Source organism: Trinickia diaoshuihuensis (assembly GCF_003390925.1).
Taxonomy (GTDB): Bacteria; Pseudomonadota; Gammaproteobacteria; order Burkholderiales; family Burkholderiaceae; genus Trinickia; species Trinickia diaoshuihuensis.
In genome coordinates this window covers 1-56,812 of record NZ_QUBS01000027.1, presented here as the reverse complement: position 1 = coordinate 56,812, position 56,812 = coordinate 1, and the positions used below count along the sequence as shown (strand labels likewise).

General features: G+C 65.1%; 54 protein-coding genes and 2 tRNA genes. 35 read left to right on the top strand and 21 right to left on the bottom strand.

The window, feature by feature from the left end; translation table 11 throughout:
* Positions 1-623 precede the first annotated feature (623 nt).
* The 6 genes from DXT59_RS08345 to DXT59_RS08320 all read left to right on the top strand — a co-directional run bounded on the left by DXT59_RS08345 (position 624) and on the right by DXT59_RS08320 (position 7,910).
* Positions 624-3,740: an Rne/Rng family ribonuclease gene (locus DXT59_RS08345; protein WP_116136439.1), complete on the top strand. Its 3,117-nt coding sequence runs from the start codon at positions 624-626 to the stop codon at positions 3,738-3,740.
* Between the two features lie 192 nt (positions 3,741-3,932).
* Positions 3,933-5,039, top strand: a complete 1,107-nt coding sequence (gene moaA, locus DXT59_RS08340; protein ID WP_116136438.1) for a GTP 3',8-cyclase MoaA — start codon at positions 3,933-3,935, stop codon at positions 5,037-5,039.
* A gap of 16 nt (positions 5,040-5,055) precedes the next feature.
* On the top strand, positions 5,056-5,700 hold the full coding sequence (gene mobA, locus DXT59_RS08335) for a molybdenum cofactor guanylyltransferase MobA (protein WP_116136437.1): 645 nt from the start codon (positions 5,056-5,058) through the stop codon (positions 5,698-5,700).
* 75 nt (positions 5,701-5,775) lie between these two features.
* Entirely contained in the window at positions 5,776-7,068 is a 1,293-nt protein-coding gene (moeA, locus tag DXT59_RS08330) for a molybdopterin molybdotransferase MoeA (RefSeq protein WP_116136436.1), read from the top strand.
* Positions 7,069-7,145: 77 nt separating this feature from the next.
* Positions 7,146-7,424 carry a hypothetical protein gene (locus DXT59_RS08325; protein WP_116136435.1) on the top strand — a complete coding sequence of 93 codons (279 nt, stop codon included), beginning with the start codon at positions 7,146-7,148 and terminating at the stop codon, positions 7,422-7,424.
* Between the two features lie 3 nt (positions 7,425-7,427).
* Positions 7,428-7,910 carry a GNAT family N-acetyltransferase gene (locus tag DXT59_RS08320; protein ID WP_116136434.1) on the top strand — a complete coding sequence of 161 codons (483 nt, stop codon included), beginning with the start codon at positions 7,428-7,430 and terminating at the stop codon, positions 7,908-7,910.
* 88 nt (positions 7,911-7,998) lie between these two features.
* Here DXT59_RS08320 and DXT59_RS08315 read toward each other — a convergent pair whose 3' ends face one another.
* From DXT59_RS08315 to pncB, 5 genes are all read right to left on the bottom strand, one after another.
* Complete coding sequence (locus tag DXT59_RS08315; protein ID WP_116136433.1) at positions 7,999-9,489, bottom strand: DNA recombination protein RmuC; 1,491 nt, start codon at positions 9,487-9,489, stop codon at positions 7,999-8,001.
* Positions 9,486-10,475, bottom strand: coding sequence for a 2-hydroxyacid dehydrogenase (locus DXT59_RS08310; RefSeq protein ID WP_116136432.1), 990 nt, complete (start codon positions 10,473-10,475; stop codon positions 9,486-9,488). Before DXT59_RS08310 ends, DXT59_RS08315 begins: the two co-directional genes overlap by 4 nt.
* Positions 10,476-10,491: 16 nt before the next feature.
* Positions 10,492-11,838 (bottom strand): sodium:proton antiporter, encoded by a 1,347-nt coding sequence (locus DXT59_RS08305; protein ID WP_420823379.1) that lies wholly within the window; start codon positions 11,836-11,838, stop codon positions 10,492-10,494.
* A gap of 166 nt (positions 11,839-12,004) precedes the next feature.
* Positions 12,005-12,676, bottom strand: coding sequence for a LutC/YkgG family protein (locus tag DXT59_RS08300; RefSeq protein WP_116136430.1), 672 nt, complete (start codon positions 12,674-12,676; stop codon positions 12,005-12,007).
* Positions 12,677-12,813: 137 nt separating this feature from the next.
* On the bottom strand, positions 12,814-14,010 hold the full coding sequence (gene pncB, locus DXT59_RS08295; RefSeq protein ID WP_116136588.1) for a nicotinate phosphoribosyltransferase: 1,197 nt from the start codon (positions 14,008-14,010) through the stop codon (positions 12,814-12,816).
* A gap of 258 nt (positions 14,011-14,268) precedes the next feature.
* On the opposite strand from pncB, the gene fdxA reads away from it, so the two are divergent.
* The 8 genes from fdxA to DXT59_RS08255 all read left to right on the top strand — a co-directional run bounded on the left by fdxA (position 14,269) and on the right by DXT59_RS08255 (position 18,827).
* A complete protein-coding gene (fdxA, locus tag DXT59_RS08290; RefSeq protein ID WP_116136429.1) occupies positions 14,269-14,592 on the top strand; it encodes a ferredoxin FdxA in 324 nt (107 codons plus the stop codon).
* 135 nt (positions 14,593-14,727) lie between these two features.
* Positions 14,728-14,803 (top strand) — tRNA-Asn (locus DXT59_RS08285).
* 71 nt (positions 14,804-14,874) lie between these two features.
* Positions 14,875-14,950, top strand: a tRNA-Asn gene (locus DXT59_RS08280).
* 222 nt (positions 14,951-15,172) lie between these two features.
* On the top strand, positions 15,173-15,664 hold the full coding sequence (locus tag DXT59_RS08275) for a CreA family protein (RefSeq protein WP_116136428.1): 492 nt from the start codon (positions 15,173-15,175) through the stop codon (positions 15,662-15,664).
* A gap of 36 nt (positions 15,665-15,700) precedes the next feature.
* Positions 15,701-16,564: a helix-turn-helix transcriptional regulator gene (locus tag DXT59_RS08270; protein WP_116136427.1), complete on the top strand. Its 864-nt coding sequence runs from the start codon at positions 15,701-15,703 to the stop codon at positions 16,562-16,564.
* Positions 16,565-16,682: 118 nt separating this feature from the next.
* The gene (locus tag DXT59_RS08265; protein ID WP_116136587.1) at positions 16,683-17,447 is read left to right on the top strand and encodes an AzlC family ABC transporter permease; all 765 of its coding nucleotides are present in this window, start codon (positions 16,683-16,685) and stop codon (positions 17,445-17,447) included.
* Entirely contained in the window at positions 17,447-17,770 is a 324-nt protein-coding gene (locus DXT59_RS08260; RefSeq protein WP_116136426.1) for an AzlD domain-containing protein, read from the top strand. The genes DXT59_RS08265 and DXT59_RS08260 overlap by 1 nt, the downstream gene beginning before the upstream one ends.
* A 283-nt stretch (positions 17,771-18,053) precedes the next feature.
* Positions 18,054-18,827 carry a DUF4088 family protein gene (locus DXT59_RS08255; RefSeq protein WP_116136425.1) on the top strand — a complete coding sequence of 258 codons (774 nt, stop codon included), beginning with the start codon at positions 18,054-18,056 and terminating at the stop codon, positions 18,825-18,827.
* A 12-nt stretch (positions 18,828-18,839) separates the two neighbouring features.
* Here the strand turns inward: DXT59_RS08255 and DXT59_RS08250 are convergent, their stop codons facing one another.
* Positions 18,840-20,945: an ATP-dependent helicase gene (locus tag DXT59_RS08250; RefSeq protein ID WP_205417391.1), complete on the bottom strand. Its 2,106-nt coding sequence runs from the start codon at positions 20,943-20,945 to the stop codon at positions 18,840-18,842.
* 183 nt (positions 20,946-21,128) lie between these two features.
* Here DXT59_RS08250 and DXT59_RS08245 point away from each other — a divergent pair, with 183 nt between their 5' ends.
* From DXT59_RS08245 to fumC, 4 genes are all read left to right on the top strand, one after another.
* Positions 21,129-21,350, top strand: a complete 222-nt coding sequence (locus DXT59_RS08245; protein ID WP_116136423.1) for an RNA-binding S4 domain-containing protein — start codon at positions 21,129-21,131, stop codon at positions 21,348-21,350.
* 144 nt (positions 21,351-21,494) lie between these two features.
* The gene (locus tag DXT59_RS08240) at positions 21,495-22,883 is read left to right on the top strand and encodes an MATE family efflux transporter (RefSeq protein WP_116136422.1); all 1,389 of its coding nucleotides are present in this window, start codon (positions 21,495-21,497) and stop codon (positions 22,881-22,883) included.
* Between the two features lie 226 nt (positions 22,884-23,109).
* Entirely contained in the window at positions 23,110-24,720 is a 1,611-nt protein-coding gene (locus DXT59_RS08235; RefSeq protein WP_420823378.1) for a phospholipase D-like domain-containing protein, read from the top strand.
* Positions 24,721-24,800: 80 nt separating this feature from the next.
* Complete coding sequence (gene fumC / locus DXT59_RS08230; RefSeq protein ID WP_116136421.1) at positions 24,801-26,198, top strand: class II fumarate hydratase; 1,398 nt, start codon at positions 24,801-24,803, stop codon at positions 26,196-26,198.
* Between the two features lie 90 nt (positions 26,199-26,288).
* Here the strand turns inward: fumC and DXT59_RS08225 are convergent, their stop codons facing one another.
* The 4 genes from DXT59_RS08225 to DXT59_RS30505 all read right to left on the bottom strand — a co-directional run bounded on the left by DXT59_RS08225 (position 26,289) and on the right by DXT59_RS30505 (position 29,468).
* A complete protein-coding gene (locus DXT59_RS08225) occupies positions 26,289-26,792 on the bottom strand; it encodes an acyl-CoA thioesterase (RefSeq protein ID WP_116136420.1) in 504 nt (167 codons plus the stop codon).
* 106 nt (positions 26,793-26,898) lie between these two features.
* Entirely contained in the window at positions 26,899-27,930 is a 1,032-nt protein-coding gene (locus DXT59_RS08220; protein ID WP_116136419.1) for a GlxA family transcriptional regulator, read from the bottom strand.
* Positions 27,931-27,952: 22 nt separating this feature from the next.
* Positions 27,953-29,224 (bottom strand): MFS transporter, encoded by a 1,272-nt coding sequence (locus tag DXT59_RS08215; protein ID WP_116136418.1) that lies wholly within the window; start codon positions 29,222-29,224, stop codon positions 27,953-27,955.
* A 103-nt stretch (positions 29,225-29,327) separates the two neighbouring features.
* On the bottom strand, positions 29,328-29,468 hold the full coding sequence (locus DXT59_RS30505) for a hypothetical protein (protein WP_162878003.1): 141 nt from the start codon (positions 29,466-29,468) through the stop codon (positions 29,328-29,330).
* Between the two features lie 168 nt (positions 29,469-29,636).
* Here DXT59_RS30505 and DXT59_RS08210 point away from each other — a divergent pair, with 168 nt between their 5' ends.
* Positions 29,637-30,359, top strand: coding sequence for an ArsR/SmtB family transcription factor (locus DXT59_RS08210; RefSeq protein WP_116136417.1), 723 nt, complete (start codon positions 29,637-29,639; stop codon positions 30,357-30,359).
* Positions 30,360-30,491: 132 nt separating this feature from the next.
* Positions 30,492-32,852, top strand: coding sequence for a DUF6600 domain-containing protein (locus tag DXT59_RS08205; protein WP_116136416.1), 2,361 nt, complete (start codon positions 30,492-30,494; stop codon positions 32,850-32,852).
* Positions 32,853-32,928: 76 nt separating this feature from the next.
* Here the strand turns inward: DXT59_RS08205 and DXT59_RS08200 are convergent, their stop codons facing one another.
* Both DXT59_RS08200 and DXT59_RS08195 read right to left on the bottom strand, forming a co-directional pair.
* Complete coding sequence (locus DXT59_RS08200; protein ID WP_116136415.1) at positions 32,929-33,900, bottom strand: thymidylate synthase; 972 nt, start codon at positions 33,898-33,900, stop codon at positions 32,929-32,931.
* Between the two features lie 131 nt (positions 33,901-34,031).
* On the bottom strand, positions 34,032-35,405 hold the full coding sequence (locus tag DXT59_RS08195; RefSeq protein WP_116136414.1) for a sigma-54 dependent transcriptional regulator: 1,374 nt from the start codon (positions 35,403-35,405) through the stop codon (positions 34,032-34,034).
* A gap of 518 nt (positions 35,406-35,923) precedes the next feature.
* Here DXT59_RS08195 and DXT59_RS08190 point away from each other — a divergent pair.
* The 9 genes from DXT59_RS08190 (at position 35,924) to DXT59_RS08150 (ending at position 44,399) form a co-directional block, all read left to right on the top strand.
* A complete protein-coding gene (locus DXT59_RS08190; RefSeq protein ID WP_116136413.1) occupies positions 35,924-36,274 on the top strand; it encodes a hypothetical protein in 351 nt (116 codons plus the stop codon).
* A 35-nt stretch (positions 36,275-36,309) separates the two neighbouring features.
* Positions 36,310-36,813: a hypothetical protein gene (locus DXT59_RS08185; protein WP_240324449.1), complete on the top strand. Its 504-nt coding sequence runs from the start codon at positions 36,310-36,312 to the stop codon at positions 36,811-36,813.
* A complete protein-coding gene (locus DXT59_RS08180) occupies positions 36,810-37,445 on the top strand; it encodes a hypothetical protein (protein ID WP_240324448.1) in 636 nt (211 codons plus the stop codon). The genes DXT59_RS08185 and DXT59_RS08180 overlap by 4 nt, the downstream gene beginning before the upstream one ends.
* Before the next feature lie 30 nt (positions 37,446-37,475).
* The gene (locus tag DXT59_RS08175; protein ID WP_116136412.1) at positions 37,476-38,888 is read left to right on the top strand and encodes a hypothetical protein; all 1,413 of its coding nucleotides are present in this window, start codon (positions 37,476-37,478) and stop codon (positions 38,886-38,888) included.
* Positions 38,889-39,005: 117 nt separating this feature from the next.
* Entirely contained in the window at positions 39,006-39,716 is a 711-nt protein-coding gene (locus DXT59_RS08170; protein WP_116136583.1) for a C39 family peptidase, read from the top strand.
* Between the two features lie 6 nt (positions 39,717-39,722).
* Positions 39,723-40,730, top strand: a complete 1,008-nt coding sequence (locus DXT59_RS08165; protein WP_116136411.1) for a peptidase C39 — start codon at positions 39,723-39,725, stop codon at positions 40,728-40,730.
* Positions 40,731-40,868: 138 nt separating this feature from the next.
* Positions 40,869-42,293, top strand: a complete 1,425-nt coding sequence (locus tag DXT59_RS08160; RefSeq protein WP_116136410.1) for a hypothetical protein — start codon at positions 40,869-40,871, stop codon at positions 42,291-42,293.
* Between the two features lie 22 nt (positions 42,294-42,315).
* The gene (locus DXT59_RS08155; RefSeq protein WP_420823375.1) at positions 42,316-43,821 is read left to right on the top strand and encodes a sigma-54 dependent transcriptional regulator; all 1,506 of its coding nucleotides are present in this window, start codon (positions 42,316-42,318) and stop codon (positions 43,819-43,821) included.
* 77 nt (positions 43,822-43,898) lie between these two features.
* Positions 43,899-44,399: a dihydrofolate reductase gene (locus DXT59_RS08150; RefSeq protein WP_116136409.1), complete on the top strand. Its 501-nt coding sequence runs from the start codon at positions 43,899-43,901 to the stop codon at positions 44,397-44,399.
* Positions 44,400-44,431: 32 nt separating this feature from the next.
* Here the strand turns inward: DXT59_RS08150 and pmbA are convergent, their stop codons facing one another.
* Positions 44,432-45,802 carry a metalloprotease PmbA gene (gene pmbA / locus DXT59_RS08145; RefSeq protein ID WP_116136581.1) on the bottom strand — a complete coding sequence of 457 codons (1,371 nt, stop codon included), beginning with the start codon at positions 45,800-45,802 and terminating at the stop codon, positions 44,432-44,434.
* A gap of 174 nt (positions 45,803-45,976) precedes the next feature.
* Here pmbA and yjgA point away from each other — a divergent pair, with 174 nt between their 5' ends.
* Positions 45,977-46,582: a ribosome biogenesis factor YjgA gene (gene yjgA, locus DXT59_RS08140; RefSeq protein WP_116136408.1), complete on the top strand. Its 606-nt coding sequence runs from the start codon at positions 45,977-45,979 to the stop codon at positions 46,580-46,582.
* Complete coding sequence (gene mog, locus DXT59_RS08135) at positions 46,575-47,198, top strand: molybdopterin adenylyltransferase (RefSeq protein ID WP_116136407.1); 624 nt, start codon at positions 46,575-46,577, stop codon at positions 47,196-47,198. The genes yjgA and mog overlap by 8 nt, the downstream gene beginning before the upstream one ends.
* A gap of 70 nt (positions 47,199-47,268) precedes the next feature.
* Here the strand turns inward: mog and orn are convergent, their stop codons facing one another.
* Positions 47,269-47,877, bottom strand: a complete 609-nt coding sequence (orn, locus tag DXT59_RS08130) for an oligoribonuclease (RefSeq protein ID WP_116136580.1) — start codon at positions 47,875-47,877, stop codon at positions 47,269-47,271.
* A 155-nt stretch (positions 47,878-48,032) separates the two neighbouring features.
* Between orn and DXT59_RS08125 the strand changes: the two genes are divergently transcribed.
* Genes DXT59_RS08125 through DXT59_RS08115 form a run of 3 tightly spaced genes read left to right on the top strand, consistent with a single transcriptional unit; the run spans position 48,033 to position 50,601 of the window.
* Complete coding sequence (locus DXT59_RS08125; RefSeq protein WP_116136406.1) at positions 48,033-49,292, top strand: M48 family metallopeptidase; 1,260 nt, start codon at positions 48,033-48,035, stop codon at positions 49,290-49,292.
* Entirely contained in the window at positions 49,289-50,227 is a 939-nt protein-coding gene (rsgA, locus tag DXT59_RS08120; RefSeq protein WP_116136405.1) for a ribosome small subunit-dependent GTPase A, read from the top strand. Before DXT59_RS08125 ends, rsgA begins: the two co-directional genes overlap by 4 nt.
* A 59-nt stretch (positions 50,228-50,286) precedes the next feature.
* Entirely contained in the window at positions 50,287-50,601 is a 315-nt protein-coding gene (locus DXT59_RS08115) for a putative signal transducing protein (RefSeq protein ID WP_116136579.1), read from the top strand.
* A 33-nt stretch (positions 50,602-50,634) separates the two neighbouring features.
* Here DXT59_RS08115 and DXT59_RS08110 read toward each other — a convergent pair whose 3' ends face one another.
* The 6 genes from DXT59_RS08110 to rpsP form a co-directional block, all read right to left on the bottom strand.
* On the bottom strand, positions 50,635-51,573 hold the full coding sequence (locus DXT59_RS08110; protein WP_116136404.1) for a CobD/CbiB family protein: 939 nt from the start codon (positions 51,571-51,573) through the stop codon (positions 50,635-50,637).
* 119 nt (positions 51,574-51,692) lie between these two features.
* The gene (locus tag DXT59_RS08105; RefSeq protein WP_116136403.1) at positions 51,693-52,370 is read right to left on the bottom strand and encodes a CoA pyrophosphatase; all 678 of its coding nucleotides are present in this window, start codon (positions 52,368-52,370) and stop codon (positions 51,693-51,695) included.
* Positions 52,371-52,472: 102 nt separating this feature from the next.
* Positions 52,473-52,853, bottom strand: a complete 381-nt coding sequence (rplS, locus tag DXT59_RS08100) for a 50S ribosomal protein L19 (RefSeq protein ID WP_116136402.1) — start codon at positions 52,851-52,853, stop codon at positions 52,473-52,475.
* Positions 52,854-52,996: 143 nt separating this feature from the next.
* On the bottom strand, positions 52,997-53,788 hold the full coding sequence (gene trmD / locus DXT59_RS08095) for a tRNA (guanosine(37)-N1)-methyltransferase TrmD (protein ID WP_240324447.1): 792 nt from the start codon (positions 53,786-53,788) through the stop codon (positions 52,997-52,999).
* Between the two features lie 2 nt (positions 53,789-53,790).
* On the bottom strand, positions 53,791-54,441 hold the full coding sequence (gene rimM / locus DXT59_RS08090) for a ribosome maturation factor RimM (protein WP_116136401.1): 651 nt from the start codon (positions 54,439-54,441) through the stop codon (positions 53,791-53,793).
* A gap of 16 nt (positions 54,442-54,457) precedes the next feature.
* Complete coding sequence (gene rpsP, locus DXT59_RS08085) at positions 54,458-54,712, bottom strand: 30S ribosomal protein S16 (RefSeq protein ID WP_010091769.1); 255 nt, start codon at positions 54,710-54,712, stop codon at positions 54,458-54,460.
* Between the two features lie 236 nt (positions 54,713-54,948).
* Here rpsP and DXT59_RS08080 point away from each other — a divergent pair, with 236 nt between their 5' ends.
* The gene (locus tag DXT59_RS08080; protein ID WP_116136400.1) at positions 54,949-55,416 is read left to right on the top strand and encodes a M50 family metallopeptidase; all 468 of its coding nucleotides are present in this window, start codon (positions 54,949-54,951) and stop codon (positions 55,414-55,416) included.
* 20 nt (positions 55,417-55,436) lie between these two features.
* On the opposite strand, the gene DXT59_RS08075 is transcribed toward DXT59_RS08080, so the two are convergent.
* Complete coding sequence (locus tag DXT59_RS08075; protein ID WP_116136399.1) at positions 55,437-56,552, bottom strand: PA0069 family radical SAM protein; 1,116 nt, start codon at positions 56,550-56,552, stop codon at positions 55,437-55,439.
* Between the last annotated feature and the right edge of the window lie 260 nt (positions 56,553-56,812).

Sequence of the window (56,812 nt, the reverse complement as noted above, 5' to 3'; positions counted from 1 at the left end):
ACCCAAGGGCCGGTTGCTCGCCCTGAATCGAGAAGCAACGAGTTGCACGCACGGCATCCATCGCGGCAGGGACGTCGCCCATAGGCGCGTTCGGTCCGGTCGGCGCCGACGGTAACGGAATTTTGGTAAAAAAGAATTCATCTGGTGAGCCTGGTCGTCACGCGCGGTTTTCGAGCGAAACCAGGCTCCCGATTGCGAAACCTACGGCGAGCGCCCCTATGCGTTCCGCGTGAAGCGGGACGCACGGCGACGTCAAAAATTGGCGAGACACGCCCGCGTGGCGGTCGAGCATGCATCGGGCTTTGCGCCGCCACACGCGGTGCAGCTTTCCCCGGTCCGGCACTGGCATCGAACGGTGCGCCGGATTGTCGCGAGGATCGCCCGGGCGCTCGGCACACGCCTTCGTGCCGCGCCGTTATTTGAAGCCGTGTTCGCATGCGCCCATGCGGCTTGCGGCCCTCATCGGCCAGACGCGAGTCCTCTCAGGCAATTCTCCCCGCCATCGTTCCCGCTCCCGCGTGCTTGTGAAAACACAATAAAGACGCGACGCGCCTCATCGTGCGCCGCCTGGCCGGCTTGACGCCGGCCGGGCTCGCATGGCGACGCCGCTCTGGAGCCGTTCAATGAAACGCATGTTGTTCAACGCGACGCAGCAGGAAGAGCTGCGCGTCGCCATCGTCGATGGGCAAAAACTCATCGACATCGACATCGAAACCGCCGGTCGCGAACAGCGCAAAGGCAACATCTACAAAGGGATCGTGACGCGTATCGAGCCGTCGCTCGAAGCGTGCTTCGTGAACTACGGGGAAGACCGCCACGGCTTCTTGCCGTTCAAGGAAGTGGCCCGCCAGTACTTCAAGGAAGGCGTCGACATGCGCTCCGCGCGCATTCAAGACGCCTTGCGCGAGGGTCAAGAGCTCATCGTCCAAGTCGAAAAGGAAGAGCGCGGCAACAAGGGCGCGGCGCTGACGACGTTTATCTCGCTCGCCGGCCGCTACCTCGTTTTGATGCCCAACAACCCGCGCGGCGGCGGCGTCTCGCGCCGGATCGAAGGCGACGATCGCCAAGAACTGCGCGAAACGATGTCCCAACTGCAATTGCCCGACGGCATGAGCATCATCGCGCGCACGGCCGGCATAGGCCGCAGCGCCGAAGAGCTGCAGTGGGATTTGAACTACCTGATGCAGTTGTGGCGCGCCATCGAGGCGGCCTCGCAAAGCGGCCAAAGCGGCCAGCCGATGCTGATCTATCTGGAATCGAGCCTCGTCATCCGGGCGATCCGCGACTACTTCCAGCCCGATATCGGCGAAATCCTCATCGACACCACGGAAATCCATGATCAGGCGCGCGCCTTCATGGATATCGTGATGCCCGACAACGTCGGCAAAGTGAAGCGGTATCACGACGACGTGCCCCTCTTTTCCCGCTTCCAGATCGAGCATCAGATCGAAACGGCGTACTCGCGTACGGTACCGCTGCCCTCGGGCGGCGCGATCGTGATCGATCACACCGAAGCGCTCGTCGCGATCGACGTGAACTCGGCGCGCGCCACGAAGGGCGCGGACATCGAGGAAACGGCCACGCGCACGAACCTCGAGGCGGCCGATGAAGTCGCCCGCCAACTGCGCCTGCGCGACCTCGGCGGCCTGATCGTGATCGATTTCATCGACATGGAATCGGCCAAGAGCCAGCGCGAAGTCGAACAGCGCCTGAAAGATGCGCTCAAGCACGACCGAGCGCGCGTCCAGATGGGCAAGATCTCGCGCTTCGGCCTGATGGAGCTCTCGCGCCAGCGTCTGCGCCCCGCCTTGTCCGAAGGCAGCCACGTCACCTGCCCGCGCTGCAACGGCACGGGCCACATCCGCGATACGGAATCGTCCGCCCTGCAAGTGCTGCGGATCATCCAAGAAGAGGCGATGAAGGAGAACACCGCGGCGATCCACTGCCAGGTGCCCGTCGAAGTCACGGCCTTCCTGCTCAACGAAAAGCGTCAGGAAATCAATAAGATCGAGTCGCGTTTCAAGGTCGGCGTCGTACTCATCCCGAACAAGCATCTCGACACGCCGCACTACAAGCTCGAGCGCCTGCGTCACGACGATGCGCGCCTCGACGAACCGCGCGCTTCGTGGAAGATGGCCGAGGAAGCCGCCCGCGAGCTCGAGTCCGAAACGGCCTACAGCAAGCGCAGCGAAGATGTGAAACCGAAGCAAGAGGCGGCCGTCAAGGGCATCACGCCCGAGCGGCCCGCGCCTAGCGCACCGGTGCGCGTGCAACCGGCCGTCGCGCCGGCCGCCGCCGCGCAGGCGCCTACCGGCGGGTTCTTCGGCTGGATCAAGAGCCTGTTCGGCGGACAACCGCAGGCCCCGGCCCCGGCGCCCGAACCCGCTCAGCCGGTGCGTCCGGCACGCGGCGAACGCACCGAACGAGGAGGCGATCGCAATAACCGCAACCGTCGCGGCGCTGGCGGCCGTGAAGGCGCGGCACGCGCGGAATCGGCCGTGGGCGGCCGCACTGGTCAGCAACCGTCGCAACGTCCCGCGCGCGAACAGCGTGAACCGCGCGAGGGCCGGGAGCGGCAAGAACGCGGCCAAGAGCGCAACGAAGCGGCCGAAACCGCCGTACGCGGCGAACGTCGCGAGCGCGGTGAACGCGCCGAACGCGTGGAACGCGCGGAGCGTCCCGAACGCGCGGAACGTGCCGAGCGCCAGGACCGCGGCGAGCGGCAAGAACGTGCGGAGCGCGGCGAACGCCCGGAACGCGGTGAGCGTCAGGAGCGCGCGGAACGCGGCGAACGCCGCAAGCAGCAGCCCGAGGTGAACGTGGAAGCCGAAGTGCAGGCGACGGAAAGCGCCGTTGCTGCCGGCGTCCCGGCCCCCGAGCTGGAAGGCGCCGCGCGCGACGGCGAGGAACGCCGTCGCCGCCGCCGCGGCCGTCGCGGTGGCCGTCGCGAGCGTGAGGAAGAAGGCGTGAACGCCACGCTCGCGGCCGATGTGGCCGAAGCCGAAGGCGCCGCGGCTGCGGTCCCGCCGCAAGCCGCGACGGACGAGGCACCCGCACCTGTCGTGCATGCCGTCGAAACGATTGCACCGGCGCAGGCTGAAACGCAAGCCGCGGCGCAACGCGCACCGGTAGCCGAGCAAGGTGTGACGAGCCCGGTCCCGACGCGTGAGTCGATCGCCGCGCCGCTGCCCGAGATTCGGCCGGAAGCTGCGCCCGAAATCGCTTCCGAAGCACCGGCCGTCGCCGCTGCCGCGCCGGCGCCGAGCGAATCCGGCAACGTGCCGGTCGAGCTTCCGCCCGCCGTCCCCGCAGCGCCTGCCGCACCGGCGCCGCTCGCGGCCGAGCCGGAATCGGCCATTGCGCGTATCGTCGAAGCGGTGCCCGCGCCCGCGCAGGTCGTCGAGCCCACGCCCGTGGTATCGGCGGAGCCCGTTGCCGGCGCGGCGTCGGCGCCTGCCGAAGCCGCCAGCGCCGTGACGGAAATCGTGCAGCGGCCCGCGGCAGTCGAAGCCGCGGCAACGCCGAGCCCGCGCGCGAACGGCCTCGCCGCCGCGGAATTGCGGCCCATGCTCGAATCGGCCGGTCTCGTCTGGGTCAATACCGACGCGGACAAGCTGCGCGCCGCGCAGGAAGCCGCCGCGCAAGCACCGGCCCCGCAACGGGTGGTGCGCGAGCGCAAGCCGCTGCCGCCGATCGACCCGTCGCCGATGCAGCAAGTGGAGACGCGCAAGGACGCCTAAGTCCGAACTCGCAGCCAAGGGCGCACCCGCGCCCGGCAGCGCGACGAGCCCGCCCCCGTGGCGGGCTTTTTTTCGTCCGTCTTATCGACATGCATCACTTGGTGAGCCTTTATCCTCGCCGTCGCGGGGGCCAAGACCGCATGCGGCGCGGCGTTCGGCTAGAATGGGCTCCTGCTCGTTTTTCGCCTCATCATGTCCCGTCGCATCATTCCCGTCGCCGACGTCAGCGCGATACCCCATGTCGCCGGCGCGCCGCTCGCTGCGAGCGGGACGCTAGCCGATGCGCTGTCACGGCCGCTGCGCGATCTGCGTATTTCCGTCACCGATCGCTGCAACTTCCGTTGCGTCTACTGCATGCCGCGCGCCGTGTTCGGCAACGACTATCCGTTCTTGCCGCATAGCGCGCTGTTGACCTTCGAGGAAATCGAGCGGCTGGCACGGATCTTCGTCGCGCACGGCGTCGAGAAGATCCGGCTCACGGGCGGCGAGCCCTTGCTTCGCAAGAACATCGAATGGCTTATCGAGCGCCTGGCCGCATTGACGACCCCCGAGGGCCGCCCGCTCGATCTCACGCTGACGACGAATGGCTCGCTGCTCGCCCGCAAGGCCCGGTCGCTGCGCGACGCCGGATTGTCCCGCGTCACCGTCAGCCTCGACGCCCTTGACGACATGCTTTTCAAACGTATGAACGACGCCGATTTCGCGCCCGGCGCGGTGCTGGACGGCATCGCCGCCGCCCAAGCCGCCGGGCTCGCGCCGATCAAGGTCAACATGGTCGTCAAACGCGGAACGAACGATGGGGAAATCTTGCCGATGGCCCGCCACTTCAAGGGCTCGGGCACGATTCTGCGCTTCATCGAATACATGGACGTCGGCACGTCGAACGGATGGAATATGACCGAGGTGCTGCCGTCGGCCGACGTCGTTGCCCGCATCGGCGAGCACTTTCCGCTCGTCCCGCTCGAAGCGCATACGCCCGCGGAAACGGCGCAGCGCTGGGGTTACGCGGACGGCAGCGGCGAAATCGGCGTCATCTCGAGCGTCACGCGCGCGTTTTGCGGTACCTGCACGCGCGCCCGGCTCTCGACGGAAGGCAAGCTCTACCTCTGCTTGTTCGCATCGTCGGGCCATGACCTGCGCGCGCTCGTGCGCGGCGGCGCCAGCGACGAGGCGGTCGCAACCGCGATCGGCCATATTTGGCAAGCGCGCGACGACCGTTATTCCCTGTTGCGCGGCAGCGCCACCGATTCGACGTCGGCCGGCCAGCCACGCGTCGAGATGTCGTACATCGGCGGCTGACGCCGCACCCGCCGCGATGGATCCTCGCTCGCGCAGCCGCATTACCGGTCTCGTGCTGGCCGGTGGCCGCGGCACCCGCATGGGCGGCCTCGATAAAGGCCTGCAATCGCTCGCGGGCGAACCGTTGGCGGCGCACGTCGTCAAGCGCCTCGCCGCGCAGGTCGATAGCCTGCTGATCAGCGCAAATCGCCATCTCGACGGCTACCAACGGATCGGGGCGCCCCATAATGCGCGGGTCGTCACCGATGCATCGGGCGATTTTCCGGGGCCGCTGGCGGGCCTGCTTGCCGGTCTGCGCGCGAGCGCCACCGAGTTCGTCCTATGCGCGCCTTGCGACACGCCCTGCTTGCCCGCGGATCTCGCCGTGCGGCTCCTTGACGCACTCGACGCCGAGCATGCCGATATCGCCGTCGCGAGCACGGTGGACCCGGCGGGACGCGTTGCCCTGCACCCGGTCGTCGCGCTCGTGCGCACGACGCTCGCCGCGGATTTGGCCGCCTACCTCGACGCCGGCGAACGCAAGGTGCGTACGTGGTACGCACGCCACAGGCACGTCGAAGTGCCCTTTCAGGACGAGCACGCGTTTTACAATGCCAACTCTTTGCATGAGCTGGCAGCTCTCGAGCGAACGATCGCCGCTCGCCTGGAGCGCGATAGATAAACGGGGCATGAGGCCCGCCCGGCGGGCGCCGCAACTGCCCTCGTTCCCGGCGTCGCGCGCCGCGCCCTCTCTTCGATGACGATTCCGAAAGACACCTCCGGCCCCTCCTCCTCGGCGACAGCGAATCCGCTGCCGGTCGATGCGGCACGCACGATCATCCGAAGTGCACTCACTCCCGTCGAAACGACGGAGCACGTGGCGCTACGCGCGGCACTGGGCCGCGTACTGGCGCGAGACATCGTCTCGCCCATCGACGTACCCGCGCACGATAACGCCGCGATGGACGGCTACGCATTCGCATACGGCACGCACCCTCGCCAAGCGCCGTTCGCCCTCGCCGTGGCGGGCGAGGCCCGCGCCGGACATCCGTTCGAGCGGTCCTGCGGCGCTCTCGAATGCGTCCGCATCATGACAGGCGCGCCGATGCCGGCCGGCTGCGATACGGTCGTGCCGCAGGAATTCGCGACCCGCACCGGCTCGAGCGTCACCTTCGATGCGCAAGCGATCGTCCCCGGGGCGAACTGCCGCCGCGCCGGCGAAGACCTCGCGCGTGGACGCCCCGCGCTCAAATCCGGCCGCATCATCCGCCCCGCCGACCTCGGTCTGCTCGCGTCGCTCGGCGTGGCCGAAGTGGCGGTACGCCGGCGCGTGCGGGTGGCGTTCTTCTCGACCGGTGACGAATTGCGTTCGATCGGCGAACCGCTCGATACCGGCGCCGTGTACGACAGCAATCGCTATACGCTGCACGCCATGCTCGCGCGCCTGGACATCGAGGCGCTCGATCTCGGCGTCGTGCGCGATGAGCCCGAGACGATCGAGGCCGCGCTGCGCGCCGCCGCCGGCAGCGCCGACGTCGTATTGACCTCGGGCGGCGTGTCGGTGGGCGATGCCGACCTCACCGCCCGCATGACGGCAACGTTCGGCGACGTGGCGTTCTGGCAGCTTGCCATGCGGCCCGGGCGGCCGCTTGCCTTCGGCCGCTTGTGGCCGGACGGGCGCGCGGCGGGCAGCCGCAGCGCCCTCTACTTCGGGTTGCCCGGCAATCCCGTCGCCGTGATGGTTTCGTTCTATCAGTTCGTGCGCGAGGCGCTCGTCGTAATGTCGGGCGCAATCGCGCCGGGACCGCTACAATTTGCCGCCGCGAGCAGCGCGGCGATCAAAAAGCGGCCCGGACGCACGGAATTTCTACGGGCGGTCGCGACACGCGACGCGGCGGGGCGCTGGAGCGTGGCGCCCACTCGCTCGCAAAGTTCGGGGGTGCTCAGCTCGATGAGCGAGGCGAACTGCTTCATCGTGCTGGCGCACGACCAAGGCGACGTGCCGGCAGGCGAGAACGTCGAGATCATGCCCTTCGAAGGGCTTATTTAGCAGGCTCATCAGAGCCGCGCACAACATCAGCAGCAAGTTTTCCGAACAGGACACCGTCTCAAACGAGGCTTGGACCCATGAAAAAACAAATTCTTTCGATCGCGCCGGGACAGACCGCGAAGGCGCTCATCCTCGTCTACGTCATTTTCAGTACGCCGATCGTCTTGCTGGGCACGCTCGTGGCCTATTTCCGCCAAGGATCGGCCGAGACGGGAACGATCTTTTTCAGCGCCGTGCTGCTCAATGCGATCCTCGGCTTCGTCCTGCTTTGGATCGCCTGCCATGTCTATAACTGGGTTGCCCAGCGCTTCGGCGGGATTGAAGTCGTCTTGTCCGACGTTCCGGAAGAGGCCTAAGACATGCCCGAGATCATTCGCCAGGCCACGCCGCTCGACGTGAGTGGCATGCTCGGTCTCATGCGCGAGCTGGCCGAATATGAAAAGCTCACGCATCTGTTCGTGGCCACCGAGGAGTCGCTCGGCGATGCGCTGTTCGGCCCGCATCCGGCCGCTGAAGCGCTCGTCGCCGAACGGGAAGGGAACATCGTCGGATACGCGCTGTATTTCCAAAACTTCTCGACGTTCCTGGGCCGCCGAGGCCTCTATCTCGAAGATCTCTACGTGCAGCCGGCGCTGCGCGGCAGCGGGCTCGGCACCAGGCTGTTGCGGCGCGTCGCCGCGATCGCCGTCGAGCGTCAATGCGGACGCTTCGAGTGGTCGGTCCTCGATTGGAATCAGCCCGCGATCGATTTCTATACGAAGATGGGGGCGACCGTGATGCCCGATTGGCGCATCGTCCGCGTGACCGACGACGCCTTGCGGCAACTAGCCGCGGCGGCCTGAGCTGCATCCATCGCGTTCGGCGGCACGAGCGCATAAACGCTCGCGGGCTGGCGCCCGCGCCGCCCCGCGCCTTGTCGGCTCCGGCCACCTAGGCATCCGGCTCCTGCAAGCTCGCATAGGCATCGCCGAGCAACCCTTCCGTTTGTTCGCCGGGCAACGCCTCCACTTCCTTGAGCTTCGTGTTCATGACGCGCGTGCGCCGTTCGGCCGCCTCGATCGAACGCGTCACCGTCTCGAGCTGGGATTTCGTTTTGGCCAGCACATCGCCGAACTTGCCGAATTCCGTCTTCACGGCACCGAGCACTTGCCAGACTTCGCTCGAGCGTTTCTCGATCGCAAGCGTGCGGAAACCCATCTGCAAGCTATTCAAGAGCGCCGTCAACGTCGTGGGCCCGGCGATCGTGACGCGATAGTCGCGCTGCAATTGGTCGGTGAGGCCGGGGCGGCGCAGTACTTCGGCGTACAGGCCCTCGGTCGGCAAGAACAGCAGTGCGAAATCGGTCGTATGCGGCGGCGCCACGTACTTTTCGGCGATCGTGCGTGCCTCGCCGCGCACTCGCGCTTCGAGCGCACGCGAGGCCTCCTCGACCGCCGCCGGATCGGCGCGGTCCTGCGCATCGATGAGGCGCTCGTAGTCCTCGCGCGGAAACTTCGCATCGATCGGCAGCCACACTGGCGCCGCCGCGCCCTGCCCGCCCGCGCCTTCGTGCCGGCCGGGCAACTTGATCGCGAATTCCACCCGCTCCGTGCTCTTCGGTACCGTCGCCACGTTCTTCGCGTACTGATCGGGCGTGAGGACCTGTTCGAGCAATGATTCGAGTTGCACTTCGCCCCAGGTGCCGCGCGTCTTGACGTTCGTCAGCACCTTCTTCAGATCGCCCACCCCGGCCGCCAGCGACTGCATTTCGCCGAGGCCGCGGTGCACTTGCTCGAGCCGATCCGAGACGAGCTTGAACGATTCGCCAAGGCGCTGCTCGAGCGTCGCGTGCAGCTTCTCGTCGACGGTGCGACGCATCTCCTCGAGTTTCGTCGCGTTGTTCGCTTCGATGTCCTTGAGTCTCGCCTCGAGCGTGGCGCGCACTTCGGCGAAGCGGCGATCGTTCGCCTCGACGAGCTGCGCGAGTTGCTGCGCGAGCGTATCGCCGAAGCGCTTGAGCGCGGACGCCTGCTCGTCGCGCGATTCGTGCGCGTGCCGCTGCAAGGTGTCGCGCATCGCATCGAGTTGCGTGGCGTTCGTTTCGGTCAGTTGGGCGAGACGCTTGGCGAAACCGTCGATCTGTTGATTTTGGACCGTCGCAACGCTCGTCAATTGCGCGGCGAGCGTCTGCTGAAATTGCGCGAAGCCGCCGCCTAGCTCGGCGCGCGAAAGCCGCGACGTTTCGGCGAGTTCGCCGCGCAGTTCGCGTTCGAGCCGCTCGTAGGCGCGGACCTGCGTTTGTCCTGCCGTTTCGATGCATTGGCCGAGCTCGGCGAACGCGGCGCGATCATTGGCGCGGCTCGCGCTTTTGAGCGCCAGCGCCAGGGCGATGGCCAGCACTACGACGGCGCAGGCAAGCGCCGCAATGAGAATGGTCGTCATGAACGCGTGCGTCCTAGTACTTCGGGGTTGATCGGGTTCGGCGGCCGGCCCGCGCGAGGCCCTTCGTTCAGTGCGGCGATGAGATTGTCGGCCGCCAGATTGGCCATCGCGCGGCGCGTGGATTCCGTGGCGCTCGCGATATGCGGCGTGAGCACCACGCTCGGCGCCGTCAACAGCCGCGGATGCACGCGGGGCTCGCCCTCGAAGACGTCGAGCCCCGCGCTTGCAATGCGCCGCTCGTGCAACGCATCGGCCAGGGCCGCGTCGTCGACGATCCCGCCGCGCGCGATGTTCGTCAGCGTCGCGCTCGGCTTCATCAACGCGAGTTCGGCCGCGCCGATCGTGTGATGGCTTTGCGCGCTGTAAGGCACGACGAGGACCACGTGATCGGCTTCGCGCAGCAGGTCCTGCTTCGATCGATATTCGGCGCCGAGTTCGGCCTCGATCTGCGGCGCCACGCGCGAACGATTGTGATAGACGACGCGCATGGAAAATCCGCGCGCCCGGCGTGCGAGCGCCTGCCCGATACGCCCCATCCCGATGATGCCCAGCGTCGAGCCATAAACGTCGGCGCCGAGAAAGCCGTCGTAGCGCCAAGCGCCCCACTTGCCGGCCCTTAGCCAATGCTCGCTTTCGCCGACACGCCGCGCCGCCGCCATCATCAACGCCCAACCGAAATCGGCCGTCGCCTCGTTCAGCACGTCGGGCGTATTCGTGGCAATGACGTTGGCGGCGTTGAACGCGTCGATATCGAAGTTGTTGTAACCCACGGCCATGTTCGCGACCGCGCGCAGGCGCGGCGCGGCCGCGAACATGGCCGCACCGATCGGATCGCCGGCAGTCAACGCGCCGTCCTTGTCGGCGAGGCGGCGCGCCAGCTCGGCGGGCGCAAGTGCGGGTCCATCGTTCCAGTCGACGTCGAAATACTGCCGGAGGCGTTCGACGACATCGGGAAAGATCGGACACGTGACCAGGATCTTTTGCATGAAGTGTCTCCGCGGTCTAAAAAAACAGCCAGGTCGTCAGCAGGAACACCGGAACCAGCACGGCACCCGACCAGCCGAGATAACCGAAAAAACTCGGCATGCGAACGCCGCGCGATTCGGCGATCGCCTTGACCATGAAGTTCGGCGCGTTACCGATATAACTGTTCGCGCCCATGAACACGGCCCCGGCCGAGATGGCCGCGAGCGTCGTAGCCCCCGCCGTCATCAACATCTGCGCATCGCCGCCGACAAGGTTGAAGAAGACGAGATAGGTCGGCGCATTGTCGAGAAACGACGACAGGATACCCGTCGCCCAGAAATACATCGCGTCGATCGGGCGGCCGTCGGCGCCTGTCACGAGATGCAACACTTGCGCGAACGCACCGTGTTCGCCCGCCCGCAGCATCATGACCACGGGTGCGATGGTGACGAAGATCGCACCGAAAATCTTGGCCACCTCTTGCATCGGCGCCCAGTTGAACGCGTTGCCCGTACGCGCCGTACGCGGCGTGACGGCGAGCGAGACGAGCGTGACCGCGACGAGCGCCGCGTCGCGCACCGCGTCTTGCAGTGCGAGCGGCGTTCCGGCCACGTCGAACACGATGCCCGGCTTCCACAGCCCGCTCATCAACACGAGGCCGATGACGAGCGCGAGCAGTAGGAGATTGCGTTTGCCCTCGATCGCGATACCGATCGAATCGGGCGATGGATCGAGGCTCGCTTGGCGCTCCTCGCCGGGGCGCCGGTAGTAGTAGGAATCGAGCGCATAAAACACGGCCAGCAGCACGAAGCAAATAAAGAGCATCGGCAATGCGAGATGGCGCGTCGTCCAAAAGAAACTCACGCCGTTCAAGAAGCCGAGGAACAACGGCGGATCGCCGAGCGGCGACAGCGAGCCCCCCGCGTTGGCGACGAGAAAAATGAAGAATACGAAAACATGCGCGACGTGCCGGCGGTGGTCGTTCGCGCGCAGCAGCGGCCGGATCAGCAACATCGCGGCGCCTGTCGTGCCCATGATGCTCGCGAGCGCGGTGCCGAGCGCGAGCAGCGCCGCGTTCACGCGCGGCGAGCCGTGCAGCGCGCCGCGCACGCAGATACCCCCTGCCACCGTATAGAGCGCCGTCAGCAAGACGATGAACGGCACGTATTCGGCCACGATCGCGTGAGCGAGCGCATGGACAGCGGCGCCCGTCCCGAACGCATATCCGAACGGTATGAGAAAGGCGACGGCCCACGCGGCCGCGATCTTTCCGAAATGACGATGCCAGAACACCGGCGCGATCAACGGAACGAGCGCGATGGACAGCAAGATGCCCGCGAACGGCATGGCCCAGGCCGGTCCGAGCTGTGCGCCGTCAGGCATCGCTTTGGCTGCCGCGGCCGACGCGCACGAGGACCACCCCGCAATCGCCGCCGCCAATGCACTCGCCGCCGCATTGCGTACGCACGCGGCTCGTCTTTCAAACATGGGTTTCCTTTCGATTCGTGGAACGGCCGGCAGCCCTCGCGCCGGCGCTAGGGCACGAGCGTCAACCGCCTCGCACGACTATCGTGTGCACGCGATAGGGGCCATGCGCCCCGAGCACGATGGTTTGTTCGATATCGCCGGTGCGCGAGGGTCCAGACACGAAATTGACGGCGCGCGGCAGCTCGCCGCGCTCGTGACGCATCAACGCGAACGCCTCTTCGTGGGCGGCCACGATGCGCGACGCCGGCACCACGGCGATGTGCGTTTCGGGCAGCAGCGCCATCGACGCCTCGGTCTGCGGCCCCGACAGTAGCACGAGCGACCCCGTTTCGGCCGTTGCGCAAAAACACCCGGTAATGCCGACGAGATCGCCGTTCGTGGGCGCACGAAACTCGACGGCGAGCCCCGCTTCGCTCCACGGCAAGGCTTGCAGCGTCGCCCAGGCGACGGCCCGCGGAGCGGCGCCGAGTTCGGCCAAATAACGCGCCGCGCCGGCTGGCACTTCATCGAGCGATTCAACGAGTTCGACGGTGCTCGCCATCAGTCTGGCTTCATCGACGAAGCGCGAGATCAGCCCTTCGCGCTCGGACGGCAACTCGGGCCGAGGCCCCCTCGGATGGCGCGCGAGGTAATCGGCAACCGCCTCGCGTTCGGCCGGTTCGGGCTCGGCCGGACGACCGGACGCCGCGCGAATGCGCGCGAGAATGTTGCGCCGCGCCGCCGATGTATCCATTGCATTCCTCGTCATGAAACCGAATGAACGGATGATTATACGGACCTTCTTTTTCGGGATACACCGGCCTGTCGGCCGACTGCGCCGTCAAGCTGGAAACGATCTGGACCAACAAGCGGGACCGCCAAGCAGAGCCGTCAATCGGGGCTATCGTCCGCCGGCGTTTCGATGCCGAACACCTGCCGCAGGTAAGCGAGATACGCTTTGTCGTCGCACATGTTCTTGCCCGGCGAATCGGACAGCTTGGCGACCGGTTGCCCGTTGCAGCGGACCATCTTGATCACGATCTGCAACGGCCTGTAGCCGAGGTCGTTCGTCAGATTGGTGCCCACGCCGAACGCGAGACGGCAGCGCCCGCGAAAGCGCTCGTAGAGCTGGAGGACTTTCGGGATATCGAGCGCATCGGAAAATACGAGCACTTTCGTGCGCGGGTCGCAGCGGTTCTCCTCGTAGTGGCGCAGCAACTGCTCGCCCCACTCGAACGGATCGCCTGAATCGTGGCGCGCACCGTCGAACAGCTTGCAAAAGTACATGTCGAAGTCGTTCAGGAACGCCTTCATCCCATAGACGTCCGAGAGCGCGATGCCGAGATCGCCGCGGTACTCCTTCGCCCAGACCTCGAAGCCGTAGGTTTGCGAATCGCGCAAGCGCGGGCCGAGCGCCTGACAGGCCTGCAGGTACTCGTGAGCCATCGTGCCAAGCGGCGTGAGGCCATGCTTCTTGGCATAAAACACGTTGCTCGTGCCCGCGAACTGCTCGCCGATGCCGTCCATCAGCGTGAGAATCACCTCTTCGTGCCAGCGCTTCGAGAACCGGCGGCGCGTACCGTAATCGGCGATCTTGCAGTCGGCGAACTCGGGGCGGGCGCCGAGCAGCGCGATCTTCTCGCTTAGGCGCTCGCGCCCGATCGCATAGTCGGGCTGACGCTGGGTATTGCGGAAGTACACCTCGTTGACGATCGCGAGCACGGGAATCTCGAACAAGATGGTATGCAGCCACGGACCCTTGATCGAAATCTCGATCTCGCCCGCCCGCTTGGCCGAAGCCTCGATCGAGATGTATTTCTCGTTCAAATGAAAGAGCGCGAGGAAATCGACGAAGTCGCTCTTGATGAAGCGCAGCCGGCGCAAGTAATCGAGTTCGTCGTCCGTGAAGCGCAGCGCGCAAAGCTCGCGCACTTCGTCGCGGATTTCCTCGACATAGGGCGCGAGGTTCACGTTCGGCGTGCGGCAGCGAAAGCGATATTCCACATTGGCCGCGGGAAATTGATGCAAGACGACCTGCATCATCGTGAACTTGTAGAGATCCGTGTCGAGCAGCGAAGTGATGATCATGATATCGGCCGAGAAACGCGAATCAGCGGTACGTCCGTGCACCGCCCGTGCGCGAGCAATCGCCGCATGTTACCCCAACAGCCGCGCGGCGCGCGCGGCCGGGGACCGGACACGGCGGCCGCGCGGCCCGCATCCCATAAACTAATCACGAATCGATCTAAGGGGCGAGAATACCGTCTGCGCGTCGGGAGCAGGCCGTTCAGTTACAATAGAACGCTTGCTAATTCGCATATTCCCCAGATACCTGCAGGAGCTTGAATGACTCACGTTGTGACCGAAAGCTGCATCAAGTGCCGCTATACCGACTGCGTCGACGTCTGCCCGGTGGACTGCTTTCGCGAAGGTCCCAACTTCCTCGCGATCGACCCCGATGAGTGCATCGACTGTGCCGTGTGCGTTGCCGAGTGCCCGGTGAACGCCATTTACGCCGAGGAAGACGTGCCCGGCGATCAGCAGCAATTTACGGCGCTGAACGCGGAATTGGCCAAAGTCTGGCCGAGCATCACCAAGACGAAGGCGCCGCTGCCCGAAGCGGACCAATTCAAGGACATCCAGGACAAGCTGCAATACCTCGAGCGCTGATCGCCCGCCGCCGCATGCCTGCCCTGCGCGCCGTCCGCGACTCGCACGCGCGTTGCCGGCCGTCGCCGACAATGTTCGAGGGTATTGACAGAGCGAGAGCCGGTACATAGAATCTCGCTTCTCTGCTGTTGTTGTTCCCCGATAGCTCAGTCGGTAGAGCGCCGGACTGTTAATCCGTAGGTCCCTGGTTCGAGCCCAGGTCGGGGAGCCAAAGAATGAATGGAAAAGCCCGTTCGTCATAACGGGCTTTTTTACGCGGTACCGAGTTTCGTAGCACGTTGTTCCCCGATAGCTCAGTCGGTAGAGCGCCGGACTGTTAATCCGTAGGTCCCTGGTTCGAGCCCAGGTCGGGGAGCCAAAAGCATCAGCAAAAGGGCCCGTCGTTCAAGCGACGGGCCCTTTTTGCATGCGCGGTTCGACCTGCATCCCGCCCCGCTTCGGCTGACAGACGCTCATGTCCAGTCGTTGTGATACCGTTTGGTTAGCTCCGCGCCGGCTCATCGCGCGGCGAGCGTCGCCATATGTCGCACTCGTTGCAGTATGTAGCGATACGTCACGAACACCGCCTCGCACATTCGCCATGATCCGCTTCGCCCGATCGCCGTTTCGCGCCCTTATCGGCACCTGCGCTGCGCTCGCTTGCGCCGCACCGCTCGCGCACAGCGAGGAAATCGGCAGCGTCAATACGAACTTTCACATCACGGGCTCCGATCGCGTCGTCGTCGAAGCCTACGACGACCCCGACGTAGCCGGCGTCACCTGCTTCGTCTCGCGCGCACGCACGGGCGGCATCAAGGGCACGCTCGGGATCGCCGAAGACCCGACCGAGGCGTCGATCGCTTGCCGCCAAGTGGGCCCGATCAAATTCGCCGGACCCGTCAAACGTCAGGCCGACGTATTCAGCGAACGCATGTCGCTGATCTTCAAGTCGTTGCATGTCGTGCGCATCGTCGATGCCAAGCGCAACGCGCTCGTGTATTTGACCTATAGCGACCGCATCGTCTCGGGCAGCGCCAAGAACAGCGTCAGCGCCGTGCCGCTGCCCGCCGGCACACCCGTTCCGTTGCGCTGACGCGCGCAGCCCCAACGCTTGCTTGCCACACCGGCCATGGATCAGCCCCGCTTCCGCGACCGCGCGCGCTATTGGCGCTCCCCGCTCTTGCCCGGCGCGGAGATGCTCACGGCCGAGTATCGCGAGCACGAGTTTTCGCCGCACTGGCACGAGGCCTACGCGATTCCCGCGATCGAGGCCGGCGCCGAAATGTTTGCCTACCAAGGCGCGCAACATGTCGCCGAGGCCGGCACGGTCCCCGTCATCAACCCCGGCGAAGTCCATACCGGATCGCGGGCCATGGAAGTCGGTTGGCGTTATCGCGTGTTCTATATCCCCGTCGAGTTCATGGTGGGCCTCGCCGGCGATATCGCCGGCGCGCCGCAGGCCGCACCATGGTTTCCGGCCGATGTAATCCGCGATCCCGATCTCGCCGCAAGAGTCGCGTACGCGCATCGTTTGCTCGAAGACCTGAGCGGCTCGGCCGCACCGGGCGGCGATCTCCTCGCGGCGGAGACGGCCCTGCTCGATGCGATGTCCACGCTAATCGTGCGTCACGGCCGGCATCATGGCGATACGCGCAAAGCGAATGTCGATCCGCCGCGCGTCGCGCTGATGAAAGAGCGGCTCGCCGCCGATCTGACCGCCCCGCTGAGCCTGACGGAGCTCGCCGAGCAAGTCGGCCTATCGGCGTTTCATGCGGCGCGGCTGTTCACGCAGGCCACCCGTATGCCGCCGCATGCTTGGCGCAATCAATTACGGCTGCAACGCGCGCTTGGACCGTTGCGAGCAGGCACGGCGGTGGCCGATGTCGCCGCGGCCTGCGGCTTTACCGATCAAAGCCACTTCACGCGGCATTTCCGGCGCATGTTCGGCGTGCCGCCCGGCCGCTGGCAAGCCGCCTACGGCTGCGCTCGCTAGCCGAAGCAAGAACGTACAAGCTTGACCTCCCGCCCGGGCGCTATCCTGCCCGTGGTAGGAGGACTTTCCCTTGAAATCACGCAATCCGCTCAACGAATTCCTGAACGGCGCCCGCGACATGATCCCGATGGTGGTCGGCGGCGCTCCGTTCGGGGTGATCTTCGGCACGCTCGTCACCACGGGACCGCTTCATCCGTGGCACGGGCAGTTGATGTCGCTGGCCGTGTTCGCCGGCTCCGCTCAATTCATCGCCCTCGGGCTCATCGCGTCGCATGCCGGTTTCGCCGTCGTCTGGGCGACCACGTTCATCGTCAATCTGCGCCACGTGCTCTACAGCGCGACGTTGGCGCCCTATGTCGCCCGCCTGCCCATCCGCTGGCGGCTCGTGCTGGGGGGCCTGCTGACCGACGAGGTTTTCGCCGTCGCGTACATGCATTACCGGCGCGCGGCGCCCGGGCAAATCGGGCCCCATTATTTCCTCGGCTCCGGTCTGGCCATGTACTTGAGCTGGCAGGCCGCCACGCTGGCCGGGCTGCTATTCGGTGCGGCCTTCCCGCGGCTGCAAACGCTCGGGCTCGATTTCGCGATGGCCGCGACGTTCATCGCGATCGTCGTGCCGCAACTGGTTTCCATCCGCTATATCGCCTCGGCCGCCACGGCCGGCGTCGTGGCGCTGGCCTGCGCCGCTCTGCCGTATAAGCTCGGTTTGCTGGCCGCCGTCGCGGCGGGCGTCGCCGTGGGCGTCGTTCTTTCGCGCCCATGGGCGGCCAGCGGCGGCAAGGGCGAGGATGCGGCGCGCGAGCCGAACGGCGGCCGCGAACACGCGGCCAGCGCCAAGCGCGATGTAAGCAGCCAAGCCAACCGTGCCGTGGAGACCCTGTGATGAACTACGTCGTCTTGATCCTCGGCATGGCCGTCATTACGTTCGCGATCCGCTCGACCGTGTTTTTGCTGGGCGAGCGAATCGTGTTCCCCCCGCTCGTGCGCACGGCGCTCGGCTTCGTGCCGGTCACGGTCCTGACGGCCATCATCGTGCCGATGGCCGTGACGCCCCATGGCGGTGCACCGGAATTGACCTGGCGCAACCCGCAGCTCGTCGGCGCCCTCGCCGCCTGCCTCGTGTCCGCCTTGACGCGCCGCCCGCTGTTGACTATCGCGGTCGGCCTCGCCGTGTTCTTTGCCTGGCAAGGTCTCGTGCTGCGCTAGCTCGCGGCCCGGGGCCGTCCCATCGGGCACCCGACGTTTTCCTCGGCAGATATCGCGCGCCTACCCTCAAGTTCCGCGGCAGATCGCCGTTAATCAGACGAAGCGCGTTTCTTGGCCGCGCGGCGCGGGGCCGCGCCGTCGCTCATGCCATGACGCGCGCATGCGAAAACCGTTAAGTGCGCCGGCCGAAAGAGCGAGCTCGCCAGTCTTAGGGAGCGGAGTGCCGGCTCGACCGTAGGGCGCCCGCCGCGACGGCGCCGGGGACGCGCGATCAGGACAAGCCATGGGCCAAATTACCCTTTCTCTTCGAGAAGAGACCCTCTCTTCTCTTCAAAAGGACTTCGAAGCCTTTCTGCGGGTATCGCTCAAGCTCGACCCGCAATTCGCCACACCGTCGTTCGAAGACTTCCTGCGGGCGAAGCTGCTCGACAACATGGTGCCGCTGACCGAGCAAGCCGTGCAGCGCATGCTGCAAGGCGGCCAGTACGCCTGGGCCAAGCGCACGCTCGAGAAGGAATTCCCGGACGTCGTCGCGATCCTCATGCGTCAAGCCGAGGAATTCGGTTTCAGCTTCGCGGTACGGTCGGAATGGACCTCGGATGAGGTCGCGAAGGCCGCCCGGGAATGGGCGGCCGCCATCGTCAAGGAAGCGGGCGGCGACGCCGCGCTCGTCGATCCGCTATCGGCGCAGATCAAGTCGACCGCGCGCGACATTCAATCGCTCGAGGAAAAGATGCAGACGCCGGCCTGGCGGCTTGCGGAATCGCTGCGTCAGCGCGTGTACGAGGCGAAGATCGCATGCGAGACGAGCGTCGGCAGTACCGCACGCGAAAAGCTCGGCGAGCTGCGCGGCCTGCTCAAGCTCGGCCTTGCGCACGGCTCGTTCCAAAAGCAGGAAGCGCAACAGATCATGGAGTATCTGCGGCTGCTCAAGCCCGAAATCTTCGTCGAAGAGCCCTATGACATCTTTTCGCGCATGGCCGCCTGGATGCGCAACTTCTTCATGCCGCCGGCTCGCCCCGCCCAGCCGCGTATCGAGCCGCGCCGGCCCCGGTAAGGATCCGCGGGCTCAATCCCACATCGCCTTGAGCTGAGCCGCGATATCGATGCGCGCTTTCGCGGCCGCGGCCAGTCCCGTCGGCGTCGGCGGCGAGACCGGAGCAACGTTCGGCCAGGCTTGCGCATCGAACAGCGGGAGCAAGGACTCCGGGATGAAGCGCGTCCGCGATGCCCAGACATGGCGGTCGCCGAGCGCGTTCTGGTTGTGCACGTAAAAGCGCTGCGGAACGACGATATGCAGGTCCTCTTTCGCCCGCGTCATCGCCACATACAGTAGGCGCCGCTCCTCTTCGATCTCCTCTTGGCTGCCCGTGCCCAAATCGGACGGAATACAGCCGTCGACGCCGTTCAGCACGAACACGTTGCGCCATTCTTGCCCCTTGGCCGAATGGATCGTCGAGAGAATCAGGTAGTCCTCGTCGACGAGCGGCACGCCCGATTCGCCGCTCGTCGCGTCGGGCGGATCGAGCGTCAACTCGGTGAGGAAACGCTCGCGCGTCGGAAACGTCGCGGCCAAGCGTTCCATCTGCAAGATATCGGCATGGCGCGTGAGGGCATCGTCGTGATTGCGCTCGAGATGCGGCTCGTACCAACGCCGCACTTGCTCGAACTCGGCCGGCCATGGCGTGAGCCCGGCACCGACCGTCTCGACGAGCGCCGAGAACGCCGGCCAATCGCCGGCGGCGCGTGCCGGCGGCTCGTAGTCGCGGAGGGCGGCGAGCGCGCCCGACGCGGCGACGGCGTCCAGGACGCGGGCGGCCGTGGCGGGCCCCACCCCCGAAATCAATTGCAGTACGCGAAATCCCGCCACGCGATCGCGCGGGTTTTGCGCCCAACGCAATACCGCAAGCACGTCCTTCACGTGGATCGAGTCGAGGAAGCGCAGCCCGCCGAACTTCACGAACGGGATATTGCGCCGCGCCAGTTCGAGTTCGAGTGCGGCGCTATGATGCGCGGCCCGAAAGAGCACCGCCTGCGCCTTGAGCTTCATGCCCGTTTCGCGCGCTTGGAGCACCGCTTCGACGACATAACGAGCCTGCTCTACCTCGCCCGCGACCGACACGAGCCGAGGGCGCTGGGCCGAAGCTTTGTCGGTCCACAAATCCTTCGTAAAGCGCTCGCTTGCCAAGCCGATCACGGCGTTCGACGCGGCGAGGATCGGTTCGGTCGAACGGTAGTTGCGTTCGAGCGTCACACGCGCCGCGACGGGCGTGAAGTGGGCCGGAAAATCGAGAATGTTGCGTACCGTCGCCCCGCGAAACGAATAGATCGACTGGGCATCGTCGCCCACGACCGTCAAGCCGCGTCCGTCGGGCTTCATCGAAAGCAGGATTGCCGCCTGCAAGCGATTCGTATCTTGGTATTCGTCGACGAGCACATGATCGAACCGCTGCGAAAGCTCGGCGGCGATGGCGGGCTCGGCGGCCATGCGGGACCAATAAAGCAGCAAGTCGTCGTAGTCGAGCACGTTCTGCGCTTGCTTCGCGGCAACGTACGCCGCAAAGAGCGCGCGCAGGTCGTTCGCCCATTCGCGGCACCAGGGGAACGCTTGTTCGAGGACAGCGGACAGCTTCGCCCCGGTATTGACGACGCGCGAGTAGATCGCCAAGCACGTGCCCTTCTGCGGAAACCGGCGCTCCTTGGCCGACAACCCTAGTTCGTGCCGCACGACGTTCATCAAATCGGCGCAATCCTCGCGATCGTGGATCGTGAAAGCGGGAGACAGTCCGATCGACTCCGCATACTCGCGCAGCAAGCGCGCGCCGACGGCATGGAACGTACCCGTCCAGGTCAGCGCCTGCGCCAAGTCGGCTCGCGTGCCGAGCGCTTGCGCGGCGATGCGCGTGGCGCGCCGCGTCATATCCTCGGCCGCGCGTCGAGAGAACGTGAGCAGTAACAAGCGCCGGGGATCGGCCCCCTTCACCAGCAAATGCGCGACGCGATGCGCGAGCGTATTGGTCTTGCCCGAGCCCGCGCCCGCAATGACGAGCAGCGGCCCGCCGGGGCTCGCGCCTGCGCCGACGCCATGCTCGACGGCGGCACGCTGCGCCTCGTTCAGTTTTTCGAGATAGGGGGCGGCCGGCGAGCAAACGCCCGGCTCGGCGACAGCGGAAATGGGGGACACGGTAGGACTGTGCTCGTTCGAATCGACTCGCGGCAAGGCTGCACGGCAAAGCGCACGGCGCACGCCGTGGGCAAGCCACGGCGGCGCCGGAGAAACAAGACGCTAGCCTATCAGGTTTCGCAGGGCTTATGATGCCTGCCCTAGTCGCTCTCGCGCCGCACGCCGGATATCGCCATGGCCAACCTCAATTTCACGCTCACGGGCGATCACGTCGAACTGCACAACTTGCTCAAGCTGATGGGCTTGGCCGATAGCGGCGGCTCCGCGAAAGTCTTGGTCGCATCGGGCGAAGTCAAAGTCGACGGCCGGGTCGAGTTGCGTAAAACGTGCAAGATTCGAGCAGGCCAGGTCGTGATGCTAGGCGATACGCGCATCGCCATCCACGAGCCGCGCTAGGCGCGCTGGATGCACTAGGCCGCGCGGTTGCGCCGCACCATCGACAGGCGAGCGCGGAAGCAATAAGCTCTTCCTTTCCGAAGATAACAACATGGGCCGTGCGCACGATGCGCTGACGGCCCCGTCGCGCCTCCTCGATTCGCCATGTCAGAATCCACGATTGCCCGGGCCGCCGCCGAGCCGGCCTCGCCGCCGTTTTCCCGCCACGCCGCCGACACCGCCCGCCTGGCCGCCCCGCTCGCCATCGCCCAACTGTCGCAAATGGCGATGGGCGTCACCGATACGATCCTGCTTGGCTCGCTGAGCGCCGACGCGCTCGCGGCCGGCGGCCTCGGCGCCGGGATCTTTTTCGTCATCGTCACGGTGCTGCAGGGCGTGCTCAGTTCGGTGAGCGTCACCGTCGCCAACGCGCGCGGCGCGCAAGCCGATCATCGCGTCCCGCATATCTACTGGACGGGACTCGCGTTGTCGGTGCTGCTCTCGCTGCCCGCCTTCGTGCTGCTGTCCTTCGCGCAGCCGATCTTGCTTGCGTTTGGCGAGCCGGCCACGCTCGCACGCGACGTCGGCGCCTACACCGGCGTGCTGCGCTTCGCCTCGCTCGGCAGCTTGATCGGTGTCGGCATGATGCGTTCGTTTTTGCCGGCCATCGGCGCGGCCAAGCGCCTGCTGTGGGTCGCACTCGTCGGCGTCGTGTTCAACGGCGTGCTGAACTACGGGCTCATTCACGGCGTCTGGGGCCTGCCGCGCCTGGGCATGCTCGGCTCCGCCGCGGCCACGACGATTACCGTGTGGCTCAGCGCGATTGCGCTCGTCGCCATGCTGCACGGGCGCCGCAGGTTCAAGCACTTCGTCGTCGGCAAGCGGCCGACGATGCCGCTCATGAGCGAGCTGTTCGCGATCGGCTGGCCCGTGGCCATCACCTACGGCGTCGAGTCGTTGCTGTTTCTATGCACGGGGCTGTTCATCGGGCTCATGGGCGAGAAGCCGCTCGCGGCCCATCAAGTAGCGCTGAGCGTGAGCTCGGTGACGTTCATGGTGCCGCTCGCCATCGGACAAGCCGCGAACGTGCGCGTAGGCTACTGGATGGGCGCGGGCAATCCCATGGCCGCGCGCCATGCGGGCTTCGTCGCGCTCGGACTCGGCGTCGCCTATATGTCGATGACCGGGCTTTTGTTCATCGTCGCCCCGAAGGCCATCATCGGCTTGTACCTGAATCTGAACGACGCGGCCAATGCGCAAACCATCTCGATCGCCGCTTCGCTGCTCGGCGTGGCCGCCGTGTTCCAGATCGTCGACGGTATGCAAACGATCGGCTCGGGCTGCCTGCGCGGGCTGAAGGACACGCGCGTGCCGATGCTCGCGGCCGCGTTCGGCTATTGGGGCGTCGGCTTTCCCACCGGTTACTGGCTCGCGTTCCATGCGGGACTGGGGCCGCGCGGCCTATGGTGGGGCCTCGCGGCCGGGCTCGCCAGCGTCGCCGTGCTGATGACGCTGCGCTTCGAGCGGCGCACGCGCCGCTTGCGCAACGCTTGAGAAGCGGGCACGGACAATGCTGTCCCGGCGTCCAGGCATGCGCATGCCTAGGTAGGCGGTAAAGAACGCCGCCTTCACATAGAATGCCGTTATTCGTGCCGGAACGATCCCTCTTCGTCCGGCCGGTCCGTCAGCGAAGGAAGAGTCCGACGTGTTCGATGAGCATTGGCCGCGGCTCGGAGCCGCATCGAATCGATATGCGCGCAGCGGCGCTTGGGCCGATAAGCTGGCACTCGGCCGCCCGATCGCGATCCTCGTCACGATCACGGCTCTGGCCGCCTGTGCCGCGCTGCCGCCGGCGACGTCGCTGGACCGTCCGGTCACCCATAGCCTCTCTGACCCGGAGGCGACCCCGCTCGGCCGCGCGCTCGCGCCGCTCGTCGCCGCGCACGCGGGCCAATCGGGTTTCCGTCTGCTGACCGACGGCACGGACGCGCTGCAAATGCGCATTGCGCTCGCGCGCGCCGCCACCCGAACGCTCGATCTGCAGTACTACATCGCCTCGGAGGATACGACGGGCCGGCTACTACTGGCCACGGCGCTCTATGCGGCCGATCGCGGCGTGCGCGTGCGCTTGCTCGTCGACGACTTGAACTTCGACGATACCCGCCGCTTGATGGCGGCGCTTTCGACGCATCCCAAGATCGAAGTGCGCATTTTCAATCCGTTCGGCAGCACGCACCCGAGCGTCTTTTCCCGTACCGAGACGTTCCTCACGCGCATCGATCGCTTCACACGTCGTATGCACAACAAAGCGATGATCGCCGACGGCGAGGTCGCGATCGTCGGCGGCCGCAATCTGGGCGACGAATATTTCAGCGCAAGTCCCAAGCTTCAATTCCGCGACTTGGACGTCCTTGCCGCGGGCCCGATCGTTCACGACGTCTCGCATAGCTTCGACGCCTTTTGGAATAGCGCCGGCGCCTATCCGTTGAAAGCCGTCGACAAACATAGCTATGCCGACAACGATTTGAACGCGGCGCGCGAGCAATTGCGCGAGCATTGGCGCAGTCAAGCGCAAGCTGTCGGCGCGAAGCCGTTGAGCGCCGCCCCGCTGCGCGAGCAAATCGCGCAAGAACAAATCGGTCTAGTTTGGGCCCCCGCCAAGTTCAGCGTCGATTCGCCGCGCAAGATCACCGAGCCCGACGACGACTACCGCAGTCCGCCGATGCACACGCTCGCCGAACTGCTGAGCAGCGCTCAGCACGAGGTGCTGCTCCTGTCGCCCTACTTCGTTCCGCACGATGCAGGGGTGAAATTGCTCGCGGGGCTCACGCGGCGTGGCGTGCGCGTGGCGGTCGTCACGAACTCCATGGCCTCGACGGACGCCGTCGCCGTTCAAGCCGGCTACAGTCCCTACCGTATCCCGTTGCTCAAGAACGGTATCGAACTCTACGAATTCCAACCGCTGCAACGCACGCGTTCGCGGTTCTTCGCGGGCTCGCAGTCGCGCGCGAGCCTGCATGCGAAGGCTTATGTCATCGACCGGCGCACGCTCGTGATCGGCTCGCTGAATTTCGATCCGCGATCCGCTAACCTAAACAGCGAACTCGCGCTCGTCATCGACAGTCCCGCGCTTGCGGGGCAAGCTGCGAAACTCATCGATCAAGCCATGGCGCCCACGGCCAGCTATCGCGTCACGCTGGCCCCGCCGAGCGAGAACGGCACGATGCGCGCGCTCGGCGAACCCGACTCAGGCCTCGTATGGAGCGGCGCCGAACAAGACGCAACCGGTGTCCCGCGCCTGCGCACATGGGCGCTCGATCCCGAGGCGGGGCTCGTACGCAATCTCCTCACAGGGCTATTCTTGTTGTTGCCGGTCGACTCGCAACTGTAGCGGATGACGATACGCGTGTACGTTAGCCGTGGCGGGGCGAACCCATTCAATCGCAGTTTTCGTATCGGAGCCGAAGCATCATGACCGAAGACCATCGCATGGAGCGCGACACTTTCGGCGAAATCGCCGTGCCGGCCGCGCGCTTGTGGGGCGCGCAGACACAACGCTCGCTACAGAATTTCAAGATCTCGACGGAGAAGCAATCGCCCGAGCTCATTACCGCGCTCGCGCTCATCAAACGCGCCGCCGCGGAAGTGAACCTGGAGTTGGGCGTATTGCCCGAGGACAAAGCGCGCGCCATCATGCAGGCGGCCGACGAGGTCATCGAAGGCCGTCACGCCGGCGAGTTTCCGCTTGCGGTCTGGCAAACGGGTTCGGGTACGCAGACGAACATGAACCTGAACGAAGTCATCGCGAATCGCGCAAGCGAATTGCTCGGCGGCGAACGCGGCGAAGCGCGCAAAGTGCATCCGAACGACGACGTCAATCGTGGCCAATCGTCGAACGACGTGTTCCCGACCGCGATGCACGTTGCGGCGGCAAACGCGATCGTCACGCATCTGCTGCCCGCTCTAGCCACGTTGCACGACACGCTGGAGACGAAATCGCGCGCGTTCGCCGACATCGTCAAGATCGGCCGCACGCACTTGCAAGACGCGACGCCGCTCACGCTGGGCCAGGAGTTCTCTGGGTATGCGGCTCAACTTGCGCATGGCATCGCGCATCTAAAATCGGCGCTGCCGCATTTGTATGAGTTGGCTCAGGGCGGCACGGCGGTGGGCACCGGGCTCAACGCGCATCCGCAATTCGCCGAGCGCGTGGCCGGCGCGATCGGACGTTTGACGGGGCTACCGTTCGTCAGCGCTCCCAATAAGTTCGAGGTGATGGCGGCGGCCGATGCGCTCGTCTTCGCGCATGGCGCGCTCAAGACCGTGGCCGCGAGCCTCATGAAGATTGCCAACGATGTGCGTTGGCTTGCCAGCGGCCCGCGCTGCGGCCTCGGTGAAATCACCATCCCCGAAAACGAACCGGGCAGCTCGATCATGCCGGGCAAGGTCAATCCGACGCAATCGGAGGCGGTGACGATGCTGTGCTGCCAGGTGTTCGGCAACGACGTGGCCATCAACATCGGCGGCGCGAGCGGCAATTTCGAACTGAACGTATTCCGCCCGATGATCGCGCACAACGTTCTGCAGTCGATCCGCTTGCTCGCGGACGGCGCGCAAAGCTTCAACGATCATTGCGCGGTCGGTATAGAGCCGAACCGCGCGCGCATCGATACGCTGCTCAATGAATCGCTAATGCTCGTGACGGCGCTCAATCCGCACATCGGCTACGACAAGGCCGCGCAGATCGCGAAGAAGGCGCATAAGGAAGGCACCACGCTGAAGGCGGCGGCGCTCGCGCTCGGCTACGTCACCGAGGCGCAGTTCGACGAATGGGTGCGGCCCGAAGCGATGACGGGGCGGCGCGACTGAAGCGCTGCTAGACGGGCTCGGCCGCTTGTCTTCGAGCGCGGCCGAGGGCGCTCGTTCGGACGTCTTGCCGAGCGAACGAGCGCGGCATCGTCAAATAATTCCCTTCGCCATTTCCTCCGGCTTCAAATCGATAATCGCATCGAGGGCCGCCTTAACGTCCATCGCATACTTCGCGATACGCTTTTGCGCGTCCGTCTTCGGCTCGAACGGGGGCACGGGAATCGGCGTGCCGTTCTCGTCGACGGCAACGAACACCACGAGGCAATCGGTCGTCAAACGCAATTGCCCGCTCTTGGGATCGCCGGCGTGCACCGTCACATGGATATGCATGCTCGTGCGCCCCGTCGCCACGACGCGCGCGCGCAATTCCACGAGGTTGCCGACGAGAATCGGCCGGCGAAAGCGAATGTTGCCGACGCTGACCGTGACGCAATAGCGGCCCGACCAAACGGCCGCGCAAGCGTACGCCGTCTCGTCGATCCACTTCATCAGTGCGCCGCCGTGGACCTTGCCGCCGAAGTTGACGGAAGTCGGCTCGGCGAGGAAACGAAACGTGGTTTCCGAACGGTCCAAGGGGGTCGAGGGCGTGCTCATCGTGGCTCCGGTGGTGCGCGTTCGCGCAACTAGAAAGGAGCCGATTATAAAGGCGCAATATTCGCGCCGCGCACCCCGTCGCGACTAGGGGACTACCGGAGCGCGACTATGCCGCCGCATTGAGCGGCGCGAAGCGCTCGCGATAACTGAGCGGCGGCACGCCGAAGCGTCTAACGAATGCGCGCCGCAAGTTTTGCTCGGTGCCGAAGCCGCAATCGAGCGCGATCCGTTTCATCGGGCGGCGCGATTGCGCGAGCGAATGCGCGGCCGCTTCGAGCCGCAGCGCCTCGACGGTCTTGGCCGGCGTGCGCCCCACCGCTTCGACGTAGCGCCGCGCAAATGTTCGGGGCGACATGCGAACTCGTTCGGCCAGCCGCTCGACGGAAAGATCGTCACGCAAGTTCGTCGCCATCCACGCATGCAACGCATCGAACTCCCCCGTCGGGCATTGCTGCGCGTCGAGCGTTGCGCTGAATTGGGACTGGCCGCCGGGACGCTTCATGAACACGACGAGCCGGCGCGCCGCCTGTATCGCGAGTGCGTGGCCGAAGTCTTCCTCGATCAGCGCGAGCGCGAGATCGATGCCGGCCGTCACGCCCGCCGAAGTCCAGATGGCGCGGCCACCCTGCACGTCGCGAATAAAGATCGGATCGGCATCGACGCGGACGGACGGAAAGCGGCGCGCGAGTTCGTCGGCGCTGCGCCAATGGGTGGTCGCGCGGCGGCCTTCGAGCAAGCCCGCCGCCGCCAGATAAAACGCGCCGACGCAGACGGAGCAGACACGGCGAACGCGCGGCGCCATGCGCTCGAGCCACTTGATGAGCTGCGCGTCGAGCACCATTTGGTCGGCTACGAACGTGCCGGCGACGATCACCGTATCGATCGATTCGTTGTCCAGGGCGTCGAGCCGCTCGACGACGACAGGCAGGCCGACATGCGTCTCCAATATCCCGCCTTCGATCGAGGCGACACGCGTCCGGTACGCCACATACTCGCCGGCCGCGCTTTTGCGCGCCTGTCGCATCTCGAGTTCGGCACGCCAAAATGCTTCCAGGGGGCCGCAAGCGTCGAGCAAGACGAGATGCGGCGCCACCGCGAATACGATTTGGCGGACCGGGGACGTGGTGAGCGCATTCATGAGTACACCTAATCAATAAAATTCACGATGGGCTGGCGCAAGCGCCCGAGCTTGCCCGCGAGCGCGCCCATCCGTACGCCAGCGTCGCGCATGCCGCGAGCGCCAAAGCGGGGAACACGGACGCGCAGACGGTCGACCAACCGAAGCGCGCAAGCAACTGCCCTGCCGTCAGAGAGGCGAGCGCCGTGCAAGCGAACGTGGTGAACTCGCTCGTCGCCTGCGTCTTCGCGCGTTCGCTCGGCCGGTACGACTGCGTCAGTAGCGTCGTGCCGCCGACGAACATAAAATTCCAGCCGACGCCGAGGCACGCCAACGCCGCGTAAAAATGCGGCAAGTCCGTCGCCGACAGCGCAATCACCGAGCAGGCCGCCGACAAAGCGATGCCCGCTCCGATGATACGCAGCACCCCGAAACGGGCGATCAAACGTCCGGCGAACAACGACGGCGCGTACATGCCCACGAGATGCCATTCGATGATGCGGGCCCCGTCCCCGATCGTATGACCGCACGCAACCGCCGCAATCGGCGTGGCCGTCATCACGAACATCATGACCATATAGCCCAGCGCATTGTTGGCCAGCGCGGCCATGAAAATCGGCTGCGCGACGATGTGCGCAAGCGGACGGGCGGCTTCCCCGACCGAGGCCGGGACCGGGGCCTCCTTTGCCGCCGGCTGCGCGCCACCCGAGGCGCCCGCGTTGCGGTATCCGGCCACGACGAGGGCCATGGAGGCCAGTCCCAGAACCGTCACGAGGGCGTAGGAGCCCGCGAAGGTAACCGGTGCGAGCCAATCGCGGCTCCATGCGGCCAACGCGGGGCCGAGCACCGCGGCGACGACTCCGCCCGTCAACACCGTCGAAATCGCGCGGCTTTTCGCATGGGCATCGACAGCATCCGCGGCGGCGAGGCGGTAATACTGCGCAAATGCCTGGAACACGCCGACCGTCGCGGTGCCGCAGCAAAACAGCCAAAAGTGATGAACGTAAATCGCGTGCACGGAGATCGCGCCGCCCGCCGCGCCGACGGCCGCTCCCAACGCAAAACCGGCACGGCGGCCGATCCGGGCCATCAAAAACGAAGCGAAAATCGTCGTCAAAGCAGCGGCCACCGTGATCAACGAGAACGGCAGCGTCGCCAGCGCCTTATCGTCGGCGAGGTTGTAGCCGACCAACCCCGTCAACGTCAGGTCGATCGAAACGGACGACGTATATAACGCCTGACAGAGCGCCAGTACGCGGGCGTTGCGGCGGCCGGCGCGTTCGCGGCCGAGTTCCAGAGAGGCGACAGCATGCATCGATGAGCCTTGGGGTGATGAGAACAACGGATATCCTCACCCGGACCGAATTGGCAGAAATGCCAATGATGCATCAATTTCTGCCACGCGAGCTCGGGCCCGCTCACTTGCGGAACGTAATGCCCTGATCGATCGTGCCGTACATGGTGATACTGCCGCCCGAGTTCGCACTCGACGTCCCGGTTTGCGCGCATCCGATGCATACCCATGCAGCCAAGAGGGCCGCCAACCACGCCTTCATCATGTCCTCGCCTGAAAAGCAGCGCAACGCCGCATTCTAGCCCGTGCTCCCCCGCCGATGGTTCGCTGCGGAATCGACGTTTCACGCTACGCCGAAGCATCGAATGCGTCTGCGGATTACATTATTACCATTCTTACCATCCGCAGCCCAACGACTCGACGAGGCAACCTCATGGCCATTGTTTCCGCGACCGCCGAACGCGAGACCGCCCATTTCCCGGGGCTTTCCCGCATCGGCGCGTTACTTGCCGACCCCGGCCGCGCCGCCATGCTGTGGTCCCTCATGGACGGCAGCGCCAGACCGGCAGGCGAGTTGACGATGATCGCCGGGCTCTCGCCGTCGGCGGCGAGCGGACATCTCGCCAAGCTCGCCGAAAGCGGTCTAGTGACCCAAGAGGTGCGCGGCCGCCATCGCTACTACCGGATCGCCACCCCGGAGGTCGCGGCCGCGATCGAAGCGCTCGCGCATCTGGCCGAGGCAAGCGCCCCCGCGCGTCCGGCGCCCGTCGCCGTGCGGACCGTGCCGGTCGAAATGCGCTATGCGCGCACCTGCTACGACCACATGGCCGGCGAGTTGGCCGTACGCGTGTTCGATCATCTGCTGGAGCACGGATGGCTCGTCGAGGAAGGCGGCGACGTGCGAGCCACCGATCAAGGCGCCGCGGTCCTCACAGGCTGGGGCATCGACCTCGGCGCTCAACGCAAGCGCAAACGCCGTTTTGCCTGCACGTGCCTCGATTGGAGCGAGCGTCGCGCCCATTTGGGCGGCGCCCTGGGCGCGGCGCTGCTCGATCACTGGACGCGCCAAGGCTGGGTGGAGCACGCGCAAGCGCCGCGCGTGCTGCGGATCACGCCCTCGGGGCGGCAGCAGTTCGACAGGCTGCTCGGCACTTGAGGGGAACGCATCCAAGTCATTTTTCGTTACAGGCCGGAACGCCCCGCTACAAAACGGAGCGCATTGATACACGCCGTGGAGCTACAGTGCACACACGGACGTAGTACGATCCGGCACCAAAACGAGACCATCATGACTATCTCAACCCGTTCGCCACTCGTGACGTTTCGACGTATCGCCGGCTACACCTTGCTTATCCTCGCCCCGCTGACGCTTGCGGCGCGCGCCGCCTTCGCGCAGGTGCCGCCGGCGCCGGAAGGTGCGCCCGCCGGCCAGTCGGCCGACCCGCCGGGACGCGTCGCCCGTCTGAACTACATGGCCGGTACCGTGACGACCGAGCCCGCGGGCGCGAGCGACTGGTCATACGCATCCGTCAATCGCCCGCTGACGACGGGCGATCAGCTTTGGAACGACGCCAATGCGCGCTCGGAATTGCACATCGGCTCGACGGCCGTGCGCCTGGGGTCGTCGACGAGTCTCGACGTGATGAATCTCGACGACGCGAACGCGCAACTGAAAGTCGCGCAAGGCACGCTCGCGACACGCGTGCGGTCGATCCCAAGCGGCTCGACCTACGAAATCGACACGCCCAACGTCGCGCTCGGCGTGACGCGCCCGGGCGACTATCGGGTCGACGTCGCCCCCGACGGCAGCACGACGACGGTGACGGTGCGCAACGGAGCATTGACGGCTTACGGACAGAACGGCCAAGTGCCGATCGAAGCCGGTCAACAGATCACGTTCACGGGCACGAACTTGCAGGAGGCTTCCGTTACGCAGGCGCCCTCGCCCGACCCGTTCGATCAATGGGCCGCGAGCCGGGATGCCGCCGAGGAGCGCTCGGTGTCGGCCCGCTATGTCTCGCGCGACATGCCCGGCTATGAGGACCTCGATGCGAACGGTACCTGGAGCGACGATCCGCAGTATGGCGCGGTATGGATTCCGCGCCAGGAGCCCGTGGGCTGGGCGCCCTACCACGACGGCCATTGGGCATGGATCGCGCCGTGGGGCTGGACCTGGATCGACGACGCCCCGTGGGGTTTCGCGCCCTATCACTACGGACGCTGGGCATACCTGCATTCGTCCTGGTGCTGGGTGCCGGGGCCGCTCGTCGCGAGCGCGCCGCCCGTCTATGCGCCGGCGCTCGTCGCCTTCGTCGGAGGAGGCGGCGGCGGGCTCAGTTGGGGGGTGAGCCTTGCGATCGGCGGGGCGGCGACCGCGGGGCTTGCATGGTTCCCGCTCGGCCCCGGCGAAGTCTGGCATCCGGGCTGGGGCGGCTGGAGCCCTCACTACTATCAACGCGTGAATCAAACGGTCATCGTCAACAACAACATCAATAAGACCGTCAACATTACGAACATCCACAACACGTATATCAACTACAACGCACCGGGCGCGGTCACCGCTGTACCGGCGACGGCGTTCGTGAACGGCAAGCCGGTTGCCCATTTCGCACAGCACGTCGACCCGCGCCAATGGCATGACGTTCGGATCAATCCGGGCGCCGCGGGCGTCGCCCCCGTGAAGCAGAGCTTCGCGCCGGGGTTGCGGCCCGCGACCTACCGGCCGCCGCAGGCAATCGCATCGCGCTCGGTCGTCGCGACGCATACGCCGCCCACCCCCGCGGTCTTTCACGATCCGCTCGCCGCTCACCTCGCGCAAGCCGGCGGGCAGGTGCCTGGCGCCGGCGCCCCCGTTGTGCGACCCGCGATGCAGGGACCGATCGCGGGCCACACGCAGCCGGTGATGCCCGCGCGAGCCGTGCACGTCGTCGATACTCATTCGCCTGTGATCACGCCGATGCACGGGCCCGCCAATGCCGCGCAGCACGCGCCGGAGCCCGGGGCTCAGCCGCGCGTCGAAGCGGGGTCTGCGCAGCAACCGCGCGCGCCCGCCCCGGTCGAGCATGCCCAGCCCAACAACGGCGTGCCGCGTCCGCCTGTGATGAGCAATCAGGCCGAGCATGGGGCTCAGACGGGTGAACGGCCGGCGCCGGCGTGGACGCAACCGCATCCGCCGATCGCGCAGCAGCACATGCCGATGAACGAGCAGCGCGCGCAAGCTCAACCGCAAGTACAACCTCATGGCGAGCAGCCGCGGACAGAACCGCAGACGCAGGCGCAGGGTCACTTCGAGCAGCCGCGTCCGCAACCTCAGCCGCAGCCTCACTTCGAGCAACCGCGTCCGCAACCGCAGCCGCAGCCTCACTTCGAGCAACCGCGTCCGCAACCGCAGCCGCAGCCTCACTTCGAGCAACCGCGTCCACAACCTCAGCCGCAGCCTCACTTCGAGCAACCGCGTCCACAACCTCAGCCGCAGCCTCACTTCGAGCAACCGCGTCCGCAACCTCAGCCGCAGCCTCACTTCGAGCAACCGCGTCCGCAGCCGCAGCCTCAACCGCACCTCGAGCAACCTAGGCCCGCGCCGGCACCGCACGAACAGCAACATGCGGCCGCGCCCGCGCATGCGGGCCGCGAGCATCATCAGGGCTGACGCTTGGCAGTGGTAAACGACGAAGCCCGCGAATCGCGGGCTTCGTTTTCAAGCTTTAACGATGTCCTACACGCGCTTATACGGCCATCGGCGCCGTCAGCGGTTCGTGATGGCGATAGCCGAGCAACGAAAAATCGCCGGGCTCCACGAGTTCCAGCCATTCGGGCGCATATTCGCCAGTGCGCGCATACTCGGGCACGCGATCGGCGATGACGAGACGCGGACTCTCGTACGGCTCGCGCTCCAATTGACGCTGCAGCATCTCGAGCTGGTTTTCGTAGATATGCGCGTCGCCGATGAAGTACGTAAACCACCGCGGCGTATAACCCGTCAAGCGCCCCACGAGCGAGAGCAACGCGGCGCCCTCGACCAGATTGAACGGGGTGCCGAGACCGACGTCATTGCTGCGGATGTACAAACACAGCGATATTTCGCGCCGCGCGACGTTCGGCAGGAACTGGTATAGCAAATGGCACGCGGGCAGTGCGATCTGATCGAGCAACGCCGGATTCCAGCCGTGGAACAAAATTCGGCGATCCGACGGATTGTTCATGATCGTATCGAGGCACTGCCGTAGCTGATCGATCGCCTTGTACAGCAGCACCTTGCGCACACCGTCTTCCTCGAACTGCGTAACGATCCGATAGCCGCGCGCGGTCGCATCGGCCACGCGCGCCTGCTGTGCGACGTCGATCACCTTGTAGCCCGGCCACTTGCGCCATTGCACCCCGTACACGTCGCCGAGGTCGTCCGTCCCCTCGCGGTACGGATTGGCCAGCCACTGCGCGTTCTCGTTGGCGTTGGCATCCCATACCTTGCATCCGAGCGCACGGAAATCGGCCGCGCTGCGCGAGGCGCGCAAAAAGCCGATCATCTCGCCGATCGCCGACTTGAACGCGAGCTTCTTCGTGGTAACGGCCGGGAAGCCCGCTTGCAGATCGAAGCGCATCATCGCGCCGGGCATCGAAATCGTCCGGATGCCGGTGCGGTTCTCCTGCCAGTTGCCCGTCTCGAGAATAGTGCGGACAAGGTCGAGGTACTGTTTCATGCGCGTCAATCCTTCGGCTCGTGGCGCGCGGCCGCTCTCGCACCGCGCAAAGCGCGATTTTACCAAGCCGCGAGGTTTCTCACTTGCGCCCAGATCGCCGGTCGCGCGAGCATCGTTCGTTCGGCCGCTCCTCAGTTCGACATGTGGCTACCGCCGGGCTCGATGTGGATGTCGCGCATGCCGTGCGCGCTGAGCAGCCGATAGAGCGTCACGCGCGAGATGCCGAGTTCCTGCGCGGCATCGCCAAGCCGTCCGCGATGGCGCAGCAGCGCCAGTTCGATAGCCTGCCGCTCGGCCGCTTCCCGCGCCTGTGCGAGCGAAACGGGTGCGATCTCGACGTACTCGGCCAATTCGAGATCGTGGGCGGAGATCAGGCGCCCTTCGGACATCACGATCGCCCGCCGCACGCGGTTGATCAGTTCGCGGACGTTGCCGGGCCAGGCGTAGTTATGAAGCGCGGCGATCGCGTCGGCCGAGAAGCCGCGCAGCCGGCGCGCGCCGTCCTTGCGGTATCGCTCGAGCATATGGCGGGCGAGCAACTCGATGTCTTTGCCGCGCGAGCGCAGCGGCGGCTCTTCGATTTGCAGCACGCACAGCCGGTGATATAGATCGGCGCGAAAGCGTCCCTCGCCCATCGCGCGATGCATATCGACATGCGTCGCGGAGATCACGCGCACGTCGACATCGATAGACTCTTGTCCGCCCAGGCGCTCGATACGCCCTTCTTGCAAAAACCGCAGCAAACTGGCCTGGCTCTCGAGCGGCAAGTCGCCGATCTCGTCGAGAAACAAAGTGCCGCCATGCGCCGCCTCGATCCGGCCGATCTTGCGCTGGTTCGCCCCCGTGAACGCACCGCGCTCATATCCGAACAGTTCCGATTGCAGCAGATGCGGCGGGATGGCGCCGCAATTGATCGCGACGAACGGCGCCGCGCGCCGCTGCGAACGTTCGTGAATCGCGACGGCCGTCAGCTCCTTGCCCGTGCCCGATTCGCCTGACACGAATACGGGAGCGTCGGTCATGGCCACCTTGCGGATCGCGCGAAAAAGCGTGCGCATCGCGTCGCATGCGCCGACCATTTCGCCTTCCCCCGTGCGCGCCGCGGCGGCGTCCTCCTCCGGCGCACCGAGCACGACCATGCCGTACGCATGTCCGACGGAATCGACGATGCGCGGCGCCTCGTAAGGCATCGTCACATAGTCGTAGCAATAATCTCGAACGAGCCGGCGCAGCGCGCTTTCCTGCATTTGCCCCGGCGCCGCGGCGGCGACCCAGGCCACGTTCGGCATCGTCAAACAGGGCTCGAGAGCGACGATCTCATGGGAATCGAATCGGCTCGACAAATCGAGCAACCCGCCGGCCGCCGCGTCGCCTCGCAGGGCGCGCCGCGCATCGCGCGCACTGCCCGCGACCTGGACTTCCCAACCACGCGCATTGAATTGAGCACTCAATTGCGGATTCACGTCGCGAGTGACATACACCAAGTGCCGATTTGCGGGTTCCATTGTTCAGACCTCTTATTGGTGAACGCGAAGCAAGACACCCCGCCGGGGCAATGCGCCGGCGACCGCTTACCGTGGCTCTCCAACGATGCAAAAGCCCCGCTCTCAGTCCTATGGCCCAACCAACGCGCCCCGCAATTGAATTATTAATAGCAATTAGCTTTAAATCGGCGCTTTTATCGACGTGAAACTGTTCCAACAGCTTACTATACGGCCCGCCATCGAGGCAGCCGCGCAGGCCGTAAGAATTGAAACAGCGAGCGGCAACCTAAGCGCCTCGCGGTTTTTGCGCAATTCGCTGCGACATCTTAAGCAGCGATTCGTGGCGGTTTTGCGACATCGCGCTCGCGGCGGCGAATCGCCGCTCGAGCGGTTTTTCGTTGCCCCGTTTCAGCCCTGAAACGGATTTCGGCGTTTCTCTTCGACACATTCCCGGCAATCGGACCGGCAAGCAATTGCAGCAACGGTTTCGGGCCGATGGCACAGCTCTCGCGTAATGGAGCGCACCACGGAGAGACGCCATGCCATTTACCCAGTCGCTTTCGCTTCGTTCCCGCGCGGTTATCGCGGCGCTCGGCATCGCGCTCGCATCGCTCGCAGCCCCGGCTTGCGCCCGCGCCGACGCGCTCGACGGCGTACCTGCCGGCGACGAAGCACTCGTCGCCGGCGCCGCGGCGCTCGACGACGGCACGCTGGCACGTCAGCGCGGCACGGGGCCCGGCCTCATGACCGTGGGCGCGCCGATGCTGGCGCTGCACGGCGCGCCGTCGGTCACGCTTTGGGACGAGATCGCGCCCCCGGCCCCCGTGCCGGTCCCGGCGGATTCGTCGCATGTCGCGCAGAGCAACACCGTCAGTTATTTCCGTCAGTAAAGCAACCGCCGCCAAGCCTTCGCCGGAGAACCGACATGCCCTTGACCCATCTCGCCTCGAATCGATGCCTCGCGCGGGCGGCGCTGCTGCCAAGCGTTGCCCTCGCACTGGCCGCCACGGCCATGCTGGCCCATGCGCAAGCGAACGGCAACGCGGGCGACATCATCGTCGAGCGGCAAGTCATGCCGCGCGACGCGTTCAAGGCGCTGCCCCGAGACGAAAACCCGGTCGCCGTGCGGGCCACGACGTTTCCGGCGCCGGCCTTCGATTCGACGGTCGCCGCGCTCGTTACCGATTCCGATCTGACGCAAGCGCACGGGTCGCAGGGCATCCCCGGCGCGGCGACGAACGGTGCGGCGGCCAGCTTGCAGGCGTTGACGAAACTGCTCGGCGGTTCGGCGACAGGCGCCAACGTGGCGATGGGCCCGGGCGGGCTCGCCCCGACGACGACCGGCTTGGGCGGAACCATTTCGATGTCCGTAACGGGCGCGCTCGCGCCGTTGACCTCGGCGCTGACCGGGGTGGGGGGAATGAAATGAACGCGCCTTTCCTCCTCTCTCGCCACGGTACCGCCACGGCCGCCGCGCTCGCCGCCTGCATTGCGATGCTCGGCGCGCCGCTCGCCGGACGGGCGCAACAGGCGAACAGCGTGACCGGCAACGCGACGATTTCGAGCGGCGCGTTCGCGGGATCGACGGGCGTCATGAGCGTGAACGAAGCGGCCGGCCTAAACAACGCGCAAAGCAACCAAGCAGCGATCGAGATGGCGCCGATAGGCGCCGCCGACATCGGCATTGCTCAGCGGGCGGCGGCGAACGCCCGCGTGCCGAGCGCAACGGCCGGCATCGAAGACGGCGCTTTTTCCAACGTGTCCGGCGTGGTGATGGTGAACCAGACGGCGGGCGCGGCCAATCTCCAACGCAACAGCGTCGTCATCGGCGCTGCGGCGACAGGAGTGGAGAGCGTCTCGGACAGCGTGCTGTCCGCGGCCTCTCCCAAGCAAGGACGGATGGATGCAACGGCGATGGCTCAAGGCGAGCGCGCGGTGCACGTCGGCAACGACGTGCTCAAGAACGCGAGCGGCATCGCGCAAATCAACCAGACGGCCGGCGCCGGTAATGCCACGGCGAACAGTTTTGTGCTCCGTCCCCCGGCGGGCACTTTTTTCTAACGCAGCACCTCTTTTTTTCGGAGCGTCATCATGAAGCGCACACTTATCGCAGCGGCAGTGCTGGCAGCAGCGTCGGGCACCGCATTCGCGCATCAGGTCAAGAACCCCTACATCTTCAACGCCACGATCGTCGGCGAAAACGTTGGCATCGAAGGCTTCGTGCGCCTGTTCGGCTGCGTCACCGTGTCGAGCACGGTGGGTGCCGTCGTCAACAACACGCAAGCCGCCTGGTCGCACGCCACGCTCGATCCGACGGCGCAAAGCTACACGATGGGTTCGGTCACGACCGCGTTCGACAACAATTACCGCTCGGTGAAGGGCGGCGGCTATTCGACCGGCTGGAGCAAGAGCAGCGAATCGGGTTCCAAGTCGTTCGCGCAGGGCTTCGAAGAATCGTCGGCCTACGCCTACAAGAACCAAAGCAGCTCGATCTCGGGCGGCGGCTACGAGTACAGCAACCAAAAATCGAGCAGCGCCAGCAGCGAATCGCATACGTCGCAAGACGCGAGCGCGACCTTGACGGCAAGCGGTTCGGCGAGCTTGAACTACAAGTACCGCTCGGATAACGATCATCACGGCGACGATCGCCACGGGTACGGCACCTTCAGCGCGAACGGCAGCCTGAACTTGAACGCGTTCGAAGGCAGCGCGACGGATAGCTCGTCTTCGTCGCAAAGCAAGAGCGCCAATAGCGGCTCGGGCCAAGGCGCGGCTTGGAAGTTCCATGCCGATCAAGGCTCGGGCGGCCAAGCATTCGCCGAACAATCGTCGGGCGGCGCCGCCTGGAGCGAGTCGCACGAGAAGAGCCACTCCGCGGCGTGGGCCTACGCCAACTCGAAAGACTCGACCAACGTGACGGTGACCGGTTCGGTGACGGACTACATCAACACCCAAAAGCCGGGCACCCTGACGGCGACGACGGGCACGGGCGCCGGTAGCGGGGCGTCGGGCAACATCGGCATGAACGTCGCCGAAGGCGTCGACAACGCGCAAAGCAACGATGCGTCGCTGGCATCGGTCGATCAAGGCAATGTGTTCGGCAACGCACAGATCTTCAGCACACAATCGTCCGGCGGAACGGCGAAGGTCAACAACTTCATCCTCAACGCTTCCCTCGGCGACGGCTCGCTGAGCGGCGTATCGGGCAATGTGGGCGTGAACATCGCCGCGGGTGTCGCCAACGTGCAGAACAACAGCCTGGCCGCATCGACGACGAACCTGAAGGATGGCGCGCAACCGCTCGCCGTCGCGATGGTCGCCACCGACAACAACGGCCAATCGGCGAACCTGAGCTTCCAAGGCTCGATCAGCGGCACCGCGATGATCGGCAGCAATGCGTTGCAAAACGCGACCGGCAACATCGGCGTGAACATCGCCGGCGGCGCGGGCAACTTGCAGCACAACGGTCTGGCGATCGCGGCGACGAACATCAGCGGTCATTGAGCGAGCCCATCGACGGCTAGCGCAGACGCGCACCGCTAGACCTTCGCTGGTAGCAAGCGCTCACGCATACCGGCCGCCCGCAAAGCGGTCGGTATGCGCCTTCACGAGGGAAGCAGCATGTCAGTCCAGTCCCGATACGCGGCATGGCGAACTTTTGCCGCGCTTGCGAGCGCCGCGATATGTGCGCCAAGCAACGCTCAGTCGAGCATCGATACGTCTAACCTTGCCGGCGTACCCCTCGTCAAAACGGTGCGCTCCATGCGAGATATTCGATACGGCCATATCGTGAGTCAGCGCTATGACTATAGCTGCGGCTCCGCCGCGCTCGCGACGTTGCTCAAATACGGCTACGGCATCGATATCCCCGAGCCCGAATTGATTCGCCGCATGATGGCGTTCTCGACACCGGAAGTCGTCGTCAAGAACGGCTTCTCGATGCTCGACATGAAGCACTTCGTCGAGACGATCGGCCTGCGCGGCCGCGGCTTTCGCGTCAGTCTGGACGCGCTCTATCACCTGCAAATCCCCGTGCTCGTGCTGATGAACATCGGCGGCTACGAGCACTTCGTCATCGTCAAACATGCCGAGAACGGGCGCGTATTCATCGCGGACCCCGCGCTCGGCAATCGGATCGTGCTCGATCAGGATTTCGTCGCGAGTTGGAACGGGCTCGTGTTCGCGGTCCTCGGCAAGCCGTTCAAGGAGAACTCCGAGTTGTTGCAGGACAACGTGTCGCTGGCTTTGAAGCTGCGCGAGCGAGCGCTCGACGCGAGCACGGCCGCGACGCCCTTCGTGGATTACGGATTGTCTAAGGCAGACTGGTTCTGACAGACCATGAAGCACTTCTTAGTCTCACCGCTCAAGCTTGCGCTCGCCCTTGCCGCGGGCGGGCTCGCGAGCGCCACGCATGCCGCCGAACGGCTCGCCGCGCCGCCCGAGTTCCTCTCGATTCAGGCTAGCGCCGCGGCGGAGCATATCAGTTGGCAAGCCGTCGGCGACGACGTGCTGTCGCATCAAACCGGCAAGGCGCCGGGCGCCGAGATGGTATCGGGCCTCGTGCTGGAACTCATGTCGCAATGGCAAATGCCGAACGGCGCATCGGCTAGCGCGCACGGCAAGCTCACGATCACGACCAATGCCGACAACTCGTTGTCGGCGCAAGTAACGAGCTCCGCGCAAGCGAGCGACGGTACGAATCACGGCAACCATTACGGCAATGGCAATGGGAACGGCAATGCGAACGGCAACGTCGGAGTCAACGTAAACGCCAATGCCGGCGCCAATGCCGCGGTCGCGGGCAGAAGCAACGGCAATGCGCCGCCCGCATCGGCAACCGCGCTCTCCGCCACGGCGCCCGCCAGCGCCGGAGCCAACCCGCAAGCGAGCGCCACGGGTGGCCAAAACGTCTCGGTGAGTGGCGTCTCACAAGTGACCCAGGTCGCGGGCAACGGCAATGCGAGTTCGAATTCGGCCGTCATCGATTTCAACGGGTCCAGCCCATCCGGGACCGGGGCAGGCCCAAGCGCGAATACAAGCGCGAATACGACGAGCGCATCCGCGACGAGTGCGTCGGGACACGTGAAGGCCGACGTGACGTTCGCCGGGGGCGGCGTCGCGCTGACGTTGCAAACGCCGGCCGGCGTCGCCACGCAGACCATCGCGCCCGCCTCCAACCAAGGTGCGGGCGGTTCGATCGCACAACTGGTTCAAGTGGCGGGCAACGCGCAAGCGGTGGTGAATCAGTTGCAACTGAGCGTCCAGACGCAAGGGATGTCGGGCGCGTTGTTACGGCAGTTGGGGGTGCTCGACGCATTACGAAACTCGGCAATGCCAAGGCACTGACGCGGCCGGCAGGTCCGACAGGGTTCGATCGAGGGGCGCGCGGGCGAGCAATAAGCAATCGATATAAACCGGCGTGAAAGGCGATCGCTCGAGCAGCGAGATCGCCTCAAACGCCGAAGCAAGGCCGGGGGGACCGACATGTCTAAAACATCATCGAGGGACGCGCGGCGGCGCTGCGGCCGCACGAGGCTCGCCGCGATACCGGCGGCGATACTCGCACTCGTCTCACCGCAACTCGCATCGGCGCAGGCGCTCGCGGAGCAATCGCTCGAGCAGCGGCTGACCACGTTGATGCGTGTGGTGGACGAACAGCAACGGCAAATTCAATCGCTCGAAATGCAGGTCACTCAGTTGGAGATGGCGCAGCGCGGCCGCGGCCTCGCGGGCGATACCGGCGCCGCCGCGGCATCGCCCGTACCGCCGCCGGGCGCCGACGGCTTGCCCGTTCCCTTGCCCCCGCTCGCGCAAGTCGCCCCCGGGTCGGCGGGACCGACGAGCGGCGCCTCGACGGCGACCGGCGTACCCACGACCCCCTCGCTCCCCGCGCCGGCCGGCGGCGAGCCCGGCAGTGCGATCGGCACGACGCAAAAAGCCGCGCAGCCGTCGCGCACCGAAGCCGAAAACGCGGTCGTCCAGCGCGAGCACGCGCCGTTATTCGACCGCAAGCTCACGCTCGACTGGGGCATCAGCGACACCTACTACGACCGGCGTCAGTTGCAGCTATCGGGTTTCCTCGCGCTCGATGCGATCTTCCTCGGCAACATCAACTTGGGCGAAACCAAATCGCACCAAGTGATGGCCGATCTCGACGCGCGTTACGGCTTGACCGATCGCATCAGCTTCGACGTGGACGTGCCCTACGTTTATCGCCATAGCAACTTCATCGTGGGCGGCGCCGGCGGCGCGGCCAGCGCGCTGTCGGACGCCTCGGGCAATTCGAGCGCGATCGGGGACGTCAACTTCGGCGTCTACTACCAATTGCTCAAGGAGAGCGGGAGTTGGCCCGACGTCGTCGCCAGCTTACGCGTCAAGGCGCCGACGGGCACCTCGCCGTTCGGGATCAAGCTCGTTCAGGTTGACCCGAATAATACGAGCCTCGTCGCGCCGACGAAGCTGCCCACCGGCACCGGCTTTTGGAACGTCACGGCCGGCGTCTCGGTCCTGAAGACCTACGACCCGGTCGTGCTGTTCGGCAGTGCGTCCTATACGTACAACCTCGCGCGCTCGTTCTCGGATATCTCCTCGGTCCAAGGCCAGTCTCAGCCCGCGAAGGTCAAACTGGGCGACGTCTTCCAAGGGGGCGCCGGCGTCGCGCTCGCGTTCTCCGAGAAAGATTCGGCGAGCGTCTCCTACACGATGGCGATCGAGTCGCAAAGCAAGACGCAAGCGCCCGGGCAGGGTTGGCAGAAAGTGCCCGGCAGCGAGACCGTCGCGGCCGCGGTCAACTTCGGTTTGAACCACGTGGTGAACAAGCACCTGACGATCAACGGATCGGTATCCATTGGGCTCACGCCCGATGCGCCGAACTTCGTCTTCGGCGTGCGGTTCCCGTACACCTTTTGATGCTTGACCATACGGGGGCATCGTGCGCGATACATCTCATCTCTCATCGGTCGGCCCGGCCGGCGCCAGTGGACCGGCTTTGGCGCTCACGCGCGGCAAACGCGTGGGCGAGTGCGAACGAGAGCTGGACGAGCGCATGCTCGTCTATTTTTCGCGCTCGCCCGACGCGAACCTCGTCGATCAGTTGAAAGCGCGCGGCTGGACGGTGACGCTCGCGCGCAGCCCGGCCGATTGCGCGCGCCTGATCCGGCTCGACGTCCCCTACGCGGGTATCGTCGATCTCTCGCGCTTCAGCGCGCGTGAGGTCGCCGCGCTCGAAACCTGCTTGCGCCAGCCGCTCGTCGGCTGGGTGGCGCTCGCGAACCCCGACCGGCTCGACGAACCCGACGCGCGGCGCCTGATCCGTAGCTACTGCTTCGGTTACCTGCCGCTGCCGGCCACGGCACCGACGATCGACTATTTGCTGGGCCACGCGTTCGGTATGGTGACACTGAGCGATCTCGATCTCGCCGCGGGCGTAGCGGGCGCGGGCGACGACGAAATGGTCGGCACTTGTGAGGCGATGCAGCAGCTCTTCCGCACGATCCGCAAAGTGGCGAATACCGACGCCGCCGTTTTTATCGCGGGCGAATCGGGTACCGGCAAGGAGTTGACCGCCGTCGCGATTCACGAACGCTCGCCGCGGCGCAAGGAACCGTTCGTCGCGATCAATTGCGGCGCCATTCCGCACCACTTGCTGCAATCGGAGTTGTTCGGTTACGAGCGCGGCGCCTTCACGGGCGCTAACCAACGCAAAATCGGACGCGTCGAAGCGGCCAACGGCGGCACGTTGTTCCTCGACGAAATCGGCGATTTGCCGCTGGAAAGTCAAGCGAGCCTGTTGCGTTTTCTACAGGAGGGCAAGATCGAACGGCTCGGCGGGCGCGAATCGATCGTGGTCGACGTGCGCGTGATCTCTGCCACGCATGTCGATCTCGAAGGCGCGATGCGCGACGGCCGGTTCCGAGCGGATTTGTTTCATCGTCTGTGCGTGCTTCGTATCGACGAGCCGCCGCTGCGATCGCGCGGCAAGGACATCGAAATCTTGGCCCACCACGTGTTGCACAAGTTCAAAACCGACAGCGCGCGCCGCATCCGCGGTTTCGCGCCATCGGCGATCGAGGCGATGCATAAATACGGTTGGCCGGGCAACGTGCGCGAACTGATCAATCGCGTGCGGCGCGCGATCGTCATGGCCGAGGGCAAGCTGATTAGCGCTGAGGACCTCGACTTAGCGCAATTCACCGAGCAGCAGTCGATGACGCTCGCTCAAGCCCGCGAGGCCGCGGAAAAGCGGGCGATCGAAGCGGCGTTGCTGCGGCATCGGCATCGGCTCAACGAAGCGGCGATGGATCTGGGCATTTCGCGCGTCACGCTCTATCGGTTGATGGGTTCGCACGGACTGAGAGACCCCGCGGCGTCGGAGGAAAAGCCAGGCGAGGCGAACGAATCGAGCGTGGCGGGGGACGACAAGAGCGCGGCAGACTAGAGTGCGTGCGTCGCGGCGAATCGGCGCACGAGCGGCAGTCGCGTAAAATCGGCGGACCATTTCACTGCATTCTTGCCATGACGACACTGACGATCATCGTCGCCCGCGCCCGCAACGGTGTGATCGGCCGCAACAACCAACTGCCGTGGCATCTGCCAGAGGACCTCGGCTTCTTCAAGCGCGCGACGATGGGCGCGCCGATCATCATGGGACGCAAAACGCACGAGTCGATCGGGCGTCCGCTGCCGGGGCGGCGCAATATCGTGGTGACGCGCGACGCGACGCGAAAGTTCGAAGGTTGCGAGATGGCGACGAGTATCGAGCAAGCGCTCAAGCTGGCCGCCAAGGACGACGCGCCCGAGGCGTTCCTCATCGGCGGCACGCAGCTTTACGCCGAGGGTATCGGCTTGGCCGACAAGCTCGTCATCACCGAGATCGATGCGGACTTCGAAGGCGATGCGACGTTTCCGGCACCCGATCCCGCGCAATGGGAAATCGTGTCGCGCGAGGCGTACCGGGCGGAAGCGTTCGACTATGCGCGCGTGGCGTATCGCCGCAAGGCGCGCGCGCTGGTCTAGCGATCGCGCCGCCGCGCGCCCTTACTACCGCGTTACTGCCCCGCGATCGTCATACGTTCGATCAGCACGGAGCCCGTTTGCTTCGTGCCGCGCACGAGCGAATCGGCGCCGATCGCGACGATATGGCGGAACATCTCCTGCAAGGTCCCGGCCACGGTGATTTCTTCGACCGGGTATTGGATCTCGCCGTTTTCCACCCAAAAGCCCGACGCCCCGCGCGAGTAATCGCCCGTCACGTAGTTGACGCCCTGCCCCATCAGCTCGGTCAACAGCAATCCGGTGCCGAGCTTCTTGAGCATCGCCTTGAAATCGTCCTCGGGCCGCGTCTCGCTGCTCGTCAGCGTCAGATTGTGCGAACCGCCTGCGTTACCGGTCGTCTGCATGCCGAGCTTGCGCGCCGAGTAAGTCGACAGAAAATAACCCTCGACGACGCCGTCCTTCACGACCGAACGCTGCTTCGTGCGCACGCCCTCTTCGTCGAACGGCGCGCTGCCCATCGCGCGCGGCACATGCGGGTCTTCGACGATCTGCACATGGGGGGCGAAGACGCTCTTGCCGAGGCTGTCGACGAGAAACGACGTCTTGCGGTACAACGCGCCGCCGCTCGTCGCCTGCACGAATGCGCCGAGCAGACCGGCCGCGAGCGGCGCCTCGAACAGCACGGGCACCTTGCGCGTATCGAGCCGGCGTGCGCCGAGCCGCGCGAGCGCGCGCTCGGCGGCGTAACGGCCGATCGCCTCGGGATTCGCGAGCGCTTGCGCGTCGCGCTTGGACGAATACCAATCGTCGCGCTGCATATGGCGGCCGCTGCCGGCGATCGGCGCGCATGCCACATAGTGACGCGAGTACGGATAGCCGGACAAAAAGCCGCGCGTCGTGGCCAGCACGAACTGCGAATGCTGCGCGGAAACGCTCGCGCCTTCCGAATTGCGAATCTGCGGATCCGTGGCGAACGCCGCATCCTCGGCCCGGCGAGCGATTTCGACGGCCTCGTCGGCCGACAAATGCCACGGGTGGTACAAATCGAGATCGCGCGGCGCCGTCTCCAAGAGTTCGGCTTCCGCGAGACCGGCGCAATCGTCCTCGGCGGTAAACCGCGCGATGTTGTAGGCCGCGGCCACCGTATCGCGCAAGGCCTCTTTGGAGAAATCCGACGTGCTGGCATTGCCGCGCTTGGCGCCGATGAACACGGTCACCCCGACCATCTTGTCGCGGTTGTGCTCGATGGTTTCGACCTCGCCGCGGCGTACGGACACCGACAGTCCATCGCCTTCCGAGATCTCGGTCGCCGCATCCGTCGCGCCGAGCGACTTCGCGTGCTTGAGGATGTCGGAGGCGATCTCCTTCAATTCATCTTGGGTGTGCGGGAAAAAGCGTTGAGAGGTTTCCGTATCCGCTGCCATCGTGAGTGCCGTCCGGTGAAGTGCTGTTCGTTGAGCATCGCTCGGGTCGCCGCCGTCGAATCTGCGCCGTGCCAGCATACCCGATCATTCGCATCCCGCGATCATAGCAAGGCTTGGCCCGATGGTCGCGGACACCCGTCGGACGCGGCCCCGGCGCACGCTACAATATCGCCCATGACACGCAAAACCCGTATCCAACCGATCGAGCACGACGAGCCGGCCGATCAAGATTTCGCCGACGAGCGCCCCAGCAAATCGCAGTTGAAGCGCGAAATGCATGCGCTGCAGCAACTGGGCGTCGATCTCGTCGAGCTGCCGAAAGACGCGCTCAAACGCATGCCGATGCCGGAAAACCTGGGCGATGCCGTGCGCGAAGCGCGCCGGATCACCGACCATGAAGGCAAACGGCGTCAAATCCAGTACATCGGGCGCGTCATGCGTACGTTGACCGAAGACGAAATCGCGGCCCTGCGCACGGCGCTCGACACGTACCGCGGCGTGAACAAGGCCGAAACTGCGCGCTTGCACTGGATCGAGCAGACGCGCGAACGGCTGCTCGCCGGCGACGACGCGTTCACGGCGTTCTTGCGCGAGCACCCGGGCGCCGACGCCCAGGAAGGCCGCACGCTGATCCGCAATGCGCGCAAGGAAGCGCAGCAAGGCAAGCCGCCGCGTTACTTCCGCGAGCTGTTCCAGTGGATCAAGAACGCAAGCGGCGCAGCGGGCGGCTCGGCCGATGATGACGAGGATTCAACGGAGCGCGAAGAGAACGATGACTAAGCCCACGCGCAGCCACCCGGACGAAATCGTCATCGGCCTCGTGTCGATCAGCGATCGGGCATCGAGCGGCGTCTACGAGGACAAGGGGCTGCCCGCGCTCGAGGCCTGGCTCGGCCAAGCGCTCGCCTCGCCGTGGCGCGTCGAAAAGCGGCTGATCGCCGACGAGCCGGCGCAGATTTCGGCCACGCTGATCGAACTCGTGGATACGGTAGGCTGCGACCTGGTCCTGACGACGGGCGGCACGGGCCCGGCGCGCCGCGACGTGACGCCCGAGGCGACGCTTGCCGTGGCGACCAAGGAAATGCCGGGCTTCGGCGAGCAGATGCGGCAGATCAGCCTCAATTTCGTGCCGACGGCGATTTTGTCGCGTCAAGTGGCCGTCATCCGCGAAACGGCCGATCACGCGGCGTTGGTCATCAACCTTCCGGGGCAGCCGAAGTCGATTCAGGAAACGCTGGAAGGTTTGCGCGACGATGCGGGTAACGTGAAAGTGCCGGGTATCTTCGCGGCGGTCCCGTATTGCATCGACTTGATCGGCGGGCCTTACGTGAGCACGAACGACGCGGTCGTCGCGGCTTTTCGACCGAAGAATGCTCGGCGCGCATCACCCGCGTGAGCCGCGCTCGCGCGAGCGATGCGCGGCCCGCCAAGTGAAGGGAAGCCGTCGGCCGTTAGCCGTTAGCCGGTCAGTTGCCGCCGACGCTTGCCGGGCTCGATGCAACGAGGAAATGCTGGCGGTAGTACTTGAGTTCGTCGATCGACTCGTGGATGTCGGCCAGCGCCGTATGCATCGCGCGCTTTTGGAACCCCTTGTAGATGGCCGGCTGCCAGCGGCGGCACAACTCCTTGAGCGTGCTCACGTCGAGATTGCGGTAATGGAAGAACCGCTCGAGTTCGGGCATCCAGCGCGCCATGAAGCGGCGATCCTGACATATCGAATTTCCGCACATCGGCGATTTGCCGGGCGGCACATAATTGCCGAGGAAGGCACGAATCTGTTCCGTCGCGTCCGCTTCGGTAACCGTCGACGCGCGCACGCGGTCGATGAGGCCCGAGCGGCCGTGGGTGTTCTTGTTCCAGTCGTCCATTTTGTCGAGCGTTTCGTCGCTCTGATGGATCGCGAGCACCGGGCCCTCGACGACCTTCTCGAGCGTCGAGTTCGTCACCACGACCGCGATCTCGATGATGCGATCGGTGTCGGGCTCGAGCCCCGTCATTTCCATATCGAGCCAAACGAGGTTCATCTCGCTGCGTGCGAGCGTCGGCTCGCCGACGGGTTCAAGTAAGTCAGTCATGAGGGCAATCCGGTGATAAATACCAAACGAAGCGAAACGAGCGGCAAATGCCAAGCGGCGAAAAATGCAGGCATGCGCGCCCTGCGCGGGGCCGGGCACGCTCGCCCGGACTCGCGAAACTTTATAATTCTCGCATAGATAACTTGGACTTCCCGATGCCCGCTCTCGACTTCACCGTTCTGTTCGCCGCCATGGTGGTCGCGATGGTTGCCACGAAATTGTGGCTGGCCTCGCGACAAATCCGCTTCGTGGCGGCACGCAAGGACGCGGTGCCCGCGCAGTTCGCCGACACGATTCCGCTCGCGGCGCACCGCCGCGCCGCCGACTACACGGTGGTTCGCACGCGCTTGTCGATGCTCGAGATCATCGTCGGCGCGGCCGTGCTCGTCGGGCTCACGCTGCTCGGCGGCGTGCAAGTGCTCCATCACGCGATCGTCGGATGGCTCGGAGAAGGTTATGCGGGCCAGATCGCGCTCGTCGCGGCCGTGGTCGTGATCACCAGCGCGATCGACCTGCCGTTCGACTATTACCGGCAGTTCGTGGTCGAGGAACGATTCGGCTTCAACCGGATGACGCGCGCGATTTTCTTCGCCGATCTCGCCAAGGGTGCCGCGCTCGGCGCCGCTTTCGGGCTGCCGTTGCTGTTCGTCGTCTTGTGGCTCATGGGCCGAGCCGGCGGCCTGTGGTGGCTGTGGGCATGGGCCGTCATCGTCGGCTTCCAACTGCTCGTCCTGGTACTCTATCCGACGCTGATCGCGCCGCTGTTCAACAAGTTCGAACCGCTGGCCGACCAAGCGCTCGCCCATCGCATCGAAGCGCTGATGAAACGCTGCGGCTTCGCGGCCAAAGGCTTGTTCGTGATGGACGGCAGCCGCCGTTCCGCGCACGGTAACGCCTACTTCACGGGCTTCGGTGCCGGCAAGCGCATCGTTTTCTTCGACACCCTGCTCGCACGGCTTACAGGCAGCGAAATCGAAGCGGTACTCGCGCACGAACTCGGTCACTTCAAGCGCCGCCACGTGACCAAGCGAATGCTGGTGACGTTCGCGATCACGCTGGGGCTCCTTGCCTTGCTCGGCTGGCTCAGCGGGCGGACATGGTTCTACGAGGGGCTTGGCGTGCGCCCGTCGATGACCGGCAGCAACGATGCGCTCGCACTCGTGCTGTTCTTTTTGGCTTTGCCCGTCTTCATGTTCTTCGTCACGCCGCTCGGCAGCTTGACCTCGCGCAAGCATGAGTTCGAAGCCGATGCCTTCGCGGCGAGCCAGACCGACGCGCACCAACTCGTGAGCGCGCTCGTCAAGCTGTACGAGGACAACGCTTCCACCTTGACGCCCGATCCCCTCTATACGGCCTTCTATTACTCGCACCCGCCCGCATCGCAGCGGATCGAACGGCTGCTGCGCCACGCATGAGCTCGCGTCCCGCCAAACCCGCCAAGCGCGCCGGTGCCGCGCGCTTGCAGGGGCTCGTCATCGCGGCGCATGGACGCCATTACCTCGTCGCCCCCGAACACGAACCGCACGCGCTCGTGCAGTGTTTCCCGCGCGGCAAGAAAAGCGAGGTCGCAGTGGGCGATCGCGTCGTCTACGAGCCGACGTCGGCCGACCAGGGCGTCATCGTCGAGATCGGCGAGCGGCGCAATCTGCTGTACCGCTCGGACCAATACAAATCGAAGCTTTTCGCGGCCAACCTCGATCAGTTGTTGATCGTGCTGGCGACGCAGCCGCATTTCAGCGAGGATTTGCTCGGGCGGGCGCTCGTCGCCGCGGAGGCGAACGAGCTGGCGCCGGTCATCGTTCTGAATAAAACCGATGTGACCGATGCGCTACCGGCCGCCCGCCAGCGGCTGGCACCGTACCGTGAGCTCGGCTACGACGTGCTCGAGTTGTCGATCAAGGCACGCCCCGACGAAGCGCGCGCGATCTTGCATGAGCGATTGCACGGCCACGCCACGCTGCTGCTCGGCCAATCGGGGATGGGCAAATCGACGCTCGTGAACTTGATCGTACCCGACGCCGACGTGGCCACGAGAGAAATCTCAACGGCACTGAACAGCGGCCGCCACACGACTACCTTCACGCGGCTCTACCCGTTGCCGGACGGCGGCGCGCTGATCGATTCGCCGGGCTTTCAAGAATTCGGATTGCACCACCTGACCGAAGGCCGGCTCGAGCGCGCCTTTCCGGAGTTTCGTCCGCTGCTCGCGCACTGCCGCTTCTATAACTGCCATCATCTGCACGAACCGGGCTGCGCGATTCTCGAAGCGTTGGCCGAAGGGCGGATCGCGCGCGAGCGGCATGCGTTGTATGCACAGCTCGTACACGAGGCTAGCCAGGTCGTGAGATAGCACCCCGATCGAACGATCCGATCGCCACCCATGCCCCCGACGCGGTATCCACGCCTATGTTGAAGCTCACCCATGCACCGAATCCCGTCATCGGTCAACATTGGGTGAACGTGCTGGCCGCAGCCGGAATCGAGTGCGAGTTGCACAACCGGTATCTCACTGGCGCGCTCGGCGAAATTCCGGCTGACCAATGCGCGCCGGAACTGTGGCTCGTCGACGAACGCGACGAAGCGCTGGCGCGGCGCGTCCTGGCGACCGCGCAAAGCGGCCCGGCGCCGGGGACGCCTCCTTGGAAATGTCATGCATGCGGTGAAACGCTGGAGCCTCAGTTCACGGCGTGTTGGCGCTGCGGTACTTTACGCGAGGCGGACTAGGCCGCTGACTGGAAGACGGTTGCGCGCAACGCGTCAGCCGACCCAGACCGCGATCGTCAGCATCAACAGCAAAATCATCCATAGGATGACGGCACGCCAAACGAGCCCCACCGCCGATTGCAGCGTGCGGGGGGTGCAGTCGTCGCCGACGGGCATCGGCGCGCCATCGGGCGAGCCGAGCGTTTCGATGCTGGACAGCTCGGCCAGCGGCCCCGCCAAGCGGGCGCCGAGTGCGCCGCTGCCGGCGGAGAGCAATACGCCGTCGTTCGCATCGGGCCATTGCCGCGCGTGATTGCGCCACGCGTAGATTGCATCCTCGAAGTTGCCGACGATGGCGAATCCGAGCGCGGTCAATCGGGCCGGCACCCAGTCGATGACGAAAAACGCATTGCGGGCGAACCCGCCGAAGGCTGCCGTGCGCTCGCCGACCGATAGGCTCCAGCTACGCGCCAAGTATTCCGAAATACGGTAAAGCACCGCGCCGGCGGGGCCGATCGGCACGAGAAACCAGAAGAAAACCCCGAAGACGTGCCGATGTGAGGCGACGACGGCGTGGATCAACGTATGGCGGACGATTTCACCGACGGGCATATCGACGGTGTCCATACCGGTCCACTCGGCCAGGATTTCCCTCGCGCGGGGGACGTCGTCGTTATTGAGCGCGAGATGAATATCGGTGAAGTAATGGCTGAATTGCCGAAAACCGAGCGTGAAATAAACGATGACGACGTTCCAAAGGAACGCCAGCGCGAAACTGATTCGATAAAGGATGTAATAGACGGCGCCGACGGCCAGCGTCCACGGCAACACGACGACGAGCCACGCGAGCATGCCGTGTTTTCTCTTGCCCGCATCGAAACCTTGCGCGGCCGATTCCGCATGGTACTGCAGCAGCGCGAAGATCGGATTGCTCTGCGAGAGCGCGCGCAGTTGTTCGATGACAAGGGCCAGCAATACGGAGAAAAAGGTCATGCGAGGGACCGTGGCAATTCGAGTTTGTTCGTATGTCGCATAACGATAGCACAGGGCGGTGCACCCGAATGCGGTACCGTCGACGCGGCCGAGTGACGTGCCGCGGATCGTACGTCTCGCTACGCGGCCAAAAAGCGATAGAAATTGCGCAACATGCCGGCAGTTGCGCCCCAGATGAAATATTGGCCGCCGGTCCCGGGACGGGGATAAGGCATGGCAAAAAAGCGACGCTCGCCCCCTTCCCAACGCAGCACCCGCACTTCGTGGTTGGCCGGGTTCATCAGAAAAGGCAGTGGCACCTCGAAGATTTCGGCCACTTCGAGCGTGTCCGCGCTCACTGTGAACGGCGGGTGCACGAGCCCCACGACCGGCGTGACGCAAAAACCCGTTCCGGTCAAATAATCGGGCAGCGCGCCCAGCACTTCCACTCGCTCGGGCGCCAGGGCGACTTCCTCCTGCGCCTCGCGCAGCGCCGTGGCGATGGCGTCGGGATCCGACGGCTCCCGGCGGCCGCCGGGAAAACTAATTTGGCCCGCGTGGTCGCTCAAATGGTCCGCGCGCTGGGTCAGCAAGACCGACAGCCCTGCTTCGCGAACGACGAGCGGCACGAGTACGGCGGCGGCGCGCGGGTCGCCGCGCTCCGCACGCGGCTCGAACGGCTCCGGCGACCAAGCCAAACGTTGCGCGAAGCGCTCGCGCAAGCCGGCGGGCGTCAGCCGATAGGCGGCCACGCAGGGCAGATCGGCGCCGGTGCTTTCGATGGGTAGGACTTCGGGTTCGAAGACGGGACGGATCAACGTAACGCTCGTGAAGTCATGGAGGGATATCCGACATTGTGACGCCGCAAACCAAAAAGAAAAAAGCACCCGAGCGGGTGCTTTTTCTTACAGCAATCACGCTTAGGAAGCAGCGCGGTCCTTGAAGACCAGCTTTTCCTTGATACGTGCCGACTTGCCCGAGCGCTCGCGCAGGTAGTACAGCTTCGCGCGACGCACATCGCCGCGACGCTTCACGACGATGCTGGCCAGCAGCGGCGAGTACGTTTGGAACGTACGCTCGACGCCTTCGCCCGACGAAATCTTGCGGACGATGAACGACGAGTTCAGGCCACGGTTACGCTTTGCGATCACCACGCCTTCATAGGCCTGGACGCGCTTGCGGTTACCTTCGACCACGTTCACGTTGACGATCACCGTATCGCCGGGGGCGAATTCGGGAATCGACTTGCCGGCGAGCACGCGCTCGATCTCTTCCTGCTCGAGTTTTGCAATCAGATCCATCACTGACTCCTTATGCCATCTTGTCGGCGTTCTGCCTGCCTTGAGCCTGACGGGCTCATTGGCACGGCCCCGATAGAGGATGGGTTCACATCTGACGCCACTCGCGTGGCGCCGCCTTTGCCTTGCTGACGGACCGGCGCCCTTCAGGACTCCGGTGCCGCTTTTGCAAGGCTAGCGAGCCATGCCTCGTCGGCACGGCTCAACATCTTGTTGCGCCTCGCGCGCGCGATCAAGTCGGGCCGCTTGGCAAGGGTATTTCTCAGCGCTTCCTTGCGGCGCCACTGCTCGATTTCGGCGTGGTGACCGCCAAGCAGGACGTCGGGTACGCGCATACCTTCATATTCTTCGGGACGCGTGTAATGCGGACAATCCAGCAAGCCGTCGACGAAACTGTCTTGCACCGCGGATTGCGCATCGCCTAGCACGCCCGGCAACTGCCTGACCACCGCGTCCATCAACGCCATGGCCGGTAACTCACCGCCCGAGAGGACGAAGTCGCCAAGACTGACCTCCTCGTCCACGCAGCGTTCGATCAAGCGCTGATCGATCGCTTCATACCGGCCGCACAACAACACGAGCCCAGGCTCGGTTGCGAAGCGCATGACACGGTCATGATCGAGCGGCGCGCCTTGAGGCGACATCATCACGACGCGAGTACCGCTTACGCCGAGGGCCGCTTGCGCGGCTTTCGCCGCACCGATCGCTGCCTCGAGCGGCTTGGCGAGCATCACCATGCCGGGACCACCGCCGTAGGGCCGATCATCGACCGTCCGGTAGTTGTCGGTCGTGAAATCGCGCGGATTCCACGTTCTCAAGCCGAACCGCCCTTGCTTCGCCGCTCGGCTCGTGATGCCCCACTCGGTAATCGCGCGGAACATCTCGGGAAAGAGCGTGACGACATCGAACTGCATCGCGCGCTCCCTGAAGTGGACCATGCTCAGTAATCGGCTTCCCAATCGACGACGATGCGCTTCGCCGCCTGATCCACCGTTTTCACATACACGCCGACGAACGGAATCAACCGCTCTCCGGTGACGGGCTGCCCGTCCTTGCCCTGCGACGGGTACTCGATGCGCAGTACCGCGTGCGCGCCGTTGTCGATGAGGTCCGCAACGGAGCCGAGCGCGACGCCCGCCTCGTTCACGACCGCAAGGCCGATCAGATCGACCCAGTAGAATTCGTCGGCCGAAAGCGCCGGGAAATCGCTACGGCGCACATACACACGCCAACCGCGCAACGCGAGCGCCTGATCGCGATCGCCGGCGCCGTTCAACTGCGCGACGACGCTGTCGCTATGCGTTTTCGCCGAGACGACGGGGGCCGATTTCATCTCGCGCCCTTTGACGAGCCACCAGCGCTTGGCGCTCGTCAGTGCATCGCCGCCTTGAGTTGCGCTAGCATGCGGCGCGACCTTTACCCAGCCTTTGAGGCCGTAGGCATCGACAATAGCGCCGACTTCGATCGCATCGTCCGGCAGTGCGCCGACAAGCTCGATGCCCGGCGTTGGACCGGCGGCAGCACGTACTGCATTGCGCTCGACCGGCTTACGCGCGAACGCGCCAAACGACGCAGGCGCTCGGGAAGCCATGTTGGCCTTACCGACCTTAAGCAGCCGGCTGCGCCTTTTGCGCTTGCTTCACGAGACGCTCGACCGTGGGCGACAGTTGTGCGCCAACGCCTTGCCAGTACGTCAGACGATCTTGCGCGATGCGCAGCGATTCGCCCTTCGTGGCGACCGGGTTGTAGAAACCGACGCGCTCGATAAAACGGCCGTCGCGACGGTTACGCGAATCGGTGGCGACGATGTTGTAGAACGGGCGCTTCTTCGAGCCGCCACGTGCCAAGCGGATGATGACCATACTGTAATCCTTGAAAACCGGGGGTTCGGAACCACTGAAACGCTCGATTATAGCGGGAAACTGAAACCATAACAAACACTTACCCGCTTAGCCCCGCTTCAGCGTGAGATATCGGCAACCGAGCGGCAGTCGAAACCGGGCCCAATGCGAAGACGCGCGACGTACAATGCGCGCTCGGGCGGCCCCGTGGCGCCCTTTTTTTTCTCGACGAACCACCGCCTTACGTCTTCCAGGCCATGTCCAATCGCGTACCTTCAGCCGCCCGTTTTCGCTCCAAAACGCTGACCGCCTTGCTCGCGTTCTTGCTCGGGAGCGTAGGCGCCCACCGCTTTTATCTCTATGGTCGACGCGACGCGTTCGGCTGGGCTCATCTGATCGGCACGGCGCTCGGCATCCCGGGGGTACTGATGCTCGTCGCCTCGCACCGCACCTCCTCGACCGGCTGGGTGCTGGCCGTGCTCGGCGCGGGTTCGTTACTGGCGGCGTTCCTTGCAGCGATCGTCTACGGATTGCGTCCCGACGAGAAATGGGATGCGCAATTCAATGCCGGGCTCACGCGACGCAGCCGTTCGGGCTGGGGCGTCGTCTTCGTCGTGATCTTCTCGCTGTTTATCGGCGCGCTTGGGTTGATGGCGGGGCTCGCCGTGACCTTCCAGACGTATTTCGAATCGCAAGGCGGCATCAACACGTCGCTATCCGACTGAGCAGGAGCCGCATTCGCCGGTCAAAACAAATCCAACTGAGGATTTTGCGGCGCGCAGGCCACGGGCTTCTTGAAGTGAGACATATCGAGGATTCCGTGTCGCCGCGCGTTGAGCCCCAGCCGCTTGACCGCTTTTTCGAATCGCTGCTTGAGTAGGTCGGCCCAGGCCCCCTCTCCTTTCATGCGCCGGGAAAACGAAGCGTCATAGTCCTTGCCGCCGCGCATATCGCGCACCCTGGCCATTACCCGCTCCGCACGCTGTGGGAAATGAACCGCCAACCAATCCTTGAAGAGCGGCGCGACCTCCCAGGGCAAGCGCAAAACGATGTAGCTTGCGCTCGTGGCGCCTGCTTCCGCGCAGGCCTCCAAGACGCGCTCGAAATCGGGTTCGGTAACGAACGGAATCACCGGCGCAATACTGACGCCTACCGGAATTCCCGCCTGCGCGAGTGCGCGGATGGTGCGTAGCCGCCGCACCGGCGTCGCGGCCCTAGGCTCCAACGTACGCGCGATATCGGCGTCGAGCGTGGTGATCGTCACGGCCGCCATCACCTGTCCGCGCTCGGCCATTGGCGCGAGCAGATCGATATCGCGCTCGATAAGCGACGATTTCGTGATCGCGGCGAACGGATGCTCGTGATCATGCAATATCTCGATGACGCGTCGCGTTAGGCGTAATTCGCGTTCGATCGGCTGATAGGCGTCCGTGTTCACGCCAAGCGCGATGGGCTCGGGCACGTAGCTCTTTTTCATCAACTCGCGTTGCAGCAGCTCCGGCGCGTTGACTTTGGCATAGATACGGCTCTCGAAGTCGAGCCCTGGCGATAAACCGAGATAGCTGTGCGTTGGACGAGCAAAGCAGTAGATGCAGCCATGTTCGCAACCACGGTACGGATTGAGCGACACGCTGAACGGGATGTCGGGCGAGGCGTTGCGCGTTAGGATGCTGCGCGCCTGCTCTTCGAAGACGTGTGTCTTTAACTGAGACGGAACGTCTTCTTCGCCGTCGGGCGACCAGCCGTCGTCAAACGCGGCACGCTCGTCGCGCTCATATCGTCCCTGCAAATTCGTGACAGCACCCCGTCCCTTTAGCGGTGCGGGGGGAGCGATAGGAAATTCGGCGTCGCGGTCGTCCATCTTCGATCCAGACCAAATGGGTCACTTGGTCTCGGTTCCGGTGTTGAGTCTGTATATGCCTTTTTACTGTATGCATATACAGTACGTCAAGTATGCGAACCGATCGATGCGATGGCTGTTCGCGTTGAGCCGCGGCGCTGAAGATGTCGATGGCAGCGTAGATTTCGGCGTGCCAAAGCAAAAACCCCCGAGAGCGCGGTGGCTGACGGGGGTTCTTAGCATGAGGAGCCTGACGATTACCTACTTTCACACGGGCAATC

Coding starts and splice junctions, on each gene's coding strand:
- DXT59_RS08160 (WP_116136410.1), top strand. CDS start 40,869: ATGTCTAAAACATCATCGAGGGACGCGCGGCGGCGCTGCGGCCGCACG.
- DXT59_RS08325 (WP_116136435.1), top strand. CDS start 7,146: ATGAAAAAACAAATTCTTTCGATCGCGCCGGGACAGACCGCGAAGGCG.
- DXT59_RS08185 (WP_240324449.1), top strand. CDS start 36,310: ATGCCCTTGACCCATCTCGCCTCGAATCGATGCCTCGCGCGGGCGGCG.
- DXT59_RS08240 (WP_116136422.1), top strand. CDS start 21,495: ATGTCAGAATCCACGATTGCCCGGGCCGCCGCCGAGCCGGCCTCGCCG.
- DXT59_RS08080 (WP_116136400.1), top strand. CDS start 54,949: ATGTCCAATCGCGTACCTTCAGCCGCCCGTTTTCGCTCCAAAACGCTG.
- pncB (WP_116136588.1), bottom strand. CDS start 14,010: ATGATCATCACTTCGCTGCTCGACACGGATCTCTACAAGTTCACGATG.
- DXT59_RS08170 (WP_116136583.1), top strand. CDS start 39,006: ATGTCAGTCCAGTCCCGATACGCGGCATGGCGAACTTTTGCCGCGCTT.
- DXT59_RS08310 (WP_116136432.1), bottom strand. CDS start 10,475: ATGCAAAAGATCCTGGTCACGTGTCCGATCTTTCCCGATGTCGTCGAA.
- DXT59_RS08110 (WP_116136404.1), bottom strand. CDS start 51,573: ATGACCTTTTTCTCCGTATTGCTGGCCCTTGTCATCGAACAACTGCGC.
- DXT59_RS08265 (WP_116136587.1), top strand. CDS start 16,683: ATGATCCCGATGGTGGTCGGCGGCGCTCCGTTCGGGGTGATCTTCGGC.
- DXT59_RS08150 (WP_116136409.1), top strand. CDS start 43,899: ATGACGACACTGACGATCATCGTCGCCCGCGCCCGCAACGGTGTGATC.
- DXT59_RS08075 (WP_116136399.1), bottom strand. CDS start 56,552: ATGGACGACCGCGACGCCGAATTTCCTATCGCTCCCCCCGCACCGCTA.
- mobA (WP_116136437.1), top strand. CDS start 5,056: ATGGATCCTCGCTCGCGCAGCCGCATTACCGGTCTCGTGCTGGCCGGT.
- DXT59_RS08175 (WP_116136412.1), top strand. CDS start 37,476: ATGAAGCGCACACTTATCGCAGCGGCAGTGCTGGCAGCAGCGTCGGGC.
- DXT59_RS08215 (WP_116136418.1), bottom strand. CDS start 29,224: ATGCATGCTGTCGCCTCTCTGGAACTCGGCCGCGAACGCGCCGGCCGC.
- orn (WP_116136580.1), bottom strand. CDS start 47,877: ATGACTGACTTACTTGAACCCGTCGGCGAGCCGACGCTCGCACGCAGC.
- DXT59_RS08190 (WP_116136413.1), top strand. CDS start 35,924: ATGCCATTTACCCAGTCGCTTTCGCTTCGTTCCCGCGCGGTTATCGCG.
- DXT59_RS08305 (WP_420823379.1), bottom strand. CDS start 11,838: ATGCCTGACGGCGCACAGCTCGGACCGGCCTGGGCCATGCCGTTCGCG.
- rimM (WP_116136401.1), bottom strand. CDS start 54,441: ATGGCTTCCCGAGCGCCTGCGTCGTTTGGCGCGTTCGCGCGTAAGCCG.
- moeA (WP_116136436.1), top strand. CDS start 5,776: ATGACGATTCCGAAAGACACCTCCGGCCCCTCCTCCTCGGCGACAGCG.
- yjgA (WP_116136408.1), top strand. CDS start 45,977: ATGACACGCAAAACCCGTATCCAACCGATCGAGCACGACGAGCCGGCC.
- DXT59_RS08225 (WP_116136420.1), bottom strand. CDS start 26,792: ATGAGCACGCCCTCGACCCCCTTGGACCGTTCGGAAACCACGTTTCGT.
- DXT59_RS08345 (WP_116136439.1), top strand. CDS start 624: ATGAAACGCATGTTGTTCAACGCGACGCAGCAGGAAGAGCTGCGCGTC.
- DXT59_RS08300 (WP_116136430.1), bottom strand. CDS start 12,676: ATGGATACATCGGCGGCGCGGCGCAACATTCTCGCGCGCATTCGCGCG.
- DXT59_RS08180 (WP_240324448.1), top strand. CDS start 36,810: ATGAACGCGCCTTTCCTCCTCTCTCGCCACGGTACCGCCACGGCCGCC.
- DXT59_RS08205 (WP_116136416.1), top strand. CDS start 30,492: ATGACTATCTCAACCCGTTCGCCACTCGTGACGTTTCGACGTATCGCC.
- DXT59_RS08270 (WP_116136427.1), top strand. CDS start 15,701: ATGGATCAGCCCCGCTTCCGCGACCGCGCGCGCTATTGGCGCTCCCCG.
- DXT59_RS08165 (WP_116136411.1), top strand. CDS start 39,723: ATGAAGCACTTCTTAGTCTCACCGCTCAAGCTTGCGCTCGCCCTTGCC.
- mog (WP_116136407.1), top strand. CDS start 46,575: ATGACTAAGCCCACGCGCAGCCACCCGGACGAAATCGTCATCGGCCTC.
- DXT59_RS08275 (WP_116136428.1), top strand. CDS start 15,173: ATGATCCGCTTCGCCCGATCGCCGTTTCGCGCCCTTATCGGCACCTGC.
- rpsP (WP_010091769.1), bottom strand. CDS start 54,712: ATGGTCATCATCCGCTTGGCACGTGGCGGCTCGAAGAAGCGCCCGTTC.
- rsgA (WP_116136405.1), top strand. CDS start 49,289: ATGAGCTCGCGTCCCGCCAAACCCGCCAAGCGCGCCGGTGCCGCGCGC.
- DXT59_RS08320 (WP_116136434.1), top strand. CDS start 7,428: ATGCCCGAGATCATTCGCCAGGCCACGCCGCTCGACGTGAGTGGCATG.
- DXT59_RS30505 (WP_162878003.1), bottom strand. CDS start 29,468: ATGATGAAGGCGTGGTTGGCGGCCCTCTTGGCTGCATGGGTATGCATC.
- pmbA (WP_116136581.1), bottom strand. CDS start 45,802: ATGGCAGCGGATACGGAAACCTCTCAACGCTTTTTCCCGCACACCCAA.
- rplS (WP_116136402.1), bottom strand. CDS start 52,853: ATGGATCTGATTGCAAAACTCGAGCAGGAAGAGATCGAGCGCGTGCTC.
- DXT59_RS08125 (WP_116136406.1), top strand. CDS start 48,033: ATGCCCGCTCTCGACTTCACCGTTCTGTTCGCCGCCATGGTGGTCGCG.
- DXT59_RS08200 (WP_116136415.1), bottom strand. CDS start 33,900: ATGAAACAGTACCTCGACCTTGTCCGCACTATTCTCGAGACGGGCAAC.
- DXT59_RS08220 (WP_116136419.1), bottom strand. CDS start 27,930: ATGAATGCGCTCACCACGTCCCCGGTCCGCCAAATCGTATTCGCGGTG.
- DXT59_RS08255 (WP_116136425.1), top strand. CDS start 18,054: ATGGGCCAAATTACCCTTTCTCTTCGAGAAGAGACCCTCTCTTCTCTT.
- fdxA (WP_116136429.1), top strand. CDS start 14,269: ATGACTCACGTTGTGACCGAAAGCTGCATCAAGTGCCGCTATACCGAC.
- DXT59_RS08195 (WP_116136414.1), bottom strand. CDS start 35,405: ATGGAACCCGCAAATCGGCACTTGGTGTATGTCACTCGCGACGTGAAT.
- trmD (WP_240324447.1), bottom strand. CDS start 53,788: ATGGTCCACTTCAGGGAGCGCGCGATGCAGTTCGATGTCGTCACGCTC.
- moaA (WP_116136438.1), top strand. CDS start 3,933: ATGTCCCGTCGCATCATTCCCGTCGCCGACGTCAGCGCGATACCCCAT.
- fumC (WP_116136421.1), top strand. CDS start 24,801: ATGACCGAAGACCATCGCATGGAGCGCGACACTTTCGGCGAAATCGCC.
- DXT59_RS08245 (WP_116136423.1), top strand. CDS start 21,129: ATGGCCAACCTCAATTTCACGCTCACGGGCGATCACGTCGAACTGCAC.
- DXT59_RS08315 (WP_116136433.1), bottom strand. CDS start 9,489: ATGACGACCATTCTCATTGCGGCGCTTGCCTGCGCCGTCGTAGTGCTG.
- DXT59_RS08210 (WP_116136417.1), top strand. CDS start 29,637: ATGGCCATTGTTTCCGCGACCGCCGAACGCGAGACCGCCCATTTCCCG.
- DXT59_RS08260 (WP_116136426.1), top strand. CDS start 17,447: ATGAACTACGTCGTCTTGATCCTCGGCATGGCCGTCATTACGTTCGCG.